Here is a 54354-nt window from a genome sequence, read left to right as displayed (position 1 = left end):
CAGCATGGCCAGCACGGCGACGACGAAGACCACGCCCTGGACCACGAAGGCCCAGAACGCCCCGCGCCAGAAGCCGGCGGCGGCGAACACCCCGCCCAGCATCGGCCCCAGCAGGGTCGCCCCGCCCCACACCCCGGCCACCGCGCCATAGACGCGCGGCCACAGGCTTTCAGGAAACAGGGCCGTGATCGCCACGTAGCACAGCGCCACCACCGCCCCCGCGCCCAGGCCCTGCACCAGGCGGCCGGCGACGAAGGTGACGAAGTCGGGCGCCAGCGCGCTCATGGCGCAGCCGATCGCGTAGACCACGCCCGCGAAGGCCGTGGCGCGCCGTAGGCCAAGCCCCTGCGAGAGCTTGCCGCTGCACGCCCCGGCCACGATCGAGCCGATCAGATAGGCCGCCACCGACCAGCCGAAGTACTGGTGGCCGCCGATCTCGCGGGCGACGCTGGGCATGATGGTGGCGGTGACCAGGGTGTCGGCGGCGTTCAGCCAGATGCCCAGGCACAGCAAGCCGAAACGCGGCAGCAGGGCGCGGTCGAGCAAGGCGGTGCGATGGGCGGACATCCAAGGTCTCTGGTGCGGTCGCGTCCGACCGGGCAGGCGGTCATGCCCGTTTCCGCCCCGCTCGCCAAGCCGCCGCGGCGAACCGGACGGCGCGCCCAGCCGTTGCGGTCTGCGTGAAACCCGCTTCGCCCCAGGCCCTGGCGCTGGCCGAGATCGGCGGCCTGCTGCTGGACGCAGCCCTCGCCGGCCTTCTGCTGCTTGCGCTGGTCGACCGCATCGCGCCGCCGCAGGACCTGGCCTGGAAGCCGTTCTCCATCGATCAGCCGCTGGGCCTGGCCACGGAGGGCAAGCTGGCGCGGATCAGCGCCGATCCGGCCGCCTGCCGTGCGGCCCTGCGCGCCGGCGCCGTCGCCTTCGTCGACCAGCCCGTTCGCGAGGACGGCTTCTGCTCGACGCGCGACGCCGTGCGCGCGCAAAGCCGCCTGTCGCCCGCCGCGCCGGTCATGACCTGTCCGCTGGCCCTGCGCTACGCGGTCTGGGAGCGGCAGGTGCTGGAACCGGCCGCCCGGCGCCTGCTGGACAACGACCTCGTCCGGATCGAGCACCTGGGAACCTATGCCTGCCGGACGATCTACGGCCGCGCCGGTGAGCGGCCCAGCCAGCACGCCAGCGCCTCGGCGCTGGACGTCTCGGGCGTGCGCCTGAAGGACGGCCGCCGCCTGACCATCGCCGGCGACTTCCGCAAGGATGGCCCCGAGGGCCGCTTCCTGCGCGTCGCCCGGGCGGGAGCCTGCGACCTGTTCGGCGCGGTGCTGGGTCCCGACTACAACGCCGCCCACGCCGACCACCTGCACCTGGACCTCAGCTCCTATCGCCTGTGCCGCTGAAACCGCGACAATAAGCGCGGCGCACGCGGGGGTGCGACAGGGGCTCGACGCGCGCTATAGTTGGTCGAGTACCCGACGCGTAGATTCTGGAAATCCCGCCGATGCCGCACGCCGTCCTGGTGATCGACGACGATCCCCTGATCCGCGACTTCGTCGACCTGGTGCTGAGCCAGTCGGGCCACCGCGTGTCGGCCGCGCCCAACGGGACGATCGGCCTGGAGACCCTCAGCCACGCGCGCGCCGATCTGGTGCTGCTCGACATCCAGATGCCCGGCATGAGCGGGCTGGAGGTGCTGCGGCTGATGCGCAAGCATCGCAGGCTGCGCACCCCGGTGATGATGATCACCGCCCGCGGCGACATCGACACCGTCAAGCTGGCCCTGAACGAGGGCGCCAACGGCTATATCGTCAAGCCGTTCACCGCCGCCGACCTGTCCAAGCGCGTCAACGCCCTGCTGGCCCACGAGCCCAAGGCCGCGACGCCGCCGCCGGCCGCCAGGCCCGCGCCCCCGCGCCAGCCCGACACCTTCGAGATCGACTAGCCGTCCGGCCTGATCGAGACGCGTTGCAAGGCGCGCTGCGCGCCCGGCAACAGGAAATCCACGACGTAGCGGCCTTGGCGATCACGCAGCAGCCGCCGGCAGCGACGCTCGTCGAAGCCGGTGACGCACACCTGATCGTCCGTGACGACATAGGCTCCCACCACGGGCGCGCGGTTGAACAGGACGTATCTGCCGTCGGCCCCGAAACTTTCGTCGCCCTTGCCCCCGCCGTACGAGAACCGCGCGCCGACCACCGTCGCCTTGAGTTCCTCGCCGGTCAGCAGCTTCAGCCCTTGCGGCTCTCCCGCGAGCACAAGGCTCGCCAGCAGGATCATCATCCGACCGCCCCCTTCGATCGCCCGACTATCGCAGAAGGAGGATAGCGCGATCCAGAAGCGATCGCCTCGTCAGCCCCGCGCCCAGGCGACTTTCCGCGACCGCACCGACGCCCGCGTCTGCGCGGCGACCACCACCTGGGCCAGGATCGTCAGCAGGTTGCGCATGTCGATCGGCTTGGCGACGTGGGCGTCCATGCCCGCCTCCAGGCAGGTGCGGATCTGGGTGCTCATCACATCGGCGGTCAGGGCGACGATCGGCAGGTTGCGCCAGCGCGGGTCGGCGCGCAGGCGGCGGGTGGCCTCCAGCCCGTCCATCACCGGCATGTTGACGTCCATCAGCACGATGTCGAAGGCCTCGGCCTCGACGGCGGCCAGCGCCTCCTGGCCGTTCTCGACCTCGACCAGTTCGCAACCGAACGGCTCGAGGAACAGGCGGATGACCCGGCGGTTGATGGGATGGTCGTCGACCACCAGCACCCGCCGCCCGCCAAGCGAGGTCAGGGCGTCGAGCTCGAACACCGCCGACGCCTCGGCCGGGGCGATCGCGGCCGGCGCCGGGGCCTCGACGACATCGGCCAGGAACCGCAGGGTGAACAGCGAGCCCTCGCCCTCGCGGCTGCGCACGTTGACCGAGCCGCCCATCAGCTCGGCCAGCCGCCGGGTGATGTTCAGCCCCAGGCCCGAGCCGCCGTAGTTGCGGGTGGTCGAGGCGTCGGCCTGGGTGAAGGCGCCGAACAGCTTGTCCAGCGTGGCCGAACTCATGCCGATGCCGGTGTCGCTGACGGTCAGGCGCACGGCCTGGCGGCCGCTGTTGGGCTCCAGCGCGCAGGCCAGGGTCACCTCGACCCGGCCCTCGCTGGTGAACTTCAGGGCGTTGGACACCAGGTTGGCCACGCACTGGCGCACTCGCACCACGTCGAACATCAGGCACGGCGGCGGATCGCCGTCGACATTGAACGACAGGACGATGCCCTTCTCGCGCGCGGTCGGCTGGAAGCCGTTGACCAGGCGGCCGACGGTCTGGACCAGGTCGCCGGCCGTCGGGGCTATATCCAGCTTGCCGGCCTCGATCTTCGACAGGTCGAGGATGTCGTTCAGCAGCACCAGCAGGGTCTCGCCGGAGTCGATCAGCAGGTCGACCTGCTCGCGCTGCCGGCCCTCCAGGTGGTCGGCGCGCAGGGCCTGGGCCATGCCCAGCATGCCGTTCAGCGGCGTACGCAGCTCGTGGCTCATCACCGCCAGGAACGAGGACTTGGCGTCGCTGGCCGCCTCGGCCCGGCCGCGGGCGTCCTTCAGATTGGCCTGGGCCCGGCGCATGTAGACCGCCCAGGCGATCCCGCCGACCACCAGCAGGGCCATCAGGGCGGCGATGACGCCAGTGGCCTGGGCCAGGCGGCGGGTCAGTTCGACCTCGGCGGTCAGGCGGCGGCTTTCGCTGCGCTTGGCCCGCAGTTCGGCCTCCAGGGCCGACGAGATCTGGGCGGCGGTGGCGGCCTGGGTGGCGCTGGTCTCGCGGGCGTGGGAGACGCGCCAGCGGTCGAACAGGGCGAAGGCGTCCTTGCCGCGCCCCTCCGCGTTGGCGATGTAGGCCTCGACCAGCAGACGGCCGATGGGATCGGGGCGCGCCGCGCGCGGCGGCGCCTGGTCGAGCACCGCCAGGTCGGCGCGGGCCCGGGCCGCGTAGCCGGTGCGCGCCAGGGCCTTGGCCCGCAGGCGCAGCATCGACACCGACACCCGGTCGCGCGGCGCGGCCAGGGCAGGGCCGGCGTCGACCAGGCAGCGCAGAACCGCCCGCGGGTCGTCGCGGGCGTCGGCGATCACCGCGCACAGGTTCTGGTCCCAGGTCAGCAGGTCCTGGTCGCCCGTGGCCTCGCTCATCCGGTGGTGCATCTGGGCGAACCGCTCGGCGGCCTGGATCTCGCCCAGCTCGGCGGCGGTGTAGGCGATGTCGTACAGCCGCTCGATCTTGCGCATGTAGAAGGCGTCGCGCTCGTCCAGCCGCGCGGCCTCGGCCATGTGGTCCAGGGCGCCGTCCTTGTCGCCGATTTCCGACAGCGTGTAGGAGTGCACCTGGTGGGCCTCGGCCAGCAGCGGCCGGGCGATGGAGCCGCGCTCCTCCAGGTCCTCGAACAGCTCGCCGGCGAACTGGCTGGCCTGGGTCCAGCGGCCGCTGCGGGCCAGCAGGCGGATGCGCTCGACCCCGGCCATCAGGCCGATCTCGCGACCCGAGCCTTCCAGGAACCTGGCCCAGCGGGCGTCATCGACGCCGCTAGGTCCCCGGGTCTCCAGCTCGTAGGCGGCCTCCATCATCTCGGCCAGGGTGGTCAGCTCGGCGTCGCCGTCGGAGCGGGCCGTGGCGCGCACGGTGGCGATCCAGTCCTTGAAGGCCTGGTCGACGTGATTGCTCTTGTAGGCGTAGAGCACCCGCCACAGGGCGTAGAGCCGCGTGTCGCCCCGCTGGCGCAGGGCGCGGCGACCCGCCCGCTCGACATCCTCGTTGGCGTGCGGCGCGGGCCCGACCCGCTGGACGCCGATCTCGCGATAGAGCGTCTGCAGCTTGCCCGCCTGGCCGCCGATATCAGGCGACGCGGCGCGGGCCGGCAGGACGCCGGCCAGGGCGACGAGCGCGAGCAGCAGGGACAGGATTCGCTTCAAGCGGCGGGTCCTCGATTGACCCGTATTTCCTAGCGGCAACCTCTTACGCTGACGGTTAATTTCCGACGGGGCGCGTCCCTAGGCCGCACCAAAAACCGCCGTTATCACGTGACGGTGGAGCACGCCTCAGATGGTCGCCCCGCCGTCCACCACCAGAGCTTGCCCCGTCATGAAGCTGCCCGCGCTTGACGCGAGATAGACCGCCGCCCCGGCGATCTCGTCCGGCTCGCCGATTCGGCGCAGCGGCACGCCGGCGGTCGAGCGCTCCAGGGTCTTGGGGTCGTCCCACAGGGCCTTGGCGAAGTCGGTCTTGATCAGGCCCGGCGCGATGCAGTTCACCCGCACGTTGTCGGGTCCGAACTCGTGGGCGAGGTTGCGCGCCAGCTGGAAGTCGGCCGCCTTGGAGATGTTGTAGGCCCCGATGATGGCGTTGCCGCGCAGGCCGCCGATCGAGCTGACGATGACGATCGAACCGTCCTTCCGCTCGCGCATCTCCGGGGCGACCATCGAGATCAGCCAGTGATTGCTGATGATGTTGTTGTCGAGGATCTTGCGGAACTGGTCGTCGCTGATCCCGGCCAGCGGACCGTAATAGGGGTTGCTGGCGGCGTTGCAGACGCAGATGTCGATGCGGCCGAAGGCGGCGCGGGTCTCGTCGACCAGGCGCTGCAGATCCTCCTTCGAGGCGATGTTGGCCGGCACGGCGATGGCGGTTCCGGCGCCGTGCTTTTCATTGAGCGCCGTCGCGACCTCCTCGCAGGGGCCGGCCTTGCGCGAGGAGATCACCACCTTGGCCCCATGCTCGGCCATGCGCTCGGCGATGGCCTTGCCGATCCCGCGCGAGGATCCGGTGATGACGGCCACCTTGCCGGACAGGTCGAAGAGGCTCACGGCGCGCTCCCTAAACGTTTGTTTGAATTTCCGGCACAGTGGCCCCGGCGACCGGGCCGGTCAACCGGCTTGCGAAAAATCAGCCGGCGCCTGTCGGGACGGGTCGACGCCGGTCGTCCTTGGGCCGAACACTGCTTCCAACGATACGGAGAAGACGCCATGGCCCTCGACGCCGCCCCCGCCGCCGCCCCGACCGCCGCGCACGAACTGGTCCTGACCCGGATCATCGACCAGCCGGCCGAAAAGCTCTTCAAGTGCTGGACCACGCCCGAGCTGCTGCCCGAATGGTTCTGCCCGCCGCCCTGGCGCGTCAGCCATGCCGAGATGGACGTGCGCACCGGCGGCTCCAGCCTGATCGTCATGAGCGGTCCGAACGGCGAGGAGATGCCCAACCGCGGCGTCTACCTTGAGGTCGTCGAGAACCAGCTGATCGTCTTCACCGACGCCTTCACCAGCGCCTGGGTTCCGTCCGACAAGCCGTTCATGGTCGGCATCGTCCGCTTCGAGGACCTGGGCGGGGGCCAGACCCGCTACACCGCCATCGCCCGCCATTGGTCGGCCGAGGACAAGGCCATACACGAGCAGATGGGCTTCCACGAAGGCTGGGGCGTCGCCGCCGACCAGATGACGGCCCTGGCGGCGAGGCTCTGAGCCTTGCGACCTAGCAGGTCTTCGTCAGGCCCCGCGCCTTCACCCCCGCGCAAAGGCGGACGTTGAAGTCGGCGATGATGACGTCACTGTCGCCATGCCGCTGCAAGACCGCGAGCACGACCTTGCTGCTGCCGGGGCCTACGCCGGCCAACTGATCGATGAAGGGCTTGCTGTCGCCGAGGATGTTGACCTCGCGCCGATCGGCCTGCGTCAACTGGTCGGGCGACTTGATGAACTTCCGCCCCAGGGGCGTGCGCAGGAAGGCGGCGAGGTCACGCAGCGATTGGGCTTCGAGGCTGGCGGCGTAGTAGCGGGTCAGTCCGTCCAGCACCTTGGCCTTGAGGGCCGCCTTGCCGCCCAACAGCGCCTCGTCGACGGCCGCGACGAACACGGGATTGGGCGTGACCTTGCCGTCGGGCGAGACCTCGCGCATCACCTGCGCCCGCATGGGGCCATAGATGATGTCGAGCGCTCCGCCGATGCTGGTGTCGAAGTCCATGGCCCTGACCACGTCGCGCGCCAGGGTCAGCTGAGCCGGATCCAGGGGCTGGTCGCCGATGGCCACGGCGACCGCGGCCTCGGGCCCCACGACCGGCGAGGCCATCGCGGCCGGCGTGGGCGAGGCCATCGCGGCGATGGCCGCGAGCAATGCGACCACACCGCTCAGACGGCGGCCCGGCCCGATGCGTTCACGAGCAACCAGCATGCCTTCGCAGCCCCCTTTGCGACCACATGCTTCCTAGACGACAGACGCGCGGATGTCTGCAATCTAAGAGAGAAATCTACCGTCCCTCTCCCGCCAGCTTCTCGTAGTAATCCGCCAGCACCTTGAAGGCGGCCTTGCGCCGGCCGGTGGGCGAGATCAGGCCCTTGCGGTTCCAGCCCTGCTGGTAGACCGGGTGCTGGCGGCGGGGTGAGCGGAAGTCCTTGAGGATCCAGGGAGACATGCCCCGCAGTGACGGCGCGTTGGCCGCCATGGCCAGGGTCTGGACATAGTAGCGGGCCTGGAAGTCCTCGGAGAACTTGCGCATCAGGGCCGGGTCGCTGAACCCGGCCAGGGCGTCGGCGCCGAACTCGGAGAACACCATCGGCTTGTCGGTCGGCCGCCAGGCGATCTTGGCCACCGCATCCAGGCTGTCGTCGGAATACCAGCCGGCATAGGTGTTGACCGCCAGCACGTCGAGCTTGGCGGCCAGCGGGTCGTCGATGCCCATCACCTGCTCGCCGCCTTCGACCTTGTGGTCGGCCAGCAGGGCGGCGGTGACCAGGCGGGTGTCGTCCAGCGCGCGGACGTCGTCGGCCAGGGTTCCCAGGAAGGCGTTGCGGGCGTCGCTGATCGGGGTCTCGTTGGCCACGCTCCACAGCACGATCGAGGCGCGGTTGCGATCCCGGCGGATGGAGTCGGCCAGCATGTCCCGCGCCAGCTTCAGGGTGCGGGCGTTGCCGAAGTCGACCAGCCAGTAGATCGGGATCTCGCTCCAGACCAGGAGACCCATCTCGTCGGCCAGGCGCGTGGTCACCTCCGAATGCGGATAGTGGGCCAGGCGCACGAAGTTGGCGTGCAAACCATCGCGCGCTTCGGCCAGCAGGGCGTGGGCGGAGGCGTCGGTGATCGTGCGGGCCGGGTTCTCGCCCAGCTCCTCCTCGTGCAGGCAGATGCCGCGCAGGAACACCGGCTTGCCGTTGACCAGGATCTCGCCGCCGCGAACCTCGACCGTGCGGAAGCCGACACGGTCGGTCAGCACGTCGCCGCCGGCCTCGACGCGCACGTCGTAGAGCGCCGGCGCGCCGGGCGCCCAGCGCTTGAGGCCCTTGGGCGCGGGAGCCGAAAGCCTGGCCACGCCGTCGGAACCGGCCTGGCCGGAGAGGGTCAGGTTCAGCCCGGCGACCTTGACGCTGACCGCCGCGCCGGCCGCCGCCGGACCGTCGAGCCGCACGTCGGCGGCGATCGCCTTGCCGTCGCGGGTCAGGCGCACCCAGGCCTCGTCGACGAAGGTCTCGGGCGTGATCACCAGCCGCACGGGCCGGGTGATCCCGCCATAGTTCTCCCAGTCGGTGACCGGCGGCGGGGCGCCGTCGACGGCGGGGGTGGAGTCGACGCCGACCGTCACCTGGTTCTGGCCGCCGCGCAGCAGCCTGGTCACCTCCAGCGAGAACGGGGTGAAGCCGCCCTCGTGCTCGCCCGCGGCCTGGCCGTTCAGATAGACCTTGGCGGTGTAGTTGGCGGCCTCGAAGCGCAGGAAGGCCCGCTGGCCGGGCTTCAGCGCCGGCGTCTCGAACCGCCGCTGGTACCAGACGAGGCCCTGGTAGTGACGCATCTCCGGCGCGTGGGTCAGCCACGAGGCCGGCAGGGTCGCGGTCGGCGAGCGCTGCATGTCGTATTCGTAGAGCGCCTTGGGATCGGCGCGTGTGACCTGCTCGACGTCGCTGTCGTCGTAGCGGCGGTGGCCGACGCCGGGCGGGCCGCGGTGGAAGCCGGCGATCCCGTCGCGATAGGGATCGACCGAGTAGTTCCAGGTTCCCGACAGGTCCTGGCCGTCGCGCCGGTCGGCCCGTGTCAGGGTCGGCCCCGCCTGCGCCGCCGAGGCGGCCATGACCAGCACGGCCGCGGCCGCCAGAACGCGCTCGAACACCCGCCGCATCCACCTCTCCCTGTTCCGCAACGCTGGTAATGCCAACGTTGTCATTTGCCGGGATATTGGTCAGGCCGATTGCGGATTGTCCAGTGGGCGAAGACGGAAGGCGACCTTGCCTTATGGTTGAGCTTATGGGCCTATGCGGCCATGTTCACGCGTGCCGCCCTGTCCGCCCTGCTGACCGCCGTCGCCTTCCCGGCCCTGGCCCAACCGACGCCGAGCGTCGATGTCGCCGCCGTCCTCGCCCGGGCGACGCCCGAGGCGCAGGCGGTCTTCGCCGCCGGAGACGGCAAGCTGATCCACAAGGCCAGCGGCTTTTCATGTCCGGCCGCCGGCGCCGGCACGACGCTCAGCGGCGTCGGCCTTGGCGCGCTGCCGGGCCAGCCGGGGGACCAGGCGGCCCATTGCGAGTACTCGGACGACACGGGCGTCGTCGAGCGCCTGGTCTTCGCCAAGGAGGCGCCGACTGCGCCGGTGCTCGACGAGGCCTTCTGCCGAGGGCTGCCCAAGGCCTTCAAGCTGACGATGGGCGCCGGCGCCCTGCCGGGCAACAGCAAGTTCACGCCGCCCATGGTGTCCTCGACGGGGCCCGTGGCCGTTCGCGGCGAGACCGTCCCCGTGTGGCACTGCGGCACGACGCGCCCCCCTTACGCCCTGCCGACGATCGTCTTCCACGCCGCCGCGGCGCGGCCGCCCGGCGGCTGGACCGTGCTGGCGCTGCACACCCCGCCCCCGCCGCCCTGCTGCAGGGGCTATCGCGATCCCTTGCCGCGCCCGACCTTCTTCGTCCGCCCTCTCCTGATGGTGGAGAGGGCTGCCGAGGCTTCGCCGGTCAAGCCTTAGGGCACTTGGCCCCGGTATCGATCCAGGCCTTGATGATCTCGCCGAACTGACCTTGCGTCCCCGGCGCGGGCTTGCGGCCCTCGCCGGGATTCCAGCCCCAACCGACCAGGTGGTCGCGGGCCAAGTGCTCGTGGATCTGGGCCAGGGTCTTGCCGCCGTTGCGGGCCGGATCCTTCAGCTGGGCGCAGATCGCTCCCAGCGACTTGCCCTGCCAGGCCATCTCGGCCGGGGCCAGCGCCCAGTGCGGATCGCCGGGAATGCTTTTGACCTGCTGGCCGAAGGTCCTGACGTTGGCCGGGCCGTGGCACGACAGGCAGGGCATGCCGACAGGCCCATGGCCGCTCTGGCCGGCGACCATCGGCGGATTGTGCGGATGCAGGTCATCGCCCTGGGTCGGCGCGCGGGTCGCCGGGTGGCAGTTCAGGCAACGAGGGCTCTGGATCACCTTGCCCGCCTCGGTGAACAGGGCGACCGAACGGGCGGCCGGATCCTTGATCGACTGGAAGCTGGCGACGGTCTTCAGGCCCTCGGCCGGCGGCGCGGCGGGCGCGGGACCGGCCGCGCCCTGGGTCATGGCGATCACGGCGCCGCCCGCGAGGGTCAGGCCCGCGGCGAGCATCACGGTGGCGAGACGCATGGCGTTGTTCTCCCGCTTGCCCAGCCGCAACGGCCAAGTCAGGCCTTGGTTGCGCTGGAGCCTGTCCATGGACAGGCTCCACCTCGATCATCTGGAGCGTGGCGAGCGCCGAAACCGCTCACACTTTCGGCTGCCACGCTCCGGCCAGGAAGCTGTCGATCCAGCCGGCGATGCGGTTGCTGTCGTTGGGCGCGGCCAGCGAGGCCACGGCCGCGTCGGCCTGCTCTTCGGAAAAGCGCGTGCCCCGCCGGCTTTCGATCAGCGCCGTGGCGTAGGCCGGATCGAACTCCGGATGGAACTGCATCGAGATGGCCTTGTCGCCATAGGCCAGCACGCCGAACGGCGTGAAGTCGCTGCCGGCCAGCACCTGGCCGCCCGGCGCCAGGGCCACCACCTGATCCTGGTGCGAGCCCGGCGCGCTGACATGGGCGACGTCGTCCATCCACGGTGCGGCCTTCGACACCGAATAGCTCTGCAGGCCGATGCCCCAGCCCTTGTCGGACTTCACCGCGCTGCCGCCGAACGCCTCGGCCATCACCTGGTGGCCGAAACACACCCCGACCAGCGGAACCTGGTCGCGGGCGGCGGCCAGGAACCCCTTCAGCGGGTCGATCCAGGGCAGGTCGTCATAGACCCCCGCCGAACTGCCGGTGACGACATAGGCGTCGCAGGCGTCGATCGCCTTAGGCAGCACGCCGGCCTGGACGTCGAAGGTCGCGTAGTCGTGGCCCGGCCCCAGCAGGCGCTGGAACATGCCGCCGTAGCGGCCGTAGTCAAAGATCAGGCTTTCGGGCGGCTCGCCCGTCTCCAGAAGACCGATGCGCATCGAAGAGATCCTATCGCGTCGCGCCGGGCTTCCACAGCACGTCGCTCGCGCCGTCGGAGTTGGCGCGCCGTGCGGCCACGAACAAGAGGTCCGACAGGCGATTGAGATATTTAAGCGCCGGCGCCCCGACGATCTCGCCGTCGACAGCGGCCAGGGCCACGCAGGTCCGCTCGGCCCGGCGGCAGACGGTGCGGGCCACGTGCAGGGCGGCCGACAGCGGCGAACCGGCCGGCAGCACGAACGAGGTCAGCGGCGAGAGGCGTTCGTTGATCAGGTCGATCTCGGCCTCCAGGCGCGCGACCTGGGCCTCGACCACGCGCAACGGCTCCCACTCGGGCTTTTCGTTCTGCTCGGGGGTGGCCAGATCCGCGCCCAGGTCGAAGAGGTCGTTCTGGATCCGCTCGAGCATGGCGTCGAGGTCGGGATCGCCGCCGGCGTGCTGGCGGGCCACGCCGATGAAGGCGTTGGTCTCATCGACGCCGCCATAGGCCTCGACCCGCAGGGAAGCCTTGCTGACCGGCTCGCCGGTCGACAGGCGCGTCGAGCCCTTGTCGCCCGTGCGCGTATAGATGCGGTTGAGCACGACCACGCCGTTACCTCCTGAAACAAAGCTGCAAAATCAGCCGGCTAGAGCTTTACCGGTGGCTCCACCAGAAGGCCGCCACAAGAACCAGCACGGCGACGAACTGCAGCACCACGCGCAGGCGCATCAGCCGGTTGGAATAGGAGCGGCCGAAGTCGCCGCCGCGAAAGAGGGCGTAGATCCCCACGCACAGCGTCGCCAGCACGGCGAACAGGGCGACGGGGATGGCGATTTGGAACAGGTTGGCCATGCGCGCCAACCTAGAGGGTGACAGCCGAAAGCGTGAGCGCTTTTCGGCGGCCGTCACCCTCTAAGATGAAGTTGGCGAGCCCGCTCATCCGTTTCGGATCGAGATCCGAAACGGGCGGGCTCTGCGCCTCTCGTTTAGCGAACGCCAGCGCCGCCCCGCTCGCCTCAAAATCGCAAAACATGTTCGCCGAGTGTGTTCGTTGAGCGCATTTGCCGCATCGACGGATGAGCAGCGCTACCATAGAACGATTTTCAGCCAAGGTTGATCGATTTTGGTACGTTTTGTGGGTTGAACTCCCTTGCACACAAGGGTAGACGGCCCCACCTGAATTCACAGTGCGCGTTCGTTGAACATGATCAACGCCAAGCCGCGGATCGTTCAGCGCAGTTTGTTCCCCGCGGCCGGCCTGGAGAGAGAAGTCATGTCGCAGAGCGCCCGGCTCGCCGCGGCCCGTTCCGACGGGACCGAGAGGGAAGAAGCCCTCGCGGAAGTCCGCCAACTGATTACCGACCTTCGAGACGCCGCCCAGGACGGGCGCGATCTCGCCCGCCGCTACGCCGACGTCCTGCAAAACGTCGTCGACGAGTACTGCATCGAATTTGAAAAGCGCGCCGAAGCCGCGCTCGCCCGCCTGGAGGCCGCCGCATGAGCTTTGTTTCCGTCAACATCGAGTCCGGTTCCGAAACCCCGGTGAAGCTGACCCGCCGCGCGCTGGCCAAGCAGCGCACCCGCGAACGCGTTCTGTCGGCCGCCCGCCGCCTGTTCAGCGAGCGCGGCTACGAAGGCGCCACGATCCGTGACATCGCCCAGGCCGCCGGCATGTCGACCGGCGCGGTGTTCGCCAGCTTCTCGGACAAGTCGGAACTGTTCGACGAGATCCTGACCGCCGACTACGAAGTCATCTACGCCCAGATGAAGCAGGCCGCCCGCGAAGGCGAAACCGTCGCCGACGCCCTGATCGGCCTGTTCGGCGTGGCCTACAGCTTCCACCTGGAGCAACTGCCGCTGCTGCAGGCCAGCATCGCCGTCAGCTGGACCCGTTCGGACGCCGCCGAAAAGCGCGCCCGCACGGATATCAAGCACCTGTTCGCCCTGATCACCGACGCCCTGGAGCGCGGCGTGCAGGCCGGCGAACTGAAGGCCGACGTGGACGCGAAACTCGTGGCCGAGATCGCTTGGGACGTGTATGTCGCCAACTACCGCCGCGCCGTCTACGACGGCTGGACGGTCGAAAACCTGGTGGCTCACCTGCGTGAACAGCTGAAGCTGATCCTCGCCGGCGTCCGCGCCTAAGGACGGTTCCGCCGGGGGGCGGAAGCGTCCCCCGGTCGTCCAGGTCAACGACAAGAAGAACGAGACGAGCGCCCGTTGGGGTCGGGCGCACGTCTTGATGTGTTGAAATCAGCGCTGCGTGTCCGGAGGGGGAACTGCGTGGGCGTACGCGACGAACAGAAACAGGCGACGCGCGAGCGCGTGCTCGAAGCCGCGCGAGACCTGTTCAACGAGACCGGTTACGAAGAGACCACGATCCGCGCCATCGCCGAACGGGCGGGCGTGTCGGTGGGCAGCGTCTTCACGACCTTTGCGTCCAAGGCCGAGGTTCTCAGCCACGTGATGGAGCGCCGCCTGGGCGATCTCTATGCCGAATTCGACCGGGTGCTGCCGTTCCTGCGCGGCTCCACGGCCGACCGGCTGTGCTCGATCTTCGCCATCCACTACGAGTTCGAGACGCGGCGGGTGCGGCTGTTCCTGGCCCACATCGCCGCCTCCTACAGCCCCAGCAACGACCCGGGCGTGACGCCCTACGGCCGTAACGAGCGGCTGTCGGACATGCTCGAGCAGGTGCTGCAGGAGGGCGTGGCGCGCGGCGACGTGCGGCCCGACCTCGACTTCCCGCTGACCGTGGAAGTGCTCAAGGCCTGCTACGCCTCCAACTATCGTCTGGCCGCCGCCCGCGGCGCCAACGCGGCCGAGATGTCGGCCGTCATGGACCGGCAGGTCGGCTTGATCGCCAGCGGCTGGGCGCCGCGCTGACAACGGCCTGACCGGGCCATCCCTTCGAACGCCCTGCAAGCCGTCTTCCGAAAGGAGGGCGGCTTTTGCTTTGCCGGCGCATGCCTCTTGAGTTATCCACAGCGCCGTATATAACTGTCTGGTCAGTTATATACGGGAGGCGCAGACCATGCAGCCAGGCCCGCCCAGATGGCGACGGCGCAGCGAAGCCCGCCCGGGCGAGATCGTCCAGGCCGCGCTGGAGGTCTTCGCCGAGCGCGGCTTCGCCGGGGCCAGGCTGGACGAGATCGCCGCCAAGGCGGGCATCTCCAAGGGCGCGCTCTATCTCTATTTCGAGACCAAGGACGACATCTTCCGCGCCGTGGTGCGCGAGGCCGTCGCGCCCAACCTCGACCGGGTCGAGGCGGTGCTGGCCCAGGCGACCCTGCCCTTCCCCGACCTGCTGCGCATGGTCTTCGCCCAGGTCGTGCAGCTGATCGGAACCTCGCGCCTGGGCGCGGTGGCCAAGCTGGTGATCGGCGAGTCCCGCAACTTTCCGGAACTGGCCCGCGTCTGGCACGACGAGGTGGTCAGCCGCGCCCTGTCGCTGATGAGCGGCGCCATCGCCCGGGCCCAGGCGCGCGGCGAGGTGGCGCCGGGCGACCCGCGGCTCTACGCCTTCAGCATCGTCGGTCCGATCCTGATGGGCGTGATCTGGAAGGAGACCTTCGTTCCCGTCGGCGCGCCGGCCATGAACCTGGAGGCCCTGGTGCGCCAGCACGCCGACACGGTGCTGCTGGGCCTGACCCCGCGCACGGAGGCCAAGGCATGAAGCCCGCCGCCCGCATCGCCGCCGTCGTCATCGGGATCGCCGTCGTCGGCTTCGTGGGCTGGCGGCTGCTGGGTCCGGACGCCCATCGCCCTCGCCGGCTGTCGGGCTATGTCGAGGGCGAGACGCTGTATGTCGCCGCCTCGTCGGCCGGACCGATCAGCGCCGTCGCCGTGCAGCGCGGCGATCGGGTCAAGGCCGGCCAGCCGCTGTTCGCCCTCGACGCGGCCCAGCTGACCGCCGCCCGCGACCAGGCCGCCGCCCAGGTGCAGACGGCCCAGGCCCAGCTGCACGACGCCGAGAAGGGCCAGCGCCCGCAGGAACTGGCGGTGTTCGACGCCGAGCGCGCGGCCGCCGAGGCGGCGGTTCGCCAGGCCCAGGCCGACTACGACCGCATCGCGCCGCTGGTCGCCAAGGGCATCTACGCCCCGGCCCGCCTGGACCAGGCCCGCGCCGCCCGCGACACAGCCCGCGCCAACGCCGTCGCCGTGACCCGCCGCAAGGCCGTCGGAACCCTGGGCCAGCGCCCCGATACGGTGGCCGCCGCCCGCGCGGCCGTCGACGCCGCGCGCCAGGCCCTGGCCGCCGCCCAGGATCGCCTCGACCAGATCAGCCCCAAGGCCCCGGCCGCGGCCCTGGTGCAGGACGTCTTCTACCAGCCCGGCGAGTGGGCGGCCGCCAACCAGCCGGTCGTGGCGCTGCTGGCCGACGAGCGCGTGCGCCTGCGCTTCTTCGTGCCCGAAGCCGAGATCGCCCGCTATCGCGTGGGGGCGCAGGTGCGGTTCTCGTGCGACGGCTGCGGCGCCGAACGCTCGGCCCGGATCAACTATGTCAGCCCCCGCGCCGAGTTCACCCCGCCGGTGATCTACAGCCGCGAGACCCGCCAGCGCCTGGTGTTCCTGGTCGAGGCCAGGCCCGCGCCCGGGCCGGGCCTGGCGCCGGGCCTGCCGGTCGACGTCGCGCCGCTGGAGGCGGGCAAGTGAGCGACCTGGCGGTCGACGTCTCGGGGCTGAACAAGAGCTTCGGCCCGCGCCACGTGGTGCAGGACGTGTCGATCCAGGTCGAGAAGGGCCGCATCACCGGCTTCCTGGGCCCCAACGGCTCGGGCAAGACCACCACCCTGCGCATGCTGTGCGGCCTGCTGACGCCCGACAGCGGCGAGGGCCAGGTGCTGGGCCTGGACTTCCGCAGGCAGGCCGAGGCGGTCAAGCGCCAGACCGGCTACATGACCCAGAAGTTCTCGCTCTATGAGGACCTGTCGATCGAGGAGAACCTCGACTTCGTCGCCCGCGTGCACGAGCTGCCCCGCCGCCGCGAGCGGGTGGCCGACAGCCTGGAGCGCCTGGGCCTGACCGCCCGCAGGAAGCAGCTGGCCGGCAGCCTGTCGGGCGGCTGGAAGCAGCGCCTGGCCCTGGCCGCCAGCATCATGCACGAGCCAAGGCTGCTGCTGCTCGACGAGCCGACGGCCGGGGTCGATCCCAAGGCCCGCCGCGAGTTCTGGGACGAGATCCACGCCCTGTCGGCCGAGGGCCTGACCGTGATGGTCTCGACCCACTACATGGACGAGGCCGAGCGCTGCCACGACATCGCCTACATCGCCTACGGTCGGCTGATGGCGCGGGGCACGGCCGAGGAGGTGATCGCCCGCTCGGGCCTGGTCACCTTCCGCGGCGAGGGACCGGGGGCCGACCGGCTGGCGCGGGACCTCGCCAAGGCGTCGGGCGTGGCCATGGCCGCCCCGTTCGGCGCGGCCCTGCACGTCAGCGGAACCGACCGCGCCGCCCTGGAAGCCGCCATCGCCCCCTACCGCAAGCCGCCGGTGACCTGGACAGAGGTCCAGCCGACGCTGGAGGACGTGTTCATCCGGCTGATGGGCCAGTCGTCGGACAACTTCCAATGAGCGGGGCCGTCGAGCGCAGGTCGGGCCTTTCGGGCGCGCGCATCCTGGCGGTGCTGATCAAGGAGTTCATCCAGCTCACCCGCGACCGGCTGACCTACGCCATGATCCTGGTCATGCCGATCGTCCAGCTCCTGCTGTTCGGCTACGCCATCAACAGCGACCCGCGCGACCTGCCCACCGCGGTGCTGGTGCAGGACCAGGGGCCGATGGCCCGCTCGACCCTGTCGGCCCTGGTCAACAGCGGCTATTTCGAGATCGTCCGCACCGCGTCCTCGCCCGCCGAGCTGGACGCGGCCGTGGCGCGCGGCGAGGTGCAGTTCGCCCTGACCATTCCCGCCGACTTCACCCGGCGCGTGGTGCGCGGCGACGGCGCCCAGATCCTGGTCGAGGCCGACGCCTCCGATCCGGCCGCCACCGGCGGGGCGATCGCCGCCCTGGCCAGCCTGCCGCGCACGGCCCTGTCGCGCGACCTCGTCGGCGCGGCCAGCAAGCCCGGCGCCGATCCGTTCGAGGTGGTCATCCACCGCCGCTACAATCCCGAGGCCGTCACCGCCTACAACATCGTGCCCGGCCTGCTGGGCGTGATCCTGTCGATGACCCTGGTGATGATGACCGCCCTGGGCGTCACCCGCGAGTACGAGCGCGGCACGATGGAGAGCCTGCTGGCCACGCCCGCCCGTCCCATCGAGGTGATGATCGGCAAGCTGGCGCCCTATGTGGTGGTAGGCCTGATCCAGACGACGGTGATCCTGATCCTGGCCAGGGTGCTGTTCGCCGTGCCGATGGCCGGCGGCTGGATCGCCCTTGGCCTGGGCGTCCTGCTGTTCATCGTCGGCTCGCTGGCGCTGGGCTTCCTGATCTCGACCGTGGCCCGCACCCAGCTGCAGGCCATGCAGATGTCGTTCTTCTACATGATGCCGTCGATCCTGCTGTCGGGCTTCATGTTCCCGTTCCGGGGCATGCCGGACTGGGCCCAGGCCCTGGGCAGCGTGATCCCCGTGACCCACTTCCTGCGGGTGGTGCGCGGCGCCCTGCTCAAGGGCCTCGACGTCGTCGCCCTATGGCCCAGCCTGGGGGCGCTGGCGCTGTTCGTGGTGGTGATCGCCGGCGCGGCCATGGCCCGCTATCGGACGACGCTGGACTAGTTGCCGTCCTCCAGCAGGCGGCGGGCGATGACCTGGGCCTGGATCTCGCCGGCGCCCTCGAAGATGTTGAGGATGCGGGCGTCGGCCAGCAGCCGGCTGGCGGCGTACTCCATCGCAAAGCCGTTGCCGCCGTGGATCTGCAGGGCGTTGTCGGCGGCGGCCCAGGCCACGCGGGCGGCGACCAGCTTGGCCATGCCGGCCTCCAGGTCGCAGCGCTTGCCCTCGTCCTTCTGGCGGGCGGCGAAATAGGTCAGCTGGCGCACGCCCATGATCTCGGCGGCCATCATGGCCAGCTTGTTGTGCACCCGGGGGAAGGCGAAGATCGCATCGCCGAACTGCTTGCGGTCCAGCGCGTAGGACAGCCCGACCTCCAGCGCCGCCTGGGCCACGCCCACCGCGCGGGCCGCCGTCTGGATGCGGGCGCTCTCGAAGGTGGCCATCAGCTGCTTGAAGCCCTGGCCCGGAACGCCGCCCAGCAGGTTCTCGGCCGGCACGGAAAAGCCGTCGAAGGCCAGCTCGTACTCCTTCATGCCGCGATAGCCGATGACGCCGATCTCGCCGCCGCTCATGCCCTGGGCCGGAAAGTCGTCGCCTTCGACGCCGCGCGGCTTGGGGGCCAGCAGCATGGACAGCCCGCGATAGTCGCTGGTCGCCGGATCGGTGCGCACCAGCAGCGTCATCACGTCGGCGCGGGCGGCGTGGGTGATCCAGGTCTTGGCGCCGGTCACCACATAGGCCTCGCCCTCCAGCACGGCGCGGGTGCGCAGCGACCCGAGGTCCGAGCCGGTGTTGGGCTCGGTGAACACGGCGGTGGGCAGGATCTCGGCCGAAGCGATCTTCGGCAGCCAGTACTGCTTCTGCTCTTCGGTCCCGCCGGTCAGGATCAGCTCGCCGGCGATCTCCGAGCGGGTGGCCAGCGAGCCCACGCCGATCCAGGCCCGCGACAGCTCTTCGGAGACCACGCACATGGCCGTCTTGCCCATGCCGCTGCCGCCGTATTCCTCGGGGATGGTCAGGCCGAACACGCCCAGTTCGCCCAGCTCCTGGACGAGCTCGATCGGGATCAGCTGGTCCTTCAGGTGCCAGTCGTGGGCGAAGGGCGTGACCTTTTCCTCGGCGAAGGCGTGGAACTGGTCGCGGATCATCTCGAAGGTCTCGTCGAGACCGGTGTGCTCCAGCGTCGGGCGGCCCTTGGCCTCGGCCAGGCGCTGGGCGAGGCGGGTCTTCACCGCTTGCGTCCCGCCCTCGACCATCAGCTTCATGATGCCGTTGGAGAACAGGCGGTTCATCACCGCGCGATCGGTGACCAGGTGGGCGGGACGAACGATCTCGCCCTGGTTCATCGGCACGCCGCCGATCAGCTGGGCGGCGTATTCGGAGAACAGCAGCTGGGCCAGCAGGGCCTCGATCTCACCGAACCGCCCCTCGCCTTCCAGCCGCTCGGCCCAGCCGGCGACCTGGTTCATCAGCTCGGCATAGGCGGCGTACCAGCCAAAGCCGTGCACGGCGTGCTGCTGGGCGTCGGCCAGCTTGCGGTCGATCCTGCCGTCGGCGCCGGCGACGGCGGCCCTCACCGCGGGCCGGGCCTCGGCGACGAAGGTCTGGGCCGAGGTCGCCGCCTCGCGCAGCAGGCCCGTCAGGCCCGGCAGGATCAGGGACTTGGACTCCTGGGCGACCGCGTCGGTCATGCTCTCAAACTCCCCTGCGCCGTACTTATGTTTTCCGGCACTGTGATCCCTTTCGCACCTGCGAGCAATGCCGCGACGCAGCATGCGGTTGCGCGAGAGCCGGGATCGGGGAAGGCGTGCGCCCGCCCCCGGAAGGGACGGGCGCAGGGTCGTCAGTTCGGGTCGGAATTGCCCGCCAGCGCCCACGAGAAGTCGGCGTGGGTGTTGCTGGTCGTGAAGTAGAGCGGGTCGCTGAAGAACGCGATCGGCTTCTTGTAGTCGGCCGGATAGGGCGCGTTGCCGGCGGTGATCACCGCCACCCCGTGGCAGCTCATGCAGTTGGAGGTGATGCCGGCCGGGATGCCGGTGCTGGTCTCCAGATAGGGGTTGAAGCAGACGGTCATGGTCGAGCCGCCCTGCGTGGTCGTCTGGTCGTAGGCCGTGCAGGTGGCGTAGTTGGTCCACGGCCCCGTCAGGCTGGCCGGCTGGCCCTGCTTGCTGCCGGGGAAGCCGTTTGGCGTGTCGGCGCCCGGCTGCCACCAGAAGGTCTGCCAGGTCCAGAACGGGATTTCCTTGCTGTTGACGTGCATGGCCTGCAGCACGGCGAAGTCGCCGGCCACGGCGGCGGCGTCGCCGGTCAGGCCGTTGGCGGTGTTGTAGTCCTTGGCCTCGGCGGCGCTGAGCTTGACCGAGTAGAAGGTGCTCATCGGCGCCCACAGGAAGGTGGTGCAGGCGCCCGGATCGCGGACGCTGGCCTTCTCGCGCGGGGTGGCCGGGCGCACCGGGCCCTGGCCCGTCGGCGCCACCAGCACGCAGGTGGTCCAGGTCTGGGGCTCGGGGTTCTGGGCGTTGGTCGAGGCCGCAGGTCCCTGCCACAGCGGCTGGACGGTCAGGCCCTTGGCGTGGACCAGGCCGAACACCGGCTTCAGCTCGAGGCCTCGCACCGGGAACTCCTGCACGCCGCGGTTCTGGGGCGTCGTGCCCGCCGGCCAGGAGGTGTTCAGCTTCTGCATGTCGCTGGTGCTGGAGTAGCGATAGGAGACCCCGCCCGGACCTGGATGCGAGGCGTCCAGGAAGGTCGCCGCCTCGGGACTGAACTTGTTGAACGAGGTGACCGTGGTGTCGAACTTGGTCGGCGTGATGCCGCCGCGGCCGTGGTGGAACTGGTTGGGCTGCTGGAAGACGCGCAGCTTGCGCGGCGCGGCCACGCGCTGGGCCACCGTCGTGGTGGTCGCGGCGGCCGCGGTTCCGGCCGGCGGCGCGGGCGGGAACACGTCGTCGGTGCCGGCCCAGGTTTCCCAGATCGGCAGCGACTGGCCGTTGAACGACTGGCCCGACGGCTGGGCCATGGCCCGCCAGATCTGCCAGGCGTGATTGCGCATCGCCGCCGTGTCCGCATTGGCGATCCAGCCGTTGATCGTGGCGGCGGCCACCGGATAGTCGGCCGTGGTCGGCAGCGGCACCGGAGTGATGACGGCCACGTCCAGCAGCGCCTCGGGCTTGGGCGCGGCGACTTCCGGCGCCTTGTCGCAGCCGGCCAGGCCGGCGCACAGCGCGACGGTCGCGGCCGTCGCAATCGCGATCTTCCTCATGGGTCGGTCCCCTCCCCGACGCGGGGTTGCGGGCCGCGCCATCGAAGCATCCTACCTCAACAATACGCCTGAGAGTTGTGTATTTGCGCACCACGACTTTTCGGTCGTCGCGACCCCCATTTCAAAAAAATTCCAACATGAACGAATTCTGTCGAACGACCTGACGGCCCGGTTCAGCTTCGGCCTGCGATGTTGCGTCTCACGGGGCCGACGGCTCCGGACCAATTCAAAGGGACGAAGGATTATCGCCATGCACAAGACCAACAAGATCAAGACGATCGGCCTGACCATCGCCGCCGCCGCCACCGCCTTCACCATGGCCTCGGCCCCGGCCGCCAACGCCGTCGAACAACGCCTGGGCGGCGTCGTCGGCTGCGACGCCTCGGGCAAGAAGCAGGAAGCGGGCGCGGTCATCGGCGGCCTGCTGGGCGCCGTCGCCGGCTCGAACCTGGCCAAGAACGACCGCGGCACGGGCACGGCCATCGGCGCCGTCGTCGGCGCGGGCGCCGGTTCCTACGTCGGCTGCAGCATGCAGAAGAAGCAGGCTTCGAACGACGTCGGCGGCTCGTACAAGACCAGCAACGGCATCAAGATCTCGCACAACGTCGACTCCGCGCCGATGACCAAGATCACCGGCAAGTACGTCGCCCGCTCGAACCTGAACCTGCGCGCCTCGGCCTCCACCAGCGGCATGCGCGTCGGCTCGGTCGTCGCCGGCGAGACCTTCCAGGCCCTGGGCCGCACCGGCGACGGCAAGTGGATCCTGGTCGGCCAGAACGGCGTCGGCGTCGGCTACGTCTCCAGCGCCTACGTCTACCGCGCCTAATCGAGGTTTGGGGCGCGCTCCCCCCAACCCCCGTCCCCGCGCGCCCTGAGCGAGCCCGCCTGGTCCCCCGGCCAGGCGGGCTTTTTCGTGTTTGGAGGGACCGCGGCTTCGCAGCCTCTCACCCCAGTGCGCTCACCCCGCCCAGCCAGGTCTGCCACGCCACGACGAAGCCGCCGTGCAGCAGCACCGCCGGCCACAGCGAGCCGGTGCGCAGGCGCATCAGGGCGCAAGAGACGCCCAGGATCGCCGTGCAGGCCAGGAAATCCCAGCGCAGGAACATCGTCGCGTGCGGCAGGAAGGTCAGCGTCTCCAGCGGATGCCAGGCGACGTAGAGCGCAGTCGAGACGGCGACCCACAGCCAGGGGCGGCGGGTCTCGTCGCGGCCGGGCAGCAGCAGGGCGCGGAACGGGATCTCCTCGCCCAGGGCCGGGATGATCCAGACGGTCAGCAGCCGCAGCGGCAGGCCCGGCGCGGTGTCGGTCAGGCGATAGAGGCCGGTCGTAAAGCCGATCGCGGCCATCGCCGCCCCGCAGGCCAAGGCCGCCAGCGCGCACCAGCGCCAGCCGGCCGCATCCGGCAGGGTCGTCAGGACGGCGACGAGGCGCCGCCGAACCGCCGTCAGCTGCGCCACTTCAGCGTGGTTTCCTTGACCGGATTGACGAAGGGCCGGCCCTCGGCGCGGCTGGCGGTCCATTCCCGCTTCAGCTGCTGGTACCACTTGGCCTGGGTGTCGGCGTCATCGATCCAGATCAGGGCCGGGTCGTACTTCAGCCCCTCGTTCTGCAGGTTCACCATGCGGCCGTCCTGGCGCAGGAACTCACGGGCGAAGGGGGCGATCAGGGCGCGCAGCATCATCACCGGGTGATCCGACCAGATCAGCTGGCTGATCCGCGTCGAGGTCTCGGTCAGCGGCGTCAGGCAGGTCAGGGCCAGCACCTGGCGCTTGCCCACCACGATGTGCTCCCAGCGATAGCCGGGCAGGCGGAAGGTGATCTCGATCTCCGGCGCGCCGCCGAGGATGTCGTACAGGCGGTTGGCCTTGCTGCGCCCGTGGCGGCGCATGACGAAGCCCTCGGGAGACGGCGCGAAGACCTTGGTCTTCTCCGACTGACGCTTTGACGAGCGGGCCCACCAGGCCTCGTGCACGTAAGGCGCATGGGTGGGGTCCATCAGACCGACCACCGCATGGTCCATGTGGGTCTCGAAGATCATCGAGTCGACGATCTTGGCCTGCCCGCCGACCACGCCGGGGAAGGACGGCGGCGGCTCGGCCGGCTCGCCGTCGAAGCGCGGGTCGCCGCTGATCCAGACGAACACCATCCCCTGGCTCTCGGCCGCCGGATAGCGCCGCACGCGGATGCGCGAGACCTCCAGGTTCTGGTCGCTGGTCAGGGACGGGATCGCGGCGCAGACGCCGTCCGCGCCGAACCGCCAGCCGTGATAGGGGCATTCGACGCTGGCGCGGCCGTCGGCCTCCTGCGTCAGCTTCCCGCCCGACAGGGGGGCTGCGCGGTGCGGGCAGACGTCGCGGATCGCGAACACCTTGCCGTCCTTGCCCCGGCTGACCAGCACCGGCTCGCCCAGGATCTCGTAACGGACGAGCTTGCCGGTCTTCACCTCGCGCGACAGGGCCGCATAGTACCAGGCGTCGAACAGGAAGCCCTTGCCGAACTTGGCGGGCGGGGCCTTGGCGGTCTTGGTCGCGGCGGGTGCGTCGTCGGCGGGCATGAGGGGGTTCTAGCTCTGGCTCCCCTAGATTGTCATCCCGGCCGTAGCAAAGCGAAGAGCCGGGATCTCCCACGGCGCCGTATCAGGAAACGTGGGGGATCCCGGCGCTCCGGCGCTATGCGCCTCCAGCCGGGATGACAGGCATAATGAGAGCTACCGCCCCGCCGTCTCCACCAGCCGCTGATAGAACCGCACCATCTCTTCCAGGTTGGCCACGGTCATGTGCTCGTTGGTGCCGTGGATCATCCTGGTGCCGTCCATCGACAGGGTGATCGGCTGGAAGCGGTAGATGTCGTCGGCGATCGGCGACATGAAGCGGCTGTCGGTGGCGGCGATCACCAGGCCCGGCGCGACCGGCGCGCCGCTCTCGTTCCCGGCCAGCGAGGCCAGGGTCTTCCAGCCGTCAGAGGCGGTCGACGACACCGGCGAGGGCTCGTTGAGCTGGCGCTCCCAGGTCAGGGTCACCGGTAGGTCGCCGACGGCGCTCTTGGCGCGGGCCATCACGGCGGCCGAGCTGTCGCCGGGCGCGATGCGGTAGTTGATCCAGGCCGTGGCGTCCTGGGGCAGCACGTTCTCCTTGGGCGAGCCCTTCAGCATGGTCGGGGCCGTCGTCGTGTGCAGCATGGCCGCGCCCGCCGGCGAGCGGGCCGTCTGCTTGATCAGCAGCGGCGAGAACAGCCAGGTGTTGGCGGCCGCCATCTTCACCACCGGCGAGGCGCTGGGGGCCAGCGACTTCAGCATGTCGGCGCCGGGCCCCTCGAACTTCATCGGATGCGGATGGTCGGCGATGGCCAGCACGGCGCTGGCCAGGGTGGTGACGCCGGTCTGCGGCGGCGGGGTCGAGGAGTGACCGCCGGGGGCCGGAGCGGTGACCTTGAGCGTGCCATAGCCCTTCTCGGCGACGCCGATGATCGCCGCCGGCCCCTGGGTGACCGGGTTGTCGGCCACGACCACCATGCCCTCGTCGAGCACGAACCAGGCCTTGACGCCGCGCGCCTTCAGCGTGGCGGCCATGGCCCGGGCGCCGGCCCCGCCGACCTCCTCGTCGTGGCCGCTGGCGATGATCACGGTGCGCTTGGGGGCAAAGCCGGCGGCCGCCAGGCCCTCGACCGCCTCGAACAGGCCGACCAGCGAGCCCTTGTCGTCGACCGAGCCGCGCCCCCAGACCGCGCCCTCGGCCACCACGCCGCCGAACGGCGGGTGCTTCCAGTCCTTCTCGGTGCCGGCGGTGACGGGCACCACGTCCTGGTGGGCCATCAGCACCAGCGGCGGTAGCGACGGATCAGAGCCCTTCCAGGTGTAGATCAGGGCGTGGCCGCCGACGACCTCGCGGGTCATGGCCTTGTGGGCGGCCGGATAGGTCGTCTGCAGCCAGGCGTGCAGGGCGTCCCACTGGGAAAGATCGTTTTCGGCGGCGTTCTGGTGGCTGATGGTCTGGAAGCGGACGGCCTCGCCCAGGTGGGCGGCGGCCCTCGCCGCATCGAACGGACGGGCCGCGGCCAGCGCGACGCCGCCCGCCGGAGCCGGCGGCTTGAAGGTCACCGTGCGCACCACGACCACGCCGGCCAGCACCGCGACAACGCCGACCGCGCCCAGCGCGACCTTGCTCTTCCACCCCATGACGCCCCTCCGCCCAAATGTCAGGGCGCGACTGTGCGACGGGGCGGCGAGGTTGCCAATCCCCATTTCGATACTGATTGCATCGAAATGTCGGAAAGCCTTGTACGGCCCGGAACAGCCGCATAGGTTGATCCCGTGGGGCTTTTCAGTTTTTCCGTCTTGTGGCGTTCCGTCGTCGGGCGCGGCCGCCTGGTCGCGCACATGGCGCTGTTCGAGATCGGCCGGCAGGTGCGCCAGCCGCTCTACTGGATCTCGACGATCCTGCTGTTCCTGGGCGGCGTCGGGCTGATGGCTATGGACGCCCTGGGCTCCAGCCAGGTGCCCCGCAACGCCCCCACCACCCTGGCTATCGCCGTCGTGTTCCTGAGCCTGCCCTATGTGGTGATCATGGCCGCTCTGGCCGGCGACGCGGCCGTTCGCGACGGCCGCAGCGGCTTTCAGCCGATACTGCAGGCCACGCCGATCCAGCGCTGGCAGCATGTGCTGGGCCGCTTCCTCGGCGTGCAGGCGGCGACGGTCGCCGCCGCCCTGGTCGGCTTCTGCGGCCTGCTGGCCGGATCGGCCGCGCCCTGGGTGCAGGCCTCGGCGATGGGCCCCTATCACTGGCCGCAGATCGCGCTGGTCGCGGCGGTCATGGTCGCGCCCCTGGCGATGTCGGTCAGCGCCGCCTTCTTCTGCCTGGCGGCCATCACCCGCTCGATCGCCGCAACCACCACCGCGGCGATGGCCTTCCTGATGGTGTTCGTCGCCTCGCTGGGGCTGCTCGACCTGCTCGACAGCACCGGCAGGATCATCGTCTCACTGGCCGAGCCGATGGGCGTGTTCGCCCTGCGCGCCGACGTCAGCGACATGACCGTCGAGCAGCAGGCGCTGTACGCCTTGCCCAAGGACAGCTGGCTGATCCTCAACCGCCTGGCCTGGCTGGGCGCCGATCTGGTCCTGCTGGCGGTCTCGCTGGCGTTCGAGCGGCGCGACGACGCCGCCAAGGTGCGCACTGAACCCAAGGCCGCGCCGGCGCCCGTCCATCGCGATCAGGCCTGGCGCATCGCCCCCAGCTTCGCCGGCGGCGCATGGCCGATGTTCGCCGCCCGCCTGCGCTGGGAGCTGGCCCGGCTGCGGCGCAGTCCGTCGCTGTGGGTGATGGTCGTGATCATGGTGGTGGTCTCGACCTTCGGCCTGCGGGCGCACACCACCGTCGACAGCGCCCCCAGCCTGCCGGCCCTGCGCATCCTGACGCCGGAGCTGCTGCCCTGGGTGGTCCTGGCCGGCCTGGCCATCGCCGTCTTCCACGCCGCCGACATCGTCTGGCGCGACCGCGACCTGCGGGTGGCCGAGATCATCGACGCCTCGCCGGTCACCGACCTCGCGCTGATGGCGGCCAAGCTGGCCTCGATGGCCGTGGTGCTGGCCGCCGTGGCCGCCGCCGCGTGCGCCACCGCCTTCGGCGTGCAGGCCTGGCAGACCTATGTCGACGGCCGGCCGGAAGTCTACTTCGTCCTGCTGGTCGGGCCGCTCCTGGCGCCGCTGTTCGTGCTGGCCGCCACCTCGATCGCCGTCGCCGCCCTCAGCCCCAACCGCTATGTCGGCTGGGGGATCATGGCCGGCCTGCTGGCCCTGACCGCCGTCGGCCAGACCAAGGGCTTCTCGCACCCGCTGTGGGACTTCATGGACACCCCCAGCGGCTCGCCCAGCGAGATGAACCTGATGGGCGACGGAACCGGCGTGTTCTGGTGGTTCAGCCTCTATTGGACGCTCGGCGCAGGCGCCCTTCTGACCCTGGCCTGGCTGGCCTGGCCGCGCGGCCTGCCGATGGGCTGGCGGCGGCGCTGGATCCGCTCGCGCCAGCGGCTGGCCGGACGCCCCGCCCTGGTCGGCGGCGCCCTCGTGCTGGCCATGGCCGCCGTCGGGACCTTCATCTTCGTCAACACCAACGTCCGCAACAGCTTCTCCACCGACGACGAGCTCGAGGCCGGCATGGGCGCCTTCGAGAAGGCCATGGTCCCCCTGCGCGACGCGCCTGGCCCGGCCATCGCCTCGATGCGCGTCGCCATCGACCTGGATCCCCGCCGCCACGCGCTGACGGCCAGGGGCGACTACCTGCTGGAGAACCGCACCGGCCGGCCGCTGAAGACCTTCCACCTCGACATCCCCGCCGGCCTTTCCGACTGGGAGGTCCGCCTGGACGGCGCCCGGCAGGAAGAGAGCGAGTACAAGGTCGTGACCTTGACCCTCGACCGGCCGATGGCGCCGGGCGAGCAGCGACGGCTGAGCTTCGAGACCCGGATCCGCGACAACGGCTTCGGCGCCAACGGCGGCTCGCTGGGCATCGTCGACAACGGCAGCTTCCTGCACTCGGCGGCGTTCATGCCGCGCGTGGGCGTGGCGCTGGGCGGCTACCTGACCGACAGCCTGGCGCGCGAACGCCAGGGCCTGCCGCGCGAGCGGCCGACCCGCGGGGCGAGCGACCCCCTCGCGCCCCAGCGCGCCCGCGGCGGGGCCGACTGGCTGACCAGCGACATCACCGTCACCACCGCCGGCGACCAGATCCCCGTCGCGCCGGGCCGCCGCGTGTTCGACCGCATGGAGAACGGCCGCCGCGTCGTGCGCTTCGTCTCCGACACCCCGATGCAGGCGGATTTCTCGCTGCAGTCGGCCCGCTATCACGTGCGGCGCGCCAAGGCCGGCCGGGTCGACGTCGAGATCTACTACACGCCCGGCCACGAGATGAACGTCGAGCGCATGGTCGCCGCCGTGCGCGAGGGCCTGCCGGTCTTCGAGGCCGCCTTCGGCCCCTATCCCCGCGACCACGTCCGGATCATCGAGTACCCGGCCTATGACGACCAGATCGCCGCCATGGCCTGGGCCGGCGCCATTCCCTATTCGGAAAAGGGCGGCTTCGTCGCCGACCTGCGCAAGCCGGACGCCTACGACTACGTCACGGCCACCACCCTGCACGAACTGGCTCACCAGTGGTGGGGCCACCAGGTCGAGCCGGCCGACGCCCGCGGCGCGCGCTTCCTGACCGAGGGCCTGGCCGAGTATTCGGCGCTGATGGCGATGAACAGGCTGCGCGGGCCCAGCGTCGGCAACCGGGGCTTCTCGCTGGCGATGAGCAGCTATTTCCGCGACAGCAACCGGCGCCGCGAGCCGGAACCCGCCATCGTGGCCGTCACCTCGTCCGGCGGCGAGAACTACGTCGCCTATCAGCGGGCGGCGCTGGCCCTGCTGGCGGTCCGCGCCCGCTGCGGCGAGGACAACCTGCACCGGCAGCTGCGCGGGTTCGTGCAGCGGTATCGCTTCCGCAACGCGCCCTACCCGACCTCGGAAGACCTGATGGGCGCGCTGAAAGCCGCCTGCCCGGCCAAGGACTGGGCGGCGCTCGAGCCGACCTTCCGCGATCCGGCGCGCCGGCTGTTCATCGGCTTCACCGCCGGCCCCAAGGCGGGCTCGGCGCCGATGACCTGGGACTGAGCCCGGGGCCTAGCCCTTCACGTGCGTCGTCGGGCGGTCATGGCCGTCCGACAGCTCTTGCCGCCACTGGCCGCGATCGTCCTCGTAGGTGATGCCGACCGTGTCGCCCGCCACCTTCTGCTCGCCCGCCGCGCGCTTGGCCGCGGCCAGGGCGGCGTCATGGGTGCGGAAGGTTTCCGAGAACACCGCGCCGAGCTTGTAGGCCCAGCCGCCGTCGTGCTCGACGATGGTGTAGGTGATGTCGGTCATGGGGCAGGCTCCTTCGGTCTCGAAACTGGGGACATGGGACCCTGGTTCCGGGCCGGCGTCTTGCATGGAGGCGCCGCGTTCCCCCGTTTCCATGCCGTCACCCCTCGGCGCTCAGCTCCTGCACCTCCTCGAAGGTGCGAAGGCCGGGACGCTGGGCGCAGACCAGCACGCCCATGTTCCCGGGCAGGTGCTGGTTGGCCAGCATCTTCTCGTGGGCGGCCGGGATCTGGTCCCAGGGGAACACTTCCGACAGGCAGGGGTCGACGCGGCGGTCGATGACCAGCTGGTTGGCGGCGCTGGCCTGCATCAGGTTGGCGAAGTGGCTCCCTTGCACGCGCTTCTGGCGCATCCACAGGAAGCGGGCGTCCATGGTCAGGTTGAAGCCGCTGGTGCCGGCGCAGATGGCGACCATGCCGCCGCGCTTCACGACGAACACGCTGACCGGGAAGGTCGACTCGCCGGGGTGCTCGAACACCAGGTCGACGTCGCGGTTGCCGGTGATCTGCCAGATGGCTTTGCCGAACTTGCGGCTCTCCTTCATGTAGTCGGCGAACTCGGGGCCGTTGACCTTGGGCAGCTGGCCCCAGCAGTTGAACTCCTTGCGGTTCAGCACCGCCTTGGCGCCCATCGACAGCACGAACTCGCGCTTGTCGTCGTCGCTGACCACACCGATCGCGTTGGCGCCGGCGACCGCCGCCAGCTGCACGGCGAAGACGCCCAGGCCGCCCGAGGCGCCCCAGACCAGTACGTTCTGGCCGGGCTTGAGCTCGTGCGGCTTGTGGCCGAACAGCATGCGATAGGCGGTGGCGAGGGTGAGGGTGTAGCAGGCCGCCTCTTCCCAGGTCAGGTGACGGGGCCGGGGCATCAGCTGGCGCGACTGCACCCGGCAGAACTGGGCGAAGCTGCCATCGGGCGTCTCGTAGCCCCAGATGCGCTGGCTGGACGAGTACATCGGGTCGCCGCCGTTGCACTCCTCGTCGTCGCCGTCGTCCTGATTGCAGTGGATGACCACCTCGTCGCCCAGCTTCCAGCGCTTCACCTTGGCGCCCACCGCCCAGACGATGCCCGAGGCGTCGGAGCCGGCGATGTGGAAGGGATGCTTGTGGCCGTCGAGGGGGCTGATCGGCTCGCCGAGCGCGGCCCAGATGCCGTTGTAGTTGACGCCCGCGGCCATCACGAGAACCAGCACCTCGTCCTCGCCGATCTCCCAGGTGGGCACCACCTCGACCTGCATGGCGCTGGCGGGCGCGCCGTGCCGCTCCTTGCGGATCGTCCAGGCGTACATCGACTTGGGCACGTGGAACGGCGGCGGGATCTCGCCGATCTCGTACAGGTCCTTCACGGGAGACGCGGTCGTCTCGAGGGTCGCGGTCGTCATGTCACTCCCCGGCTTTGGGCCCGGCTCTTCGGCGCTGCAACATGAACGCCGAAATGGCTGTCTGCGCTCCGCGGTACGGTTCGGCGCTAGGTGAAAATGCGCCGCCTGACCGTCGTTCTTATCGTGTTCTCCGGCCACGCTCGGCAGGCCGGTACGGCTGAGGCTGAGACAAGGCTTCGGATCTGGCAAGCGGAATCCTTGTGCGTCGCAGCATGGTTGCACATGAAACCACCCGTCGCCTTCGAGGTTGCATGCTTCCCATTCGCCGCGCGTCGGGCGAGGTTGCGGGCATGACGCCGACGATCCCCCCAGCACTGGCTCCTATGCTGCACGTCTCGCGCCCCACGGGGTCCATCATCCTGCTGGAGCTGGACGCCCCGCCGGCCAACGCGCTGGGCCTGCCGCTGCGCGCCCAGCTGGTGAAGGCCCTGGACGAGATCGCCACCGACGACGACGTGCGCGCCGTCGTGCTGACCGGGCGCGGCGGGGTGTTCTGCGCCGGCGATGATCTGCGCGAGGCCGCCGTGCGCGGCGACGGCGCCCTGGCGGCGGTGGAGGACTTCAACCGGCTGATGGACTGGGTCGAGGCCCTGCGGGTGCCGACCATCGCCGCCATCGACGGCTGGTGCTTCGGCGGCGGGCTGGAGCTGGCGCTGGCCTGCGACATCCGCCTGGCCAGCGACCGGGCGACCTTCGCCGCCTCGGGGGTGAACATCGGCCTGGTGGCCTCGGCCACGCGCCTGCCGCGGCTGATCGGCGCCGCGCGGGCCAAGGCCCACCTGCTGACCGGCGCCCAGTTCGACGCCGCCCGGGCGTTGTTCGACGGCATCGTCACGGCGGTGCACACGCCGGGCACGCTGCTGCGCGAGGCCATGCGGCTGGCGGAAGCCATATCGTCCCGCGCGCCCCTGGCCGTGGAGGCGACCAAGCGGATCGTCGACGGCAAGGCCTATGTGGAGGAGGAGCTGCCGGCCCTGATCGCCAGCGGCGACCACAAGGAAGCCATCGCCGCCTTCATGGGCAAGCGCACGGCGGACTTTCGCAGAAGGTAGGCCCTATTCGGAGGCTTTCTTGCCGCCCAGCTTGATCAGCCCGAAGCCGACCGCGAAGCCCAGGATCAGGCCGATGGCCATGTTGTCGATCAGCGCGCCGAAGATGATCCCCCCGCACACGCCCAGGACGAAGCCCACGCCACCCTTTTTCGTCATCGAACGCCCCTGAAACCCAGGCGCGCATCAACGACGAGACGACCGGAAAGGTCAACAAAATCCTCCCCCCTGAAGGGGGAGGTGGCCCGGAGGGCCGGAGGGGGGACGTTTTCAGCTTCCGCTGAAGCTGACCGTCTTCCCCCTCAGTCGGCTTTGCCGACAGCTCCCCCTTCAGGGGGAGCATCTTCATCCCTCAAACCGGCCGATCGCCCGCGATCGTCACCCGGAAGCCCGAGCGCACGTCGGGGAAGTAGTCCCAGATCGCCTGGTGCCAGGTGCAGCGGTTGTCCCAGAAGGCCACCGAGTTCTTCCGCCAGCGGAAGCGCACCTGGAAGTCCGGGTTGCCGGCGTGGTGGTAGAGATAGGACAGGATCGCCGCGCTCTCGGCCTTGGGCAGGCCGACGATGTGGGTCGTGTAGGACGGATTGACGAACAGGCTCTTGCGGCCGCTGACCGGGTGGGTGCGCACCACCGGGTGGGCGGTGCGGTTGTACTGCCGGTCGATGTCGGGGAAGAGCGCCTTGTAGATCGGGTTGGCGTCGTGGACGGCGGTCAGGCCCTCCAGATAGGCCTTCATCCGGTCCGACAGCGTGTCGTAGGCCGCGTACATGCTGGCGAAGACGGTGTCGCCGCCGTCGTCGGGCACGATCGGCATATGCAGGATGCTGCCCAGCGGCGGCTCGGGATCGCAGGTCAGGTCGGAGTGCCAGCTCTCGCCGGCCACGAACTTGGAATTGCCGTCGGCGTGGATGGCGACGACCTCGGGATGGTCGGCCAGGCCCGGCACGCCCGAATGGATCGCCAGCGGCCCGAACTTGCGGCCCAGCGCCTTGTGGGCGTCGTGGGTCATCTCCTGGTCGCGGAAGAACAGCACCTGGTACTGGGTCAGGGCCTGGTGCAACTCCTCGAACTGGTGGTTCGACAGCGGCTGGCCCAGGTCGACGCCGAACACCTCGGCGCCGATCCGGCGGGTCATCGGCTTCACTTCAAGCACGTCGTAAGCCATCGCGAACTCTCTCAGGTGTTCAAGAACTTGCCGCGCACGTAGACGAGCGGCGGCTTGGACTCGTCGATGCGGACGGAAACCACCCGGCCGACGAGGATCTCGTGGTCGCCGCCGTCGTGGGCGGCGTGAAGTTCGCACTCGACCACCGCCACGCAGCCGGACAGCACCGGGGCGGCGGTGGCGCCGGCCTCCAGGGCGGCCAGGGCGAAGCGGTCGTCGCAGCCCGACTTGGCGAAGGCGTAGGCCAGCTCGCCCTGGTCGGCGGCCAGGATGTTGACGCAGAACACGCCCGCCTCACTGACGGCGGCCAGGGTGCGGCTGCCGCGCTTGAGGCAGGCCAGCACCAGCGGCGGGTCCATCGACAGCGACGAGAAGGCGCTGACCGTCGTGCCGCTGAGCCGGCCGTCCAGCGCCGTGGTCACCACCGTCACGCCCGCCGCGAAACCGCCCATGGCCTTGCGGAACACGGCGACGTCGGGAACCTCCAGAGCCTGGACCGCGCCCATCACTCGCCCCCGAAAGGGTTGTCGCCATAGACCGGCGGGGCGCGGTTCTCGGCGTCCGCCGTCTCGGCCCGGCCGCAGACGGCCAGGGCGGTCAGGGCGTAGACGAGGGCGCTGTCGACCAGGTCCTTCGGCGTCGGCCGCCAGCGGGAGAAGCCGGTGGTGATGGCCGGGATGCGGTGCATGTTGAAGACGTTGTGGTCGCGCCACATGCTGGAATAGACGCTGGCCGCGCGGGCCACCGGATGGCCCAGCGACAGCTGGGTGGCGACGTCCACGGCGCCGACCAGCGGGGCCACCTCGGCCGCGTCGGCCTCGAAGCCGTGGCGCACGACCACCGGCTCGATCTCGATCCCCGCGATGCCGGTCTCGCGCACCATGGCCTCCAGCGAATGCTGGATGTCGGCCACGCGCTGGCGAGGGTTGAGGCCCACCTCCAGATAGAGATTCACCCGCTCGGTGCCCGCCCCGAAGGCGTAGGGAATACCGCCGCGCACAGACGCCAGCTGCGACTTGGGCTGGGCGACCCCGCCCGGGCTCTCGTAGAGGCTGGCCTTCTCCCACTGGCCGCTCCAGGCGTGGATCGCCTCGGTCAGCTTGCCCAGCTTGTAGATCGGGTTGGGATGCTGGTCGGCGCTGGCCGGGTGGGCCAGCAGCGGGGTGAACACGCCCTCGCCCCACACCGTGATCCTAAACACCGCATAGCCGCAGCCCACCCAGGTCAGGCCGAAGTCGCAGCCCTCGGCGGCGATGGCGTAGTCGGGGGCCACGCCGCCATGGTGGAACAGGTAGTGGGCGCCGATGTCCTTGCCCATGTAGGCGACGCCGCGGTGCTCCTCGATCGGCTCGGGACCGATCTCGCCGGGGCAGGCGGTCAGGTACATCTTGCCGGCCAGCTCGTAGCCGGCCGCCTTCAGCGCCTTGGCGGCGATCAGGAAACAGGCCATCGGCCCGCGGTCGTTGGCGATCGGATAGCCGTAGAGCTTGCCGTCCTCCAGCCAGCACTTTTCCCACTCGGGATTGGCCAGGGTCGAGGGGCTGTACTTGTAGGCGTCCAGGTCCGGGTTCCAGGTCGGCGCCTCGGTGTCGAGGTGGGCGGTGAAGAGCAGGTTCTTTCCAACACCCTTGCCGCCGTGCGTGCCGATGACGTTCGGGCGTTCCGGCGTCGCCCCCACCTTGCGCGGCGAGAAGCCCTCGCGCGCCATCCAGTCGTAGACGTAGTTGGCCGCCTCCAGCTCCTTGCCCGAGGGCGCGGGGATGTTGCCCAGCGTCAGGGCCAGCTCGACGATCTCGCTCTCGCTGATCGCGGCGGCGATGGCGGCGCGGTCGGCCTCGGTGACGACGTAGGGGGCGGCGACGCCCGCGAGGTTGGCGAACCCGTCGGCCATCACGCGGCCTCCTTCCAGGCTTTGGCGACCTCGACGCTGTCGGTGAGGATCGCGGTGTTGAGCCCCATCGTCTTCAGCGCCACCTCGTGCAGGTCGGGCTCGTAGGCCGCGCAGGCGTCGGCGGCGACGAAGACGTGGTAGTCGAGATCGAAGGCGTCGGCGGCGGTGGCCGCCACGCAGCACTCGGTGGTCAGGCCGCAGACGACCAGGGTGTCGACGCCCATGGCCTTCAGGCGAGCGTCGAAGTCGGTGCCGACGAAGGCGCTGTAGCGGGTCTTGGCCACCACCAGCTCGCCATCGGCGGGCTGGGGACCATGGAAGGCGCTGCCCGGACGGCCGGCGCGGCACAGGGCCGCCTCGCTGTCGGGATCGCCGCCGCGCCGACACATGCGCTCGTTCCAGGCCGGGCTGTCGGTCGCCGGCGAGGTGAACAGGCCGACGAACACCACCGGCGCGCCCGCCGCCCGCGCCGCCTCGACCAGGCGGCCGGCCGCGTCGACGGCCGGCGCGACCATGCCCATGTCGACGCCGTAGCCGCCCAGCACGCCGTCGGGCGAGGCGAAGTCGACCTGGATGTCGATCACGACCAGGGCCGTGCGCGCGGGCGCGATCCAGGCGGCGACGTCGCTCACGAGAACACCGAGCGCAGGCCCGGCAGGATCTCCGAGCCGAACATCGACAGACCCTCCACGTAGTCGGGGAAGATCAGCATCAGCCCGTCCAGCTCGCAGTCGGTGACGAAGCCCTCGACCCGCTCGGCGCAGGTGGCAGGCGAGCCGACCACGGTGTGGGTCATGAACGCGCCTTGCTGGGCGGCGACGGTCGACAGCTTCTCGGCCGGCACGCCCCAGCTTTCCAGCATGGCCAGGATGGCGCCCATGTCGGCCCCGCCCTTGTAGCGCTCCACCAGGGCCTCCGCCCCCGCGTCGCTCTCGGCGTGGACAACGGTGCACATGGCGTAGGTCTTGATGGTCTTGCCCATGCCTTCGGCCGCAAGCTTGGCCCGGCGGCTGGCGTCGCGGCGCTCCTCGGGCGTGCGGCCGCCGATAAAGCAGACGTCGGCCTCGCGCACCGAGAACTGGAAGCCCCGGTCGCTCATGCCCGCGCAGATCAGTTCGGGGCGGGGCCTGGAAAGCGGCTTGGGCTTGGACTGGCAGTCCTTCATCGTGAAGAACTTGCCGTCGAAATCGACGCTGTCCTCGCTCCACAGCCGCTTGACGATCTTGGTCCATTCCTCGGTCAGGACATAGCGGTCGTCGTGGGTCAGGGCGTCGTCCCAGGCGCCCATCTGGGCGAACTCGCCGCGATAGGCGCCGGCGACGATGTTCAGGCCGGCGCGGCCGCCGCTGATGTGGTCGAGCGTGGCGATCATCTTGGCCGCCACGGCCGGGTTCTGCAGCAGCGGGTGGATGGTGGCCCAGATGCGGACGTTCTTGGTGGCCTCGGCGATGCCGGCCATCATCGTCACCGACTCCAGGGCCGTGCCCCAGTGGTCGGTCTCGCCGCCGAAGCCGCGGAACTTGCCCATCGACATGACGAAGTCCATGCCGACCTCGTCGGCCTTCACGGCCGCGGCCTTGTTGGTTTCATAGAGGCCGTCGAGGACGGGGGTGGTCTTGGAGATGATCCAGCCGCCGTTGGCCACCGGCAGGAACACCCCGAAGTCCTTGTGCTTGGAGGGGCTGTGATACATGGCGGACATCCTCGGCTAGGCGGCGTCTTGCAGCAGGGTGGGAATGGGCTCGCCGATCGGCTCGGCCGTGGCGGCCTTGCGCGGCGGGCGCATGAACAGGGCCGCGACGAAGATCAGGCCGATCACCGCGGCGAAGAGCTGGAAGGTGGGGGCGAAGCCGCCCAGCTGGTCGCGCATCATCCCGCCGATCACCGGCCCCAGGGCCGAGACGGCGCCGACCAGGCAGACCATCGAGAAGAGCTCGAGGTTGTTCTTCCGGCCGTAGTAGTTGAGCAGCAGGATGCTGACGGCCAGCACGGTCATGCCGAAGCCGATCCCCACCCCGACGGCGAACAGCATCATCAGCGGCCAGGTCGTGGCGTGGGTCAGGGCCAGCAGGCCGACGGCCATGACCCCCTGCGCGCCCGCCAGCAGCCAGCGCGGGTCGACGCGGTCGCCCACCAGGCCCCCGCCGGCCCGGGCGGCCACCTGCATCAGGGCCTCCAGGCTGATCGCCGAGATGGCCACGGTCGAGGCCACGCCCAGTTCGCCGAAGTGGCTGGGGGCCAGGCTGACGGCGGTGACCCCGCCCAGCAGGTGGGCGAAATAGGCCGCCAGGATCACCCAGAACTGCGGAGTGCGGACGGCCTCTTTCACCGTCCAGTCGACGGCGGTGCGATAGACCCTGGTCGTGGCCGGAGCGCTCTCGATGTCCTGCGCGACGGCCTTGTCGGTCTGCGCGGCGGCTTCGGCCAGCCAGGCCTTGCTGCCCACCAGGGCGGTGCAGATGAGGCCCACGACCAGCGAGGCGGCCGCCTGCATCCACCAGTAGGGCCGCCAGGCGCCGCCGGCGATCTCCATGCCCGACAGCGCCATCCACGGGCCGACGACGCCGCCCAGCGAGCCGATGGTGAAGTAGATCCCGAACGGCAGGGCGCGCTTCTTGAACAGCATGCCCAGCACGTGGGTGCCGGGGATCAGGGCCATCATCTGGTAGCCGACGCCCAGGAGCGCCGTGCCGACCAGATAAACGGTCAGGCCCGGCGTCGCCGCCAGGCAGGTGAAGCCCGCGACCATCACCGCCGAGCCGGCGACGATGGTCGGCCGCACGCCGAGCTTGCGGATCAGCAGGGCCGGCAGCCACGACGAGCCGCCGCAGAAGGCGCCCAGCAGGGTGAAGCCCAGGAAGGCCGGACCAAAGCCCCAACCCTGCTCCTTGATCATCGCCGGCAGCACCACGCCCAGCGACGAGAAGGTCGAGGCGGTGATCAGGAACAGCAGCAGGGCGAAGACCGACAGGATCAGCCAGGGACGCCAGGGGGAGGTCGGCATGGCGAGGCTCTCTCTTGGAACTCAAGGAAGGGAGCGACGCGCCCGTTGCAGCGAGCGCGCCGCAGGGGACTAGAACTTCCGGGACAGGGTCACCCGCCACTCGCGGCCCTTGGACGGCAGGGCCGCCAGGTTGGCGTAGGTGTCGCCGACCGGCGTGAAGTAGAGCTTGTCGAACAGGTTATCGACGTTGAGCGTGGCGGTGTACGGCCCGTACTCGTAGGCGACCGAGCCGCTGGCCACGGCGTAATCCGGATAGACCACCGCGCCCGGCACCGTGCCCGAGGTCTTGGTCACGCGGGTCACGCCGAGCGTGGCGGCGACCTTGCCCCAGTCGTAGGCGTCGGAGGTATAGGCGCCGTAGAGGCTGAGCACCGATTTCGGGATCAGGGTGTAGTCGTAGTCGCCCGGCCGGACGCTGTCGAAGCTCCACACCACGTACGAGCCGCCAAAGCCATTGGCCCCGCTGACGCCGACGGTGTGCACCGGCACGTACTGGAACGAGGTGTCGGGGCCCTTGACCGTGGTGTGCTGGGTGTTGCCCGAGAAGGTGAAGCTGAAGTGCTCGCTGGCCAGCCAGCGGACCTCCAGCTCCACGCCCTTGGCGCGGGTGCCGGTCGGGGTCTGGGTGATGCCGGTCAGCTGGGTGCGGTTCTGGCGATAGCCGGCCAGCGAGCCGACCAGCGTGCCCTTCAGCCACTGGAACTTGATCCCGGCCTCGGCCAGGTCGCCGTCCGACAGCCAGGCGTCGCCGGCGTCGGCCACCAGGCCAGGGGCGATGTCGCCGGCCTGGCTCATCTCGAGCGCCGAGGCCTTGGCGTAGGTGATGTAGGGCATCAGGCCGAACGGGGCCTTGTAGGTGGCGCTGGCGGTGTAGGTGCCCTTGCCCTTGGCGGCCTTCTGCTCGCCGGCCACGGTGTACGAAAGAAAGCCGGTGTCCTGCGAGGTGACGTCGTAGTCGTCGTAGCGCCCGCCCAGCATCAGGTTCAGCTTCTCGCCGACCATGATGTCGGTGGTGAAGAACAGGCCCGCCTGCGTCCATTCGGAGCGGTTGTCGTTCTCCCAGGCTACCCCGTCGCCCGGGTTGAACGGGCTGCCGATGATGTCGGTGGGGGTGGCGCCGAAGGCGATGTCGCGACGGTCCAGCGCGATCAGGCCGCTGTTGTAGCTCTCGCGCCGGCGGCCGTCGAAGCTGCGGTAGGAGGCGCCGACGAACGACTTGGCCTTCACCGCGCCGTCGAGGAACTCGTTGGCGAAGTTCCAGGTCAGGCGCGCTTCCCAGACGTCGCTGTTGAACCAGGCCGGATAGCCGTAGGAGACGAAGCGCTTGTTCTCCAGGCTGTCGTAGAACAGCTGCAGCTTGATCGAGCTGTCGGGCGACAGCTCCCTGGCGATGTCGAAATAGAGGGTGTTGGTCTCGGTCTTCGAGAAGTCGGCGCCCGAGATGTAGACCGTGCGCGGCGACAGCTTGGTCGTGCCCACGCCGGTGTCCAGCGTGTGCTTGGCGTCGGTGGTCGGGAAGCCGTAATAGGCCAGGTACATGGCGCTGGCGTACGGATAGAAGCCGATCTCGCCGGGCGTCAGGCGGCCGTTGCCGTCGGCGTCCACGAGGCTGGTGTCGCGGCCGGTGATGTAGGTCCCGTTGTCGATCAGGTCCTGGGTCAGGCGGTTCCAGCCCGGGGTCTGCACGTCGCCCTTCGAGCGGTACAGCATGCCGCCGACGGCCGTGCTCCAGCCGTCGCCGAGATCAAGGTCGGACGAGACCTGCAGAGTCTGGCGGCGCGGATAGATACCCTTGTAGTAGCTGTGGCTGTCCTCGACCTCGCCATAGACATGCACGCCGCCGACGACGTCGCCGAGGTTCACCGGCAGGCCGACCTGGGCGGTGGCGTTCTTGCGGTTGTAGCTGCCGTAGGTGGCCGTGACCTCGCCTTGCGTCTCCGACAGGTAGCCGCCCTCGCCCTTCCCCGACTTGGGAATGAAGTTCAGCATCCCGCCGACCTTGCCCGAGCCGTAGATCGGGGTGGGCGGGCCGCGCACGATCTGGATCTGGTCGGCCGCGCCGATCGGCGTGGCGTAGGTGCCGCGGTTTTCGATGCGCTTGAAGCCGCGGAAGTAGTTCTCGGCCAGGGTGCCGCGGATATTGAGCGCGCCGGGCACGCCGTAGAAGCTGGCGGTGTAGGTGCCCGGCGAGACGGCGGTCAGGCCGTCGATGGTCTCGATGCCGTAGCGTTGTAGCGTCAGGTCGGAGACGAAGCTGGCCGAGCGCGGCGTCTCGATCAGCGGCTTGTCCAGGCCGAAGACGGTGTTGTTCGGCTCTTTCTCGATCAGGCCGGCCTTGTCACGGGCCTTGACCACGATCTCGTCGACAGCGTCCGGCGCGGCGGCCGACGGATCCGGGTCGGCCGCGTGGGCGGCGCCGGCCAGGGCGAGCAGAACGGCGGCGGAGCAGCCCGCGAGCAGCATTCCTTGGTTCGACATGACGGTCCTCGTTCAAGGCCGTCGCACTCCCGCCCTCGGCGGTTATCCCCAGAGCGACGCCTCTTGCGTAAAACCATCGCCTCGGCTCGTTCCCTGCGTCCGGGGCGGCATCTGTAATTTCACTCAAAATGTTCGAGACGCCCAGGATTTGCCCCCCTCTGCGCGGCTTTCGCCCACGGCGGGACCAAGGAACTTGATCCAGAGCGAACGAGACCGCGACTCAAGCGCCGTGGCGACGCCGATCGCGCCTCGGGACCGAAAGATCGCAGCACAACGTCCGATAGTGTCGCAGCCCATCGCCACCTTGGCTTCGACGCCGCCGGGCAGTCCGGCGGCTGGAACAAAAGAAGAACAATGAGCCTCAAACCTCTTATCGGCACGTTCGGCGGCGCCGGCATCGTCGCCAACGGCGTCAACAACGACGCGCCCGGCATCACCGCCGCCTTCGGCGGTACGGACATCGGCTGGGTCGCCCAACAGGGCGCGCAGTACTTCATCGACAGCTGGGACGCGGTCATGCCGGTCGGCAAGAACCTGCTGATCGAGCCGGGCTGCACCTTCCACATCAAGAACGCCACGCTCTATCTGATGGGCGAGGTGGAGCTGCCCACCGAACGCCAGGTCTTCATCCTTGAAGGCACTGGCAAGGTGGTCGGCCTGCGCAGCCTGACGCCCGAGATGTTCGGCGCGCAAAAGGACACTGCCACCGACGCCGCCTTCATCCAGCAGGCGCATGACTGCCTGGAAGCCAGCGGCGCGGCCCTGGGCGGCCCGATGGAACTGCGACTGCTGAGCCGCGAGTACAAGCTGCATGCGCCCATCTTCCTGCGCCCGACCCAGACCTTCTCGCTGACGCTGCGCGGGGCCGGGGTGATGAACGACGGCACCCGGCTGATCGCCTCGTCCGACGCGGCCCATCCGTGGAGCGGCCAGGCCGGCCAGGCGCTGGTCAACCTCACCGCCACGGCGCTGCCCAATGCGGACGGGGCCTATACGGAGACCAGGATCGAGAGCCTGGGACTGGTCTGGAACGCCGGCGGCTGCGCCACCGGCCTGCGCCTGACGGGCGGCGATCCGCTCAAGCCCAGCCTGCTGCAGGACGTCTTCATCCAGGACTTCGAGGTCGGCCTGCACCTTTCCGACGCCCGGATGTGGAGCATCCAGCGCTTCGGGATCTGGGCCGAGCACCGGCAGAACGCGCTCGGCTGCCTGATCGACGGCGGCAGCGGCGACTGCAGCTTCCATGACGGCCAGCTGACCATGAAGCTGGCCACCGGATCGCGGGCCCTGCGCGTCGCGGCGGGCTCGGGCGAGTGGGTCGCGGGCCTGCGCTTCAACGGCGTGATCTTCTACCACGCCGACCGGGGCGCCGAGATCCACACCGTCGGATCGGGCAAGGTGGGCGACGTCTGGTTCAACCCCGGCTGCCAGTTCGAGGGCGACAACGAGGTGGCCGGCGTCGGCGCCGCGCGCGTGGCCTCGCTGCAGGCCGACGGCGGCACGATCGACAACGTCAACTTCAACGGCGTCTATGTCAGCGGCTTCGCCGCCCAGCAGCCGGCGGTGGAGATGGTCGCCACCGGCACGGGCGCGATCAACGACGTCAGCCTGGTCGCCAACTGGTTCGTCGGCGTCCAGGGACCGGTGATCAGCGCCTTCAACGCCAATGGCCTGATCGTCGCCAACAACCGCTTCAGGGAGGTCAACGCCACGAACATGCTGCAGTTCTCGCTGGCCAAGCGGATCGTGGTCTGCGGCAACACCCTGTTCCAGGCCCAGGCCGTGCTGACCAACGGCGCGCAGATCGAGGCGACCTGCGATGACTTCGTCGTCGCCGACAACGTCTTCAAGAAGCCGATCAACAACCTGGCCGGAACCTCGGCCAGCCGCATCGTGGCCAACAACGTCTGACCCGGCGGTCGCCGGCGGCCCCGCGCCGCCGGCGACCTTCGAACCTTTCGGCGAGCACATGACGAAGATGTAATCTCAGGCTGAAAGGCCTAGCTGTTTACAAACGTATTACATCGCCCCACATTGCCACTCATGGTCGCGCTGAACACGCCCTTGAGTGTACGATTGTCCGAAGAGGACGCCCTTTTCCTCGCCGGTCTCGAACTGGAGGGGGCGATCACGGCCAGCGACAAGGTGCGCGGCCTGATCCGCCAGGCCCGCCGCCGCGCCGAGACGCCCGCCGGCTGGGACGCCGCCCTGGCCGCCGCTCACGACATCGCCGCCCCGGCCCTGAAGGCCCTGCGCGCGGCCGAGCTGGCCTCCGACCGCCACTCCACCGTCGCCCTGGCCCTGACCGCCGCGATCGAGGAGATGCTGGCCGTGCTGCTGGCCGCCCCGGCCGAGCTGGCGGGCGCGGATCCACAGGCCCTGGCCCGCCACGAGGCGCGCCTCGTCGACTGCGCCGCGCGCCTGACCGAGCAGATGCTGCGCTGGGGCGTGACGCCCAGCGCGCCCGCCTACGATCCGACGATCGTCTCCCGCCGCGTCGCCGCCCTGGGCGAGCTGACCCGCCTGATCACCGCCGCGGGCGACCGCCCGTCGGCCGCCTGACGAGGACCCGATGGCAGATACCCTGCGCGCCCGAGTGGGACGCATCGTCAGCGGCGGCGCCCACGCCCTGATCGACGCCCTGGAAGAGGTGATGCCCGACGCGCTGGGCCAGCAGGCCCTGCGCGAGGTCGACCAGGCGATCGACGAGGTGCGCGCCGAGCTCGGCCGCGCCATCGCCGCCCGCCACCTGGCCGCCAAGCGCCTGACCGAGCAGTCCAGCCGCCACGACGACCTGTCGGCCCAGATCGAGCTGGCCCTCTCCCAGGACCGCGAGGACCTGATCCGCGCCGCGCTGGAGCACCAGCTGGACATCGAGGCCCAGGTCCCGGTGCTGGAGACCGCCGTCGCCGACGCCGCCCAGCGCCAGGCCGAGCTGGAAGGCTATCTGGCCGCCCTGCAGGCCACCCGCCGCGAGATGGCCGAGGACCTGACCGACCTGACCGCCGCTCGCGCCAAGGCCCCTCAGCCGCCCACCGACGCCGAGCTGGCGCGCGGGGCCAAGCTGTCGGAGCTGGAGCGCCTGGCCCGCGGCCACCGCGTCGACGAACGCCTGGCCGCCCTGCGCGCCGCGCGCAACGGGGGCTGAGCCGATGTGGGGGTTCCTGTCGGCCGACGGCAACACGATCTTCCTGGCCGCCCTTCTGCTGATGCTGCTGATCGGCGCGGTCGAGGCCGCCGGCCTGGGCGGCGCTCTCGGCCACGACGGCGCCGACGGTCCCGACTTCGACCATCCCTCGCTGCTGGGCTGGCTGAACGTCGGCCGCCTGCCGCTGCTGATGGTGATCGTGGTCTTCCTGTTCGCCTTCGGGGTGACGGGCCTGGTGCTGCAGCAGCTGATCGCCGGCGTCTTCCGCCATCCGGCCCCGGCCTGGATCGCCGGACCGCTGGCGGCCGCGGTCGCCCTGCCCTTCACCCGCGTGCTGGGCGGCCTGCTGGCCCGCATCCTGCCGGGCGACGAGACCACCGCCGTCTCGCGCGAGACCCTGGTCGGCCGCGTGGCGGTGATCGTCACCGGCGAGGCCAAGGTCGGCTCGCCCGCCCAGGCCCGGGTGCGCGACGCCCACGGCCAGACCCACTACGTGATGGTCGAGCCCGACGACGACGGCGAGGCCTTCGCGCAGGGGACCAGCGTCATCATCGTGCGCAACGCCGGCGCGCGCTTCCTGGCCATCCGCAACGAAAGTGAAGCGCTGCTGTGACGCCCGCCTTCGCCTTCCTCCTCTTCAACCTTTTCCGCTTTCCAAAACTCCGGGGGTAAATCCGCATGCCAGCCCTGATCGAGATCGCCGCAATCGCCGGTGGGAGCCTCGTCGGCCTTCTCATCCTCGGCCTGATCCTGGCCCGCCTCTACAAGCGCGCCTCCAAGGAGACCTCCTTCGTCCGCACCGGCTTCGGCGGCGAGAAGGTGGTCATGAACGGCGGCGCGCTGATCCTGCCGGTGTTCCACGAGACCATCCCCGTGAACATGAACACCCTGCGCCTGGCCGTTTCGCGCAACAACGAGCAGGCCCTGATCACCAAGGACCGCATGCGCGTCGACGTGCTGGCCGAGTTCTACGTGCGCGTTCAGCCCAGCTCGGAAGCCATCGCCAGCGCCGCCCAGACGCTGGGCCAGCGCACCATGCACCCCGAGCAGCTCAAGGAGCTGGTCGAGGGCAAGTTCGTCGACGCCCTGCGCTCGGTGGCCGCCGAGCTGACCATGACCGAGCTGCACGAGCAGCGCACCCACTTCGTCCAGAAGGTGCAGCAGGTGTCGTCCGAAGACCTGCTGAAGAACGGCCTGGAGCTGGAGACCGTGTCGCTGACCGGCCTCGACCAGACGGCCATGGAGTACTTCAACCCCTCGAACGCCTTCGACGCCGAGGGCCTGACCCGGCTGACCGAGGAGATCGAGCTGCGCAAGAAGCTGCGCAACGACATCGAGCAGGACACCCAGGTGCAGATCCGCACCAAGAACCTGGAGGCCCAGCGCCAGACCCTGCAGATCACCCGCGACGAGGAGTACGCCAAGCTCGAACAGGAGCGTGAACTGGCCACCCGCCGCGCCGAGCAGTCGGCCGAGGTCGCCCGCCAGCAGGCGGAAAAGACCCAGGAGGCCGAGCAGGCCAAGATCGCCAGCGAGCAGCAGATCGAGCAGGCCAAGATCACCGCCGACCGGGCCGTGGCCCAGCAGCGCATCGCCATGGAGCAGGAACTGGGCGAGCGCGAGATCGCCAAGGAACGCGCCGTCGAGACCCAGACGATCGAGAAGGCCAAGGCCATCGAGCTGTCGGAACAGGACCGCGCAATCGCCGTGGCCGAGAAGTCGCGCGCCCAGTCCGAGGCCCAGGCCGACGCCGACAAGGCTCTTGCGCTTGCCGTCGCCGCCGAGGAGCAGGTCAAGACCGTCCGCGAACGCGAGGCCGCCGACCGCCAGAAGATCATCGAGCTGATCGAGGCGACCAAGGAGGCCGAGCGCGAGGCCATCGCCGTCAAGGTGGCCGCCGAGGCCGAGAAGACCGCCGCCTCCGACCGGGCCGAGGCCCTGCGCGAGGAAGCCAAGGGCGCGGCCGACAAGACCCGCATCGAGGCCGAAGCGACGGCGGAAGCCGTCCGCCTGGCCGCCGAGGCCGCCCGCGTGCGCTACGACGTCGACGCCTCGGGTCAGGAGGCCCTGAACAAGGCCGCCAACCTGCTGTCGGCCGACCAGGTGGCCATGGCCATCCGCATCAAGCTGATCGAGAACCTCGACCGGATCATCGCCGAGTCGGTCAAGCCGCTGGAAGCGATCGACTCGATCCGCATCGTCCAGGTCGACGGCCTGAACGGCGCGACCGGCGCCGCCGCGGCCAACGACGCTGGCGGCGGCTCGAACGGCGGCGGCAACCTGGCCGACCAGGTGGTCAGCGGCGCCCTGCGCTATCGCGCGCAAGCCCCGCTGCTGGACCAGCTGATGGCAGAGGTGGGCCTGAACGGCGGGGCGCTGTCGGGCCTGACCGCTCCGCTGGCCGAGGCAGCCCCGGACCCCGCCGCCATCGACGGCGTCCCGGCCCCGCGCCGCGCCAAGAAGGCCAAGCCCGCCGCCATCGCAGCCCCGGTGGCCGTCGAGGAAGAAGAGGAAGGCGACGAGGAGGCGTAAGCCCGCCCCTTCCCCAAATTGTCATCCCGGCCGGAGGGGCGCGCCAGCGTCCCGCAGAGCCGGGATCTCCCACGGCTCCGGCAAAGGCCAACATGGGAGATCCCGGCGCTTCGCTGCGCTACGGCCGGGATGACAAAACTGGGTGCTCAGATCCGGTTGTATGGATAGCGATCCCGGATCATCCGCTGGAAGAACCGCCCCTTCGAGCGCGATCGCGTGAAGGCCGCCGTCACCCGCTCGGGCACGCCGACATAGACGTACGCGTCCCCGTCGATGAAGGTGACGAAGAGCTTGCCGTGTTCGGGTTCGTAGTCGATCGCTCGGATCGCGGTGGAGTCCACGTACATGCGCGAGACCTTTCTTCGGAAAGGGTTCGGAACGAGGGTCTACGAGGCTGAAAGCGCATGGGACGGGGCGGCGGTTCCGACCCTGGCCGTCACGGCTTTGAGTTGCCTGCGTGAATAAGCTTAAGCTTCCCGCGCGCGGCCGTCCTTGCGCCGCATCAAAGGTTCGGGGAGGACCGCCAAGCCCATGCAAACCCACGCCCTGGTCGCCATCGTCACCCTGGCGGCGCTGATCTGCTACATCTGGATGATCCTGCGCGTGGGCGGTGCCCGCCGCCGCACCAAGATCGACGCTCCGGCCATGACCGGCCATCCCGACCTGGAACGGGCCGTGCGGGTGCAGGCCAACACCCTGGAATGGCTGGTGATCTTCCTGCCGTCGATGTGGCTGTTCGCGATCTACTGGAACGACCTCTTCGCCGCCGCCGCCGGCGCGGTCTGGATCCTCGGCCGGATCATCTACGCCCTGTCCTACGCCGCCGATCCCAAGAAGCGGGGACTGGGCTTCGCCATCCAGGCCTTCACCACCTTCGCCCTGCTGCTGGGCGCGCTGGGCCGGGCGATCTTCGTGGCGGTGAGCGTGGGGTTGTAGAAAAGGCCGTCACGGCAGCCATCGAGCAAAAAGGCTCGTCATCCCGGAAAGCCCGCAGGGCTTATCCGGGACCCAGGGGACGAGGCTCGACGCCCAGGTTCGCCCCCATTGGCGTTGGCCGATGCGATGCGGCGGCCCCTGGGTCCCGGCTCTCCGCTTCGCTGCGGCCGGGATGACGAGCTTTGTTTCAGCGGGAAGGAAATTGAGGGATCGCCCCCAAAGGCCTATAGCCCCGCCATGGTCCTGCCCGTCGACCCCGCCCGCTACAGCGCCTTCCTGGCGGCCATGTTCGTGATGGCCATCACGCCGGGTCCGGCCAACCTGTTCGCCATCGCCACCGGCATGGAAAAGGGCAAGGGCGCGGCGCTGCTGGGCGTGGTGGGCATGAACACCGCCAGCCTGGTCTGGTTCGTGTTCGCGGCCCTGGGCCTGGGCGCGCTGATCGCCGCGTTCCCAGCCGCCTTCCACGTCCTGGCCCTGGCCGGCGCGGCCTATCTGGTCTGGCTGGGGATCAAGTCGATCCGCGGCGCGCTGAAGCCGGCGAACGCCGAGGGCGCCGCCCTGGCCGGCGTGCGCATGTCGTCCAGCCGCTCGGCCTTCCGCGACGGCTTCACCGTGCAGATCGCCAACCCCAAGATCCTGCTGTTCTTCGGCGCGGTGCTGCCGCCGTTCATCGACGTGCAGCGGCCGCTGGTTCCGCAGCTCGTCATGTTCGCCGCCGCCACCATCGGCATGGACCTGATCAGCATGAGCGCCTACGGCCTGGGCGGCGCGGCCCTGGCCTCGCGGATGAACGAGCCGGCCTTCCGCAAGGGCTTCGGCATCCTGGTGGGGATCCTGCTGATCACCGCGGCGGGCCTGATCGTGGCCCGGGGCTGAGCCCGGCTTTCTAGAGTCGGCCAGCAATCTCTTTTTACATCGCGGCAACGTGTTCGCCTTGGCGAAACCGCAAAGCTCAGCCATGCATTGTGGTACGGGAGTATAGTGTCGTCCCAGAGGAACGCGTCATGCCCATCAAGAAGGCCAAATGGCTCGCGCTCGCGGCGGTCGCCGCCGCGCTGAGCGCCTGCGCCACCGCCACGCCATACCAGCCGGCCATTCCGGGCCAGAAGGCCTCTGGCGGCTTCACCGAAATGCGCCTTGAGGGCGACCGCTATCGGGTCGGCTTCGCGGGCAACAGCCTGACCAGCCGCGAGACCGTCGAGCGCTATCTGCTGTACCGCGCCGCCGAGGTGACGGTCGAGCAGGGCTACGACTGGTTCGAGACCGCCGACCGCCGCACCGATCGTACGGCCCGCACGGTGATCGACGAGGATCCGTTCATGCGGCCGGGCTTCGGCTACGGCTACCCTTACGGCTACTGGCGCCCGTCCTGGCGCTATTACGGCCCCCGCTACGGCGGCTGGCGCGCCTGGGATCCGTTCTGGGGCGACCCCTTCTTCGCCAACCGCGCCGAGGTCCGCACGATCGAGAAGTTCGAGGCCAGCACAGAGATCGTCCTGCACAAGGGCGCCAAGCCCTCGGGCGACCCGCGCGCCTACGACGCCCGCGAGATCATCAAGAACCTCGAGCCGACCATCCAGCGTCCGGCTCCGGGGCAGTAGAAACGACGAAGGCCCTCTCCATCGGAGAGGGCCTTTCTTCTTAGATCCTCCCCCTTTGGGGGAGGTGGCCCAGAGGGCCGGAGGGGGGTCGTTTTCAGCTTCCGCGGCGGCTGAAAACATCCCCCCTCAGTCGCTCCGCGACAGCTCCCCCTTCAGGGGGAGCATCTTCATCACGCCACGCAGGCCTCGAAGCCCTTCTTCAGCTCGACCTCGTCGAGGTCGCGACCGATGAAGACCATGCGGCTGTAGCGGTTGTCCTTGTCGGTCCAGGGCCGCTGGAAGTCGCCCTCCAGGATCATGTGCACGGCCTGGAACACCAGGCGGCGCTCTTCGCCCTGCACGTCGATGATGCCCTTGGCGCGCAGGATGTCGACGCCCTTGGCGGCCAGCAGTTCGTTGAGCCAGACGGTGATCTTCTTGCCGTCCACCGGCTTGTCGAGGGTCAGCGAGATCCCCTTCACGCCGTCGTCGTGGATGTCGCTCTTGTGGTCGTGGCCATGGTGGTGGTGGTCATGACCGCAGTGCTCGTCGTGCACGTGGCCATGGCCGTGATCGTGGCCGCAGTGCTCGTCATGCACGTGACCCGGCTCGCCGTGGGCGGGGTTCAGGAAGTCCGGCTCCAGCTCGGTGATCCGTTCCAGGTCGAAACTGTGCTTGCCGATGATGGCGGTCAGCGGAACGTTCGAGCGCTCGGCGCGGTGGATCGGGGCCAGCGGGTTGATCTTGCGGATCCGAGCCTCGACGTGGCGCAGGTCGTCCTCGGCCACCAGGTCGGTCTTGTTGAGCACGATCTGGTCGGCGAAGGCGATCTGCTCGACCGCTTCCTTGCTGTCGGAAAGACGCAGCATGATGTGCTTGGCGTCCACCAGGGCTGTGACCGAGTCGAGATAGGTGCGGGCCTTGACGTCCTCGTCGACGAAGAAGGTCTGGGCCACCGGGCCCGGATCGGCCAGGCCCGTGGTCTCGACCACGATGGCGTCGAAGCCGCCCTTGCGCTTCATCAGGCCCGACAGCACCCGGATCAGGTCGCCGCGCACCGTGCAGCAGACGCAGCCGTTGTTCATCTCGAACACTTCCTCATCGGCGCCGACCACCAGGTCGTTGTCGATGCCGACCTCGCCGAACTCGTTGACGATCACGGCGTAGCGCTTGCCGTGCTCCTCGGTGAGGATGCGGTTGAGCAGCGTGGTCTTGCCGGCGCCGAGATAGCCGGTCAGCACGGTGACGGGGATCTTGCCGGGAGCGGGAGCGGTCTGGGTCATGAGCCGCTATTTAGGGCGGCGAGAGGCGGAGCGGAAGCGGGGGATGAAATGCGCGCCCCTCTCTTCCCAACTTCCCGTCATTCCCGCCCCCTCAGGTCTTCAGGAACGCCACGGCCAAGCCGACCAGCACCAGGGCCCCGCCGAGGATGGTTTCCTCGTAGCGCTCAAGCCAGTCGAGGTTCAGGCGGCGCACGCCCGCCAGGGAAAGACCCGTGAACAGCAGCATGCCCGCCGCGGTGGCTGTAAGCAGCACGACGCTGAGCAGCAGGAACGCGCCCCAGCCGTGCTTCATGCCGGCCAGGTAGTAGGGCAGGAACGCCTCGCAGGGCGACAGGGTCAGAAGCACAACGAGCGCCGTGATCGCCGCCCGGTCGGAGGCGTAGGTCCGCCGCCCGGCCTCGGGCATCGCATGGCTGTGGCGTCCGCGCGCGATATAGAAGAGGCCCACGGCCACCATCAGCCCGCCGACGATCCAGTGGAACAGATGGCCAAGGCGCGGCTCGAGCGCCTGGCCCGCGATGACCAGGAGCAGGCCCAGCAGGATGGTCAGGGCCACGTGCCCCAGGCCCGCCAGCAGGGTCACGCCCAGGGTCCGCCCCGCCGACCATTTCTGCGCGCGGCCGACCAGCACGAACGGCAGCCAATGGGTTGGCAGGGCCGCGTGCAGGAAGGCCACCATGAAGCCGGTGGCCGCGATCGAGGCGAAGAAGGCGGACGTCACGCTCGCGCTATAGCCTGTTACAAAATAACGAGCCAGCGGAGTCATGCGCCGACAACTGTTCGTCTCGCGCAGCGGTGCTACAACCTTGGCCATGACGCCCGGTCCGCAGCTGCAAGCCGCCCTCGACACGGCCTATGAGGTGTTCGCGCGCCACGGCCGGCCGACGGCTCTCGACGCGCCCCCTCATCGCAGGCCCGAGGTCCTGCTCGCGAACCTGACGGCCACGCCGTTGCGAGAGCTGTCCTGCGAGGCTGTCGGCCCCTACGCCGGCTGGGCGATGACCACGGTCGGCGACAGCGGGAACTATCGCCACTTCCTGCCGCGCCTCCTCGAACTCGCCGCCCAGGGAGATTGCGCCCACATGGGGACCGATCCCGACCAGCTGGCGCGGAAAGTCCTCTACGGCGGCTTCCGCACATGGCCCGCCAACGAACGCGACGCGATCGTCGCCGTCTTCGAGGCCGCCGCCCGCCAGGCGATCGGCGAGTCCCTCGACCAGGCCACGCCGGAGCCATGGCTGACGGGCCTGGCCGAAATGGGAGCCTCCGTCTCGTCGCTTCTGCAGGCCTGGCTGGCCGCCGATTCGCTGGACGCGGGCCTGCATCTGGTCGAGGCGGTCCGTTCGGAAGCCCACGCCTCGCGCCGCGGCGGCGAGGATCAATCGGCTCCTGAAGTCCAGGCGCTGCGGCTCTGGCTGCGCGGTTCGGCGGTGCGCGAACGCCTGGAAGCCCTTCTGCTTAAAGCCCCCGAAGACGAAATCTGGAGGGTCGAAGCCGCGCTGATCGAAAGCGCCGCGTTCGTCTGACCGCCGTCCGTGGCAGGACGACACGTTGAATCACGTCAAGGGCTTGAGAGGCCCCCTTGGCCGTTGACTCACAGGCTTTCGGCGCTATAAGTGCGCCCCTCTCGCCCGCCGGGTTTCCTAGCGGGCGTTCCGTATTTTGCGAACAGCACGTTATTTAAGGCGCTAACCTATGTACGCGGTCATCAAAACCGGCGGCAAGCAGTACCGGGTCCAAGCCGGCGACCTGCTGGTCGTCGAGAAGCTCGACGGTCAACCTGGCGCGGAAGTCGCCTTTGGCGAAGTTCTGCTGCTGGGCGAAGGCGAGGCCGTGACGGTCGGCGCCCCCACCGTTGACGGCGCCGTCGTCAACGCCACCCTGATCGAAACCCGCAAGGGCGAGAAGGTGAAGATCTTCAAGAAGATCCGCCGTCAGGGCTACCGCCGCACCCGCGGTCACCGTCAGGCCGAAACGGTCCTGCGCGTGACGTCGGTCGCCGGCGCTGGCAAGGAAAGCAAGTGGGAAGGCACGATCGACCTGACCCCGAAGGTCATCCTCGACGCCCGCGCCCGCGGTCTCGGCGACGCTGCTGTCCCGTTCACCATCCCGGAAGCTCCGGCCGCCAAGGCTGAAGCCGCCGCTCCGAAGAAGAAGGCCGCGCCGAAGAAGGCCGCCGCCCCCGCTCCGGAAGCTGAAGCTTAAGATCCGCCAGGATCTTTTTGGATTGATCTGACCCAGGTCCGCGCGTCGGAAACCAGGTCAAAGATTAGGAGAGCATCATGGCTCACAAGAAATCTGGCGGCTCGTCCAGCAACGGTCGCGACTCAGAGTCGAAGCGCCTTGGCGTAAAGAAGTTCGGCGGCGAGAAGGTTCTCGCCGGCAACATCCTCGTGCGTCAGCGCGGCACCAAGTTCTACCCGGGCGCCAACGTCGGCATGGGTAAGGATCACACCCTCTTCGCCCTCGTCGAAGGCGCCGTGGGCTTCGTGACCAAGAAGCAAAACCGTACCTACGTGACCGTGGCCCCGGTGGCCCAGGCCGCCGAATAGTACGATCAGAAGTCTCTCTTCGGATCGTGCTTCCTAAACGAAGACGATCCGGACGCGACGAATACGAAGCGGGGAGTCCGGACGCCGGGCTCCCCGCTTTTGTTTGTCCACGTTCCAGAAAAAGCCTCATCCAGGCAATTGGAGCGTCACGGTCCCGCACTATCTGAGGCGCGTCGCAGTATCGGCGCCTCGCGTGAAGAAGGGCCGGGAAAGGGAGACGCGCCATGTGCGTGATCGAAAGAAGTCCCGTCATCGAGACGCGGCGGCTCGCCTTGCGGGCGCCGGACATGTCCGACGCGCCCCGCATCGCCAGCCTGGGCGCCGACTACGCCATCCCCAAGATGACCACCCGCATGCCCTGGCCCTACGGCCAGGCCGATGCGGAAGAATTCGTGGCCCGCGTCCAGGCGCAGGACTGGAGCCGCAACGCCACCTTCGCCATCGAACTGGAAGACGCCGGCGTGATCGGCGTGCTGGGCTTCTTCCCCAACGAGGACGGCCGGCTCGAGGTCGGCTACTGGATCGGCCGGCCGTTCTGGGGCCGGGGCCTGGCGACCGAGGCGCTGCAGGGCGCGCTGTCCTGGGCCGCGCACGACTGGCGGCGCAAGCTGGTCGTCGCCGGCCACTTCGCCGACAACCCGGCCTCGGGCCAGGTGCTGGTCAAGGCCGGCTTCCTCTACACCGGCGTCGTCACAGAGAAGGACTCGGTGTCGCGCGGGGCGTCCGTGGCGACGCGGATGATGGTCTGGCTGGCCTAGGGGCGAGCCGCGCCGCCGAAGAAGAAGCTTGTCATCCCGGCCGAAGGACCGCGCCAGCGGGCCGTAGAGCCGGGATCTCCCGCGCCCGCCGTCGACGCCGTGGGAGATCCCGGCGCTCCGCTTCGCTACGGCCGGGATGACACAGCAATTGGGGCTGGCGCACCGTTGCTTCGCATGATGTAGAATGCTCATCCATAATATGGGAGGCATCATGCATCGTCGCGTTCTGGCCGGCCTGGCGCTGGCCCTGACCCTCACGGCGCCCGCCGCCGCGCTCGCTCAGGCCCAGAAGCCGCTCTATCGCGACCCGGTGTTCGACGGCGCGGCCGACGTGGCCATCGCCTGGGACAAGACCGACAAGCTGTGGCGGATGTTCTACACCAACCGCCGCGCCACCCTGAAACTGGAAGACCCCAAGGACGTCGCCTGGCTGCACGCCACCGCCATCGGCGTGGCCACCTCCAAGGACGGCCTGGCCTGGACCTATGCGGGCACGGCGAACATTCCCACCGCCTGCACCGGCGAAACGCTCTGGGCGCCCGAGATCTTCACCGAGAACGGCGTCCACCACATGTTCCTGACCGTGGTGCCGGGGATCTTCCATCGCTGGAACCTGCCGGAAGCCGGCGCGAAGATCGTCCACCTGACCTCCGTCGACCTGAAGGCCTGGACCTGCGCCGACACCCTCGACCTCGGCTCGGACCGGGTGATCGACGCCGGCGTCATCAAGGCCCCGCAGGGCGGCTACCGGATGTGGTTCAAGGACGAGCGCAAGGACAGCCGCATCTTCTTCGCCGACAGCCCCGACCTGAAGTCGTGGACCCGCCAGCCGGCCTTCGTCGCCGACTTCGCCGGCGAGGGGCCCAAGGTGTTCTTCTTCAAGGGCTCGTGGTGGATGATCGCCGACGCCTGGAAGGGCCTGGCGGTGCTGCGCAGCAAGGACGCCGTGACCTGGGAGCGCCAGCCGGGCTTCATCCTCGACAAGCCGGGCAGCCAGGCCACCGACCGCGACCTTGGCCATCACCCCGACGTGGTCGTCAACGACGGCCGGGCGCTGCTCTACTACTTCGTCGGCCAGGGCAAGGAAGAGGAAGCCAAGGCCGATCCGGTCTGGAACCAGCGCACCGTGATCCAGCTGGGCGAACTGCAGGTCGGCAAGGACGGCTGGCTGACGATCGACCGCGAGGCCGCCGTGAAGAAGGGCCTGAAGGCGCCGCGATAAGAGAACCTCCCCCTCTGGGGGAGGCGGCCAAAGGCCGGTGGGGGGCCGTTTTCAGCCGCCGCTGGACCGGCCGGTTCAGCAGACGCTCCCCCCACCGATCGCTTCGCGAT

Annotated in this window: 55 protein-coding genes and 1 pseudogene (1 of these 56 only partly in view); 27 read left to right on the top strand and 29 right to left on the bottom strand. The window is 69.6% G+C overall.

Going from position 1 to position 54354, the window contains the following annotated elements; all coding sequences use genetic code 11:
- Window positions 1-567 carry the 5' portion of an MFS transporter gene (locus tag G5B46_RS17190; protein WP_165260696.1) on the bottom strand. It extends 804 nt beyond the left edge of the window, so 567 of the gene's 1371 nt are visible here — the first part of the coding sequence; it begins with the start codon at window positions 565-567; its stop codon lies off the left edge, out of view.
- 113 nt (window positions 568-680) lie between these two features.
- Between G5B46_RS17190 and G5B46_RS17185 the strand changes: the two genes are divergently transcribed.
- Both G5B46_RS17185 and G5B46_RS17180 read left to right on the top strand, forming a co-directional pair.
- Window positions 681-1394, top strand: a complete 714-nt coding sequence (locus G5B46_RS17185; RefSeq protein WP_165260694.1) for an extensin family protein — start codon at window positions 681-683, stop codon at window positions 1392-1394.
- Window positions 1395-1495: 101 nt separating this feature from the next.
- Window positions 1496-1936 (top strand): response regulator transcription factor, encoded by a 441-nt coding sequence (locus G5B46_RS17180; protein WP_165260692.1) that lies wholly within the window; start codon window positions 1496-1498, stop codon window positions 1934-1936.
- On the opposite strand, the gene G5B46_RS17175 is transcribed toward G5B46_RS17180, so the two are convergent.
- The 3 genes from G5B46_RS17175 to G5B46_RS17165 form a co-directional block, all read right to left on the bottom strand.
- Window positions 1933-2274, bottom strand: coding sequence for a hypothetical protein (locus G5B46_RS17175; RefSeq protein ID WP_165260690.1), 342 nt, complete (start codon window positions 2272-2274; stop codon window positions 1933-1935). The genes G5B46_RS17180 and G5B46_RS17175 overlap by 4 nt on opposite strands.
- 69 nt (window positions 2275-2343) lie before the next feature.
- Window positions 2344-4929 (bottom strand): response regulator, encoded by a 2586-nt coding sequence (locus tag G5B46_RS17170; protein WP_165260688.1) that lies wholly within the window; start codon window positions 4927-4929, stop codon window positions 2344-2346.
- Between the two features lie 126 nt (window positions 4930-5055).
- Window positions 5056-5820 carry an SDR family oxidoreductase gene (locus tag G5B46_RS17165; protein ID WP_165260686.1) on the bottom strand — a complete coding sequence of 255 codons (765 nt, stop codon included), beginning with the start codon at window positions 5818-5820 and terminating at the stop codon, window positions 5056-5058.
- Between the two features lie 159 nt (window positions 5821-5979).
- On the opposite strand from G5B46_RS17165, the gene G5B46_RS17160 reads away from it, so the two are divergent.
- Window positions 5980-6471, top strand: coding sequence for an SRPBCC family protein (locus G5B46_RS17160; protein WP_165260684.1), 492 nt, complete (start codon window positions 5980-5982; stop codon window positions 6469-6471).
- A 10-nt stretch (window positions 6472-6481) separates the two neighbouring features.
- Here the strand turns inward: G5B46_RS17160 and G5B46_RS17155 are convergent, their stop codons facing one another.
- Window positions 6482-7177 (bottom strand): DUF2059 domain-containing protein, encoded by a 696-nt coding sequence (locus tag G5B46_RS17155; protein WP_165260682.1) that lies wholly within the window; start codon window positions 7175-7177, stop codon window positions 6482-6484.
- 76 nt (window positions 7178-7253) lie between these two features.
- Window positions 7254-9113 (bottom strand): glycoside hydrolase family 2 TIM barrel-domain containing protein, encoded by a 1860-nt coding sequence (locus G5B46_RS17150; protein ID WP_165260680.1) that lies wholly within the window; start codon window positions 9111-9113, stop codon window positions 7254-7256.
- 141 nt (window positions 9114-9254) lie between these two features.
- On the opposite strand from G5B46_RS17150, the gene G5B46_RS17145 reads away from it, so the two are divergent.
- The gene (locus G5B46_RS17145; protein ID WP_165260678.1) at window positions 9255-9950 is read left to right on the top strand and encodes a hypothetical protein; all 696 of its coding nucleotides are present in this window, start codon (window positions 9255-9257) and stop codon (window positions 9948-9950) included.
- Here the strand turns inward: G5B46_RS17145 and G5B46_RS17140 are convergent.
- Genes G5B46_RS17140 through G5B46_RS17125 form a run of 4 tightly spaced genes read right to left on the bottom strand, consistent with a single transcriptional unit; the run spans window position 9940 to window position 12246 of the window.
- A complete protein-coding gene (locus tag G5B46_RS17140) occupies window positions 9940-10656 on the bottom strand; it encodes an Isoquinoline 1-oxidoreductase subunit (RefSeq protein WP_240903550.1) in 717 nt (238 codons plus the stop codon). The genes G5B46_RS17145 and G5B46_RS17140 overlap by 11 nt on opposite strands.
- 49 nt (window positions 10657-10705) lie before the next feature.
- Window positions 10706-11413 carry a type 1 glutamine amidotransferase gene (locus G5B46_RS17135; RefSeq protein ID WP_165260676.1) on the bottom strand — a complete coding sequence of 236 codons (708 nt, stop codon included), beginning with the start codon at window positions 11411-11413 and terminating at the stop codon, window positions 10706-10708.
- 10 nt (window positions 11414-11423) lie between these two features.
- The gene (locus G5B46_RS17130) at window positions 11424-12002 is read right to left on the bottom strand and encodes a cob(I)yrinic acid a,c-diamide adenosyltransferase (protein WP_165260674.1); all 579 of its coding nucleotides are present in this window, start codon (window positions 12000-12002) and stop codon (window positions 11424-11426) included.
- Between the two features lie 46 nt (window positions 12003-12048).
- Window positions 12049-12246, bottom strand: coding sequence for a twin transmembrane helix small protein (locus G5B46_RS17125; RefSeq protein ID WP_101712735.1), 198 nt, complete (start codon window positions 12244-12246; stop codon window positions 12049-12051).
- Between the two features lie 421 nt (window positions 12247-12667).
- Here G5B46_RS17125 and G5B46_RS17120 point away from each other — a divergent pair, with 421 nt between their 5' ends.
- From G5B46_RS17120 to G5B46_RS17090, 7 genes are all read left to right on the top strand, one after another.
- On the top strand, window positions 12668-12895 hold the full coding sequence (locus G5B46_RS17120; protein WP_165260970.1) for a hypothetical protein: 228 nt from the start codon (window positions 12668-12670) through the stop codon (window positions 12893-12895).
- The gene (locus G5B46_RS17115; RefSeq protein WP_101717069.1) at window positions 12892-13539 is read left to right on the top strand and encodes a TetR/AcrR family transcriptional regulator; all 648 of its coding nucleotides are present in this window, start codon (window positions 12892-12894) and stop codon (window positions 13537-13539) included. The genes G5B46_RS17120 and G5B46_RS17115 overlap by 4 nt, the downstream gene beginning before the upstream one ends.
- Before the next feature lie 138 nt (window positions 13540-13677).
- Window positions 13678-14280 carry a TetR/AcrR family transcriptional regulator gene (locus G5B46_RS17110; protein ID WP_165260672.1) on the top strand — a complete coding sequence of 201 codons (603 nt, stop codon included), beginning with the start codon at window positions 13678-13680 and terminating at the stop codon, window positions 14278-14280.
- A gap of 148 nt (window positions 14281-14428) precedes the next feature.
- The gene (locus tag G5B46_RS17105; RefSeq protein WP_165260670.1) at window positions 14429-15070 is read left to right on the top strand and encodes a TetR/AcrR family transcriptional regulator; all 642 of its coding nucleotides are present in this window, start codon (window positions 14429-14431) and stop codon (window positions 15068-15070) included.
- A complete protein-coding gene (locus G5B46_RS17100; RefSeq protein WP_165260668.1) occupies window positions 15067-16050 on the top strand; it encodes an HlyD family efflux transporter periplasmic adaptor subunit in 984 nt (327 codons plus the stop codon). The genes G5B46_RS17105 and G5B46_RS17100 overlap by 4 nt, the downstream gene beginning before the upstream one ends.
- The gene (locus G5B46_RS17095; RefSeq protein WP_165260666.1) at window positions 16047-16967 is read left to right on the top strand and encodes an ABC transporter ATP-binding protein; all 921 of its coding nucleotides are present in this window, start codon (window positions 16047-16049) and stop codon (window positions 16965-16967) included. The genes G5B46_RS17100 and G5B46_RS17095 overlap by 4 nt, the downstream gene beginning before the upstream one ends.
- Window positions 16964-18112: an ABC transporter permease gene (locus G5B46_RS17090; RefSeq protein ID WP_165260664.1), complete on the top strand. Its 1149-nt coding sequence runs from the start codon at window positions 16964-16966 to the stop codon at window positions 18110-18112. The genes G5B46_RS17095 and G5B46_RS17090 overlap by 4 nt, the downstream gene beginning before the upstream one ends.
- Here the strand turns inward: G5B46_RS17090 and G5B46_RS17085 are convergent.
- Both G5B46_RS17085 and G5B46_RS17080 read right to left on the bottom strand, forming a co-directional pair.
- The gene (locus G5B46_RS17085) at window positions 18109-19800 is read right to left on the bottom strand and encodes an acyl-CoA dehydrogenase family protein (RefSeq protein ID WP_165260662.1); all 1692 of its coding nucleotides are present in this window, start codon (window positions 19798-19800) and stop codon (window positions 18109-18111) included. The two genes, G5B46_RS17090 and G5B46_RS17085, sit on opposite strands and share 4 nt — an antisense overlap.
- A 152-nt stretch (window positions 19801-19952) precedes the next feature.
- Window positions 19953-21371 carry a hypothetical protein gene (locus G5B46_RS17080; protein WP_165260660.1) on the bottom strand — a complete coding sequence of 473 codons (1419 nt, stop codon included), beginning with the start codon at window positions 21369-21371 and terminating at the stop codon, window positions 19953-19955.
- A gap of 250 nt (window positions 21372-21621) precedes the next feature.
- Between G5B46_RS17080 and G5B46_RS17075 the strand changes: the two genes are divergently transcribed.
- The gene (locus tag G5B46_RS17075) at window positions 21622-22197 is read left to right on the top strand and encodes an SH3 domain-containing protein (RefSeq protein WP_165260658.1); all 576 of its coding nucleotides are present in this window, start codon (window positions 21622-21624) and stop codon (window positions 22195-22197) included.
- Window positions 22198-22315: 118 nt separating this feature from the next.
- On the opposite strand, the gene G5B46_RS17070 is transcribed toward G5B46_RS17075, so the two are convergent.
- The 3 genes from G5B46_RS17070 to G5B46_RS17060 all read right to left on the bottom strand — a co-directional run bounded on the left by G5B46_RS17070 (window position 22316) and on the right by G5B46_RS17060 (window position 25545).
- Entirely contained in the window at window positions 22316-22828 is a 513-nt protein-coding gene (locus G5B46_RS17070) for a CPBP family glutamic-type intramembrane protease (protein WP_346764945.1), read from the bottom strand.
- A complete protein-coding gene (locus G5B46_RS17065) occupies window positions 22816-23925 on the bottom strand; it encodes an aromatic ring-hydroxylating dioxygenase subunit alpha (RefSeq protein WP_165260654.1) in 1110 nt (369 codons plus the stop codon). Before G5B46_RS17065 ends, G5B46_RS17070 begins: the two co-directional genes overlap by 13 nt.
- A gap of 153 nt (window positions 23926-24078) precedes the next feature.
- Window positions 24079-25545 (bottom strand): M20 family peptidase, encoded by a 1467-nt coding sequence (locus G5B46_RS17060; RefSeq protein WP_165260652.1) that lies wholly within the window; start codon window positions 25543-25545, stop codon window positions 24079-24081.
- A 159-nt stretch (window positions 25546-25704) separates the two neighbouring features.
- Here G5B46_RS17060 and G5B46_RS17055 point away from each other — a divergent pair, with 159 nt between their 5' ends.
- Window positions 25705-29016, top strand: a complete 3312-nt coding sequence (locus G5B46_RS17055) for a M1 family aminopeptidase (RefSeq protein WP_165260650.1) — start codon at window positions 25705-25707, stop codon at window positions 29014-29016.
- Window positions 29017-29025: 9 nt separating this feature from the next.
- On the opposite strand, the gene G5B46_RS17050 is transcribed toward G5B46_RS17055, so the two are convergent.
- Window positions 29026-29265 (bottom strand): DUF2188 domain-containing protein, encoded by a 240-nt coding sequence (locus G5B46_RS17050; protein WP_165260648.1) that lies wholly within the window; start codon window positions 29263-29265, stop codon window positions 29026-29028.
- Between the two features lie 97 nt (window positions 29266-29362).
- A complete protein-coding gene (gene ccrA / locus G5B46_RS17045) occupies window positions 29363-30643 on the bottom strand; it encodes a crotonyl-CoA carboxylase/reductase (protein WP_165260646.1) in 1281 nt (426 codons plus the stop codon).
- A gap of 323 nt (window positions 30644-30966) precedes the next feature.
- Between ccrA and G5B46_RS17040 the strand changes: the two genes are divergently transcribed.
- Window positions 30967-31695: an enoyl-CoA hydratase/isomerase family protein gene (locus G5B46_RS17040; protein WP_165260968.1), complete on the top strand. Its 729-nt coding sequence runs from the start codon at window positions 30967-30969 to the stop codon at window positions 31693-31695.
- Window positions 31696-31698: 3 nt separating this feature from the next.
- On the opposite strand, the gene G5B46_RS17035 is transcribed toward G5B46_RS17040, so the two are convergent.
- The 8 genes from G5B46_RS17035 to G5B46_RS17000 all read right to left on the bottom strand — a co-directional run bounded on the left by G5B46_RS17035 (window position 31699) and on the right by G5B46_RS17000 (window position 40230).
- The gene (locus G5B46_RS17035) at window positions 31699-31851 is read right to left on the bottom strand and encodes a hypothetical protein (protein ID WP_165260644.1); all 153 of its coding nucleotides are present in this window, start codon (window positions 31849-31851) and stop codon (window positions 31699-31701) included.
- A gap of 193 nt (window positions 31852-32044) precedes the next feature.
- Window positions 32045-32857: a TauD/TfdA family dioxygenase gene (locus G5B46_RS17030; RefSeq protein ID WP_165260642.1), complete on the bottom strand. Its 813-nt coding sequence runs from the start codon at window positions 32855-32857 to the stop codon at window positions 32045-32047.
- An 11-nt stretch (window positions 32858-32868) separates the two neighbouring features.
- Window positions 32869-33363: a flavin reductase family protein gene (locus G5B46_RS17025; RefSeq protein WP_165260640.1), complete on the bottom strand. Its 495-nt coding sequence runs from the start codon at window positions 33361-33363 to the stop codon at window positions 32869-32871.
- A complete protein-coding gene (locus tag G5B46_RS17020) occupies window positions 33363-34748 on the bottom strand; it encodes a peptidase M20 (protein WP_165260638.1) in 1386 nt (461 codons plus the stop codon). The genes G5B46_RS17025 and G5B46_RS17020 overlap by 1 nt, the downstream gene beginning before the upstream one ends.
- Entirely contained in the window at window positions 34748-35380 is a 633-nt protein-coding gene (locus G5B46_RS17015; protein ID WP_165260636.1) for an isochorismatase family cysteine hydrolase, read from the bottom strand. The genes G5B46_RS17020 and G5B46_RS17015 overlap by 1 nt, the downstream gene beginning before the upstream one ends.
- Window positions 35377-36441 (bottom strand): LLM class flavin-dependent oxidoreductase, encoded by a 1065-nt coding sequence (locus tag G5B46_RS17010; RefSeq protein ID WP_165260634.1) that lies wholly within the window; start codon window positions 36439-36441, stop codon window positions 35377-35379. Before G5B46_RS17010 ends, G5B46_RS17015 begins: the two co-directional genes overlap by 4 nt.
- 15 nt (window positions 36442-36456) lie before the next feature.
- Window positions 36457-37752, bottom strand: coding sequence for an MFS transporter (locus tag G5B46_RS17005; RefSeq protein WP_165260632.1), 1296 nt, complete (start codon window positions 37750-37752; stop codon window positions 36457-36459).
- A 69-nt stretch (window positions 37753-37821) separates the two neighbouring features.
- A complete protein-coding gene (locus G5B46_RS17000; RefSeq protein WP_165260630.1) occupies window positions 37822-40230 on the bottom strand; it encodes a TonB-dependent receptor in 2409 nt (802 codons plus the stop codon).
- Between the two features lie 354 nt (window positions 40231-40584).
- On the opposite strand from G5B46_RS17000, the gene G5B46_RS16995 reads away from it, so the two are divergent.
- The 5 genes from G5B46_RS16995 (at window position 40585) to G5B46_RS16975 (ending at window position 45910) form a co-directional block, all read left to right on the top strand.
- Window positions 40585-42141, top strand: coding sequence for a hypothetical protein (locus tag G5B46_RS16995; RefSeq protein ID WP_165260628.1), 1557 nt, complete (start codon window positions 40585-40587; stop codon window positions 42139-42141).
- Window positions 42142-42306: 165 nt separating this feature from the next.
- Complete coding sequence (locus tag G5B46_RS16990) at window positions 42307-42792, top strand: hypothetical protein (RefSeq protein WP_240903549.1); 486 nt, start codon at window positions 42307-42309, stop codon at window positions 42790-42792.
- A 10-nt stretch (window positions 42793-42802) separates the two neighbouring features.
- Window positions 42803-43378 carry a PspA/IM30 family protein gene (locus tag G5B46_RS16985; protein ID WP_165260624.1) on the top strand — a complete coding sequence of 192 codons (576 nt, stop codon included), beginning with the start codon at window positions 42803-42805 and terminating at the stop codon, window positions 43376-43378.
- A 4-nt stretch (window positions 43379-43382) separates the two neighbouring features.
- Window positions 43383-43991 (top strand): YqiJ family protein, encoded by a 609-nt coding sequence (locus tag G5B46_RS16980; protein WP_165260622.1) that lies wholly within the window; start codon window positions 43383-43385, stop codon window positions 43989-43991.
- A gap of 65 nt (window positions 43992-44056) precedes the next feature.
- Window positions 44057-45910, top strand: coding sequence for a flotillin domain-containing protein (locus G5B46_RS16975; protein ID WP_165260620.1), 1854 nt, complete (start codon window positions 44057-44059; stop codon window positions 45908-45910).
- 146 nt (window positions 45911-46056) lie between these two features.
- Here the strand turns inward: G5B46_RS16975 and G5B46_RS16970 are convergent, their stop codons facing one another.
- Window positions 46057-46257, bottom strand: coding sequence for a KTSC domain-containing protein (locus G5B46_RS16970; RefSeq protein ID WP_165260618.1), 201 nt, complete (start codon window positions 46255-46257; stop codon window positions 46057-46059).
- A gap of 184 nt (window positions 46258-46441) precedes the next feature.
- Between G5B46_RS16970 and G5B46_RS16965 the strand changes: the two genes are divergently transcribed.
- The gene (locus G5B46_RS16965) at window positions 46442-46846 is read left to right on the top strand and encodes an MAPEG family protein (RefSeq protein ID WP_165260616.1); all 405 of its coding nucleotides are present in this window, start codon (window positions 46442-46444) and stop codon (window positions 46844-46846) included.
- Window positions 46847-46907: 61 nt separating this feature from the next.
- On the opposite strand, the pseudogene G5B46_RS16960 reads toward G5B46_RS16965, so the two are convergent.
- Window positions 46908-47027, bottom strand: a pseudogene (locus tag G5B46_RS16960) (hypothetical protein); the annotation flags it as partial.
- A gap of 56 nt (window positions 47028-47083) precedes the next feature.
- Between G5B46_RS16960 and G5B46_RS16955 the strand changes: the two are divergent.
- Window positions 47084-47725 (top strand): LysE family translocator, encoded by a 642-nt coding sequence (locus tag G5B46_RS16955; protein ID WP_165260614.1) that lies wholly within the window; start codon window positions 47084-47086, stop codon window positions 47723-47725.
- A 128-nt stretch (window positions 47726-47853) separates the two neighbouring features.
- A complete protein-coding gene (locus G5B46_RS16950; RefSeq protein ID WP_165260612.1) occupies window positions 47854-48450 on the top strand; it encodes a hypothetical protein in 597 nt (198 codons plus the stop codon).
- Window positions 48451-48620: 170 nt separating this feature from the next.
- On the opposite strand, the gene G5B46_RS16945 is transcribed toward G5B46_RS16950, so the two are convergent.
- Window positions 48621-49712: a GTP-binding protein gene (locus G5B46_RS16945; protein WP_165260610.1), complete on the bottom strand. Its 1092-nt coding sequence runs from the start codon at window positions 49710-49712 to the stop codon at window positions 48621-48623.
- Window positions 49713-49803: 91 nt separating this feature from the next.
- On the bottom strand, window positions 49804-50433 hold the full coding sequence (locus G5B46_RS16940) for a hypothetical protein (protein WP_165260608.1): 630 nt from the start codon (window positions 50431-50433) through the stop codon (window positions 49804-49806).
- A gap of 43 nt (window positions 50434-50476) precedes the next feature.
- On the opposite strand from G5B46_RS16940, the gene G5B46_RS16935 reads away from it, so the two are divergent.
- The 5 genes from G5B46_RS16935 (at window position 50477) to G5B46_RS16915 (ending at window position 54244) form a co-directional block, all read left to right on the top strand.
- Window positions 50477-51238, top strand: a complete 762-nt coding sequence (locus G5B46_RS16935; protein WP_165260606.1) for a hypothetical protein — start codon at window positions 50477-50479, stop codon at window positions 51236-51238.
- A 169-nt stretch (window positions 51239-51407) separates the two neighbouring features.
- The gene (gene rplU, locus G5B46_RS16930) at window positions 51408-51917 is read left to right on the top strand and encodes a 50S ribosomal protein L21 (RefSeq protein ID WP_165260604.1); all 510 of its coding nucleotides are present in this window, start codon (window positions 51408-51410) and stop codon (window positions 51915-51917) included.
- Window positions 51918-51994: 77 nt separating this feature from the next.
- Window positions 51995-52264 (top strand): 50S ribosomal protein L27, encoded by a 270-nt coding sequence (gene rpmA / locus G5B46_RS16925; protein ID WP_165260602.1) that lies wholly within the window; start codon window positions 51995-51997, stop codon window positions 52262-52264.
- 224 nt (window positions 52265-52488) lie between these two features.
- Window positions 52489-53022: a GNAT family N-acetyltransferase gene (locus G5B46_RS16920; RefSeq protein WP_165260600.1), complete on the top strand. Its 534-nt coding sequence runs from the start codon at window positions 52489-52491 to the stop codon at window positions 53020-53022.
- A 211-nt stretch (window positions 53023-53233) separates the two neighbouring features.
- Window positions 53234-54244, top strand: a complete 1011-nt coding sequence (locus G5B46_RS16915) for a glycoside hydrolase family 43 (protein ID WP_205691736.1) — start codon at window positions 53234-53236, stop codon at window positions 54242-54244.
- Window positions 54245-54354 lie beyond the last annotated feature (110 nt).

It is taken from the genome of Caulobacter sp. 602-2 (assembly GCF_011043625.1).
Lineage (GTDB): Bacteria > Pseudomonadota > Alphaproteobacteria > Caulobacterales > Caulobacteraceae > Caulobacter.
Note: the sequence above shows the minus strand (reverse complement) of the source record. Positions and strands in the feature narration are given on the sequence as shown.

What these genes read in the sequence shown, in the direction of transcription:
- G5B46_RS17180 (WP_165260692.1), top strand. Translation starts at nt 1,496, where the DNA reads ATGCCGCACGCCGTCCTGGTGATCGACGACGATCCCCTGATCCGCGAC.
- G5B46_RS17175 (WP_165260690.1), bottom strand. Translation starts at nt 2,274, where the DNA reads ATGATGATCCTGCTGGCGAGCCTTGTGCTCGCGGGAGAGCCGCAAGGG.
- G5B46_RS17160 (WP_165260684.1), top strand. Translation starts at nt 5,980, where the DNA reads ATGGCCCTCGACGCCGCCCCCGCCGCCGCCCCGACCGCCGCGCACGAA.
- G5B46_RS17155 (WP_165260682.1), bottom strand. Translation starts at nt 7,177, where the DNA reads ATGCTGGTTGCTCGTGAACGCATCGGGCCGGGCCGCCGTCTGAGCGGT.
- G5B46_RS17150 (WP_165260680.1), bottom strand. Translation starts at nt 9,113, where the DNA reads ATGCGGCGGGTGTTCGAGCGCGTTCTGGCGGCCGCGGCCGTGCTGGTC.
- G5B46_RS17145 (WP_165260678.1), top strand. Translation starts at nt 9,255, where the DNA reads ATGTTCACGCGTGCCGCCCTGTCCGCCCTGCTGACCGCCGTCGCCTTC.
- G5B46_RS17140 (WP_240903550.1), bottom strand. Translation starts at nt 10,656, where the DNA reads ATGGACAGGCTCCAGCGCAACCAAGGCCTGACTTGGCCGTTGCGGCTG.
- G5B46_RS17135 (WP_165260676.1), bottom strand. Translation starts at nt 11,413, where the DNA reads ATGCGCATCGGTCTTCTGGAGACGGGCGAGCCGCCCGAAAGCCTGATC.
- G5B46_RS17125 (WP_101712735.1), bottom strand. Translation starts at nt 12,246, where the DNA reads ATGGCCAACCTGTTCCAAATCGCCATCCCCGTCGCCCTGTTCGCCGTG.
- G5B46_RS17120 (WP_165260970.1), top strand. Translation starts at nt 12,668, where the DNA reads ATGTCGCAGAGCGCCCGGCTCGCCGCGGCCCGTTCCGACGGGACCGAG.
- G5B46_RS17115 (WP_101717069.1), top strand. Translation starts at nt 12,892, where the DNA reads ATGAGCTTTGTTTCCGTCAACATCGAGTCCGGTTCCGAAACCCCGGTG.
- G5B46_RS17105 (WP_165260670.1), top strand. Translation starts at nt 14,429, where the DNA reads ATGCAGCCAGGCCCGCCCAGATGGCGACGGCGCAGCGAAGCCCGCCCG.
- G5B46_RS17100 (WP_165260668.1), top strand. Translation starts at nt 15,067, where the DNA reads ATGAAGCCCGCCGCCCGCATCGCCGCCGTCGTCATCGGGATCGCCGTC.
- G5B46_RS17090 (WP_165260664.1), top strand. Translation starts at nt 16,964, where the DNA reads ATGAGCGGGGCCGTCGAGCGCAGGTCGGGCCTTTCGGGCGCGCGCATC.
- G5B46_RS17085 (WP_165260662.1), bottom strand. Translation starts at nt 19,800, where the DNA reads ATGACCGACGCGGTCGCCCAGGAGTCCAAGTCCCTGATCCTGCCGGGC.
- G5B46_RS17080 (WP_165260660.1), bottom strand. Translation starts at nt 21,371, where the DNA reads ATGAGGAAGATCGCGATTGCGACGGCCGCGACCGTCGCGCTGTGCGCC.
- G5B46_RS17075 (WP_165260658.1), top strand. Translation starts at nt 21,622, where the DNA reads ATGCACAAGACCAACAAGATCAAGACGATCGGCCTGACCATCGCCGCC.
- G5B46_RS17065 (WP_165260654.1), bottom strand. Translation starts at nt 23,925, where the DNA reads ATGCCCGCCGACGACGCACCCGCCGCGACCAAGACCGCCAAGGCCCCG.
- G5B46_RS17060 (WP_165260652.1), bottom strand. Translation starts at nt 25,545, where the DNA reads ATGGGGTGGAAGAGCAAGGTCGCGCTGGGCGCGGTCGGCGTTGTCGCG.
- G5B46_RS17050 (WP_165260648.1), bottom strand. Translation starts at nt 29,265, where the DNA reads ATGACCGACATCACCTACACCATCGTCGAGCACGACGGCGGCTGGGCC.
- ccrA (WP_165260646.1), bottom strand. Translation starts at nt 30,643, where the DNA reads ATGACGACCGCGACCCTCGAGACGACCGCGTCTCCCGTGAAGGACCTG.
- G5B46_RS17040 (WP_165260968.1), top strand. Translation starts at nt 30,967, where the DNA reads ATGCTGCACGTCTCGCGCCCCACGGGGTCCATCATCCTGCTGGAGCTG.
- G5B46_RS17035 (WP_165260644.1), bottom strand. Translation starts at nt 31,851, where the DNA reads ATGACGAAAAAGGGTGGCGTGGGCTTCGTCCTGGGCGTGTGCGGGGGG.
- G5B46_RS17030 (WP_165260642.1), bottom strand. Translation starts at nt 32,857, where the DNA reads ATGGCTTACGACGTGCTTGAAGTGAAGCCGATGACCCGCCGGATCGGC.
- G5B46_RS17025 (WP_165260640.1), bottom strand. Translation starts at nt 33,363, where the DNA reads ATGGGCGCGGTCCAGGCTCTGGAGGTTCCCGACGTCGCCGTGTTCCGC.
- G5B46_RS17020 (WP_165260638.1), bottom strand. Translation starts at nt 34,748, where the DNA reads ATGGCCGACGGGTTCGCCAACCTCGCGGGCGTCGCCGCCCCCTACGTC.
- G5B46_RS17010 (WP_165260634.1), bottom strand. Translation starts at nt 36,441, where the DNA reads ATGTATCACAGCCCCTCCAAGCACAAGGACTTCGGGGTGTTCCTGCCG.
- G5B46_RS17005 (WP_165260632.1), bottom strand. Translation starts at nt 37,752, where the DNA reads ATGCCGACCTCCCCCTGGCGTCCCTGGCTGATCCTGTCGGTCTTCGCC.
- G5B46_RS17000 (WP_165260630.1), bottom strand. Translation starts at nt 40,230, where the DNA reads ATGTCGAACCAAGGAATGCTGCTCGCGGGCTGCTCCGCCGCCGTTCTG.
- G5B46_RS16995 (WP_165260628.1), top strand. Translation starts at nt 40,585, where the DNA reads ATGAGCCTCAAACCTCTTATCGGCACGTTCGGCGGCGCCGGCATCGTC.
- G5B46_RS16985 (WP_165260624.1), top strand. Translation starts at nt 42,803, where the DNA reads ATGGCAGATACCCTGCGCGCCCGAGTGGGACGCATCGTCAGCGGCGGC.
- G5B46_RS16980 (WP_165260622.1), top strand. Translation starts at nt 43,383, where the DNA reads ATGTGGGGGTTCCTGTCGGCCGACGGCAACACGATCTTCCTGGCCGCC.
- G5B46_RS16975 (WP_165260620.1), top strand. Translation starts at nt 44,057, where the DNA reads ATGCCAGCCCTGATCGAGATCGCCGCAATCGCCGGTGGGAGCCTCGTC.
- G5B46_RS16970 (WP_165260618.1), bottom strand. Translation starts at nt 46,257, where the DNA reads ATGTACGTGGACTCCACCGCGATCCGAGCGATCGACTACGAACCCGAA.
- G5B46_RS16965 (WP_165260616.1), top strand. Translation starts at nt 46,442, where the DNA reads ATGCAAACCCACGCCCTGGTCGCCATCGTCACCCTGGCGGCGCTGATC.
- G5B46_RS16955 (WP_165260614.1), top strand. Translation starts at nt 47,084, where the DNA reads ATGGTCCTGCCCGTCGACCCCGCCCGCTACAGCGCCTTCCTGGCGGCC.
- G5B46_RS16950 (WP_165260612.1), top strand. Translation starts at nt 47,854, where the DNA reads ATGCCCATCAAGAAGGCCAAATGGCTCGCGCTCGCGGCGGTCGCCGCC.
- G5B46_RS16945 (WP_165260610.1), bottom strand. Translation starts at nt 49,712, where the DNA reads ATGACCCAGACCGCTCCCGCTCCCGGCAAGATCCCCGTCACCGTGCTG.
- G5B46_RS16935 (WP_165260606.1), top strand. Translation starts at nt 50,477, where the DNA reads ATGCGCCGACAACTGTTCGTCTCGCGCAGCGGTGCTACAACCTTGGCC.
- rplU (WP_165260604.1), top strand. Translation starts at nt 51,408, where the DNA reads ATGTACGCGGTCATCAAAACCGGCGGCAAGCAGTACCGGGTCCAAGCC.
- rpmA (WP_165260602.1), top strand. Translation starts at nt 51,995, where the DNA reads ATGGCTCACAAGAAATCTGGCGGCTCGTCCAGCAACGGTCGCGACTCA.
- G5B46_RS16920 (WP_165260600.1), top strand. Translation starts at nt 52,489, where the DNA reads ATGTGCGTGATCGAAAGAAGTCCCGTCATCGAGACGCGGCGGCTCGCC.
- G5B46_RS16915 (WP_205691736.1), top strand. Translation starts at nt 53,234, where the DNA reads ATGCATCGTCGCGTTCTGGCCGGCCTGGCGCTGGCCCTGACCCTCACG.